The sequence below is a fragment of the Stutzerimonas stutzeri genome (assembly GCF_013522825.1).
In the GTDB taxonomy this organism is placed as follows: domain Bacteria; phylum Pseudomonadota; class Gammaproteobacteria; order Pseudomonadales; family Pseudomonadaceae; genus Stutzerimonas; species Stutzerimonas stutzeri_AK.
Window position 1 is genome coordinate 112,868 of the sequence record NZ_JAAMQZ010000003.1, and the last position, 57,671, is coordinate 170,538.

The following is a 57,671-nucleotide window of genomic DNA, read 5'->3' on the forward strand; positions in this document are numbered from 1 at the left end:
CAAGTGCTATATCGAAACCCTGGAAAACTGGCAGCAGCGCCAGCAGCAGGGCGATCCCAGGATCGAAGGCGAAACCGACCGTATCTACCTCGACCTGCCGCCCGAGCTGCACCTGCTGGACCCGGTCTGGAAGCGCCGCATCACCCTGCAAACCCACGGTTCAAGGTCGGCCATCCTGTGGAACCCCTGGACCACCAAGGCGCAGCGCCTCTCGCAATTCGCCGACGACGCCTGGCAGCGCATGCTCTGCATCGAAACCGCCAACGTCATGGATGACCGAATCCGTCTCGAAGCCGGTGCCAGCCATACCCTCGCGGTTTCCATCGGCAGCGAGTCTATCTAGGGAGTGTTTCAGTCTCTGTAGGGCCGAATTTATTCGGCCACCGGCGCGCGCAGATGTACGCAAGGCCGAACAAGTTCGGCCCTACGGATCTTTTCAAACTCTCTTCCAGTACGAAAAGACGGGCTCCGTAAACGGCGCCCGTTCTAAGCGCCCAGCAGTTTCAGCCGCTCTTCGAGCAATGCCGGAAACCGCTTGAACCAGGTCTGGTTCAGCGGCGACGGGTGCGGCAACGGATAGAGCCGGAAGCTGCGCGCCGCACCGTCCTCGGCCTGCAACTCGACCTCGATGGAGGCGCTGAAGCGGTCCTCGCGCTGCCAGAATTGCTCGAGTCGCTGGCGCACTGCCGCGGGCTGGTCGATGCCGAACCAGAGAAAGGCTTCGCGCCCCAGGGTGACGATCGCCTCGCCGTGCCAGCTTTCGACCAGCAACTGGCGCATCAGCGGATGAAAGCGACGCTTGACCTTCATCGACCAGGCCTTGTTGCCGATGGGCTTGTACGGCACGGTATTGATCCAGAAGAAGCGCGTGCCCAGCTCACGCCCAGCCTCGAAGTCGGGCATCGGCTCGCCGTGCAGGTGGCGATAAAGCGCCTTGCGTACGATCTGCCCGCCGCTGCCGATGAAAGGCTCGCCATGGCGAACTTCTTCCCGCCCCGGATCGCGACCGAAGAAGGCAATCGGCGCACCGGCATCGCCCAACCCGATGATCGGCTCCAGCGGGTCCTTGCCGAAGCGCCGGTACACTTCGAGATCGATACCTTCGGTCTGCGCGGCAAGCGTGCGAAAGGCCTGGCGTTGCTCTTCGTCGATCGGCATGGCGGCTGCTCCGGCAAGTCGGTTACAGGTCGTCTTCCTCGACCAGCTCCACCCGCTCGGCTGACAGCGCATAAGCGGCATCGGCCATATCGTTGCTGACCGGTTCGATGTCCAGGGTGCCGTCGACCCACAGTGGTGCGTAGATATCCTCCAGCGCTATCCCCTGCGGGTAGCGCACCAGCACGATCTGGTTCGGCGGCGGTGGCGGCACGTGAATGCAGGCGCCGGGATAGGGCACCAGGAAGAATTCGATGCTGCGCCCGCGACTGTCGCTTTCCAGCGGCACCGGATAACCGCCCAGGCGAATGCTCCTGCCATCGAGGGCGGGCACGGTCTTGGCCGAATACATCACCGCCGGGAGGCCCTCGCTCTGCTTCAGGCCGCCCTGGTCGCTGAAACCATCGGCCTCGGGCGAGTCGTGCTCGATTTCCGGCATGGCCTCCAGCGCCTGTCGATCCTCTTCCGGCATCAGTTCAAGCCAGTCCAGTTCGGCGGGCGCGGCCTGAATGGTCAGCGGCAGGGCAATCAGTAGAGACAGACAGAAACGACGCATGGAGCATGCACACTCGAAATAGGGGGCTAAGGATAGTCCGTAGGGCCGAATTCATTCGGCCACGGCTCAGCAGACCGAATGAATTCGCCCCCTACAACCTGCATCGGCAGAGGCCATGCAGGTCGCAGGATCGATTGGATGAAAGCGTAATCCGCCAGAGCGGTCGAGTCGACTGGGGTCCACTAGCGCTTGCGGCCAGTCACCATGCCATAGATCACCAGCAGAATGATCGCGCCGATCACCGCGCCGATAAAGCCTGCACCCTCTCCCGCCTCGTACAGCCCCAGCGCCTGCCCGCCGTAGCTGGCCAGCAGCGAGCCGCCGATACCCAGCAGGATGGTCATGATCCAGCCCATGCTGTCGTTGCCGGGTTTCAGGAAACGCGCGATAAGCCCCACGATGAGGCCGATGATAATGGTTCCGATGATGCCCATGGGCAGTCCCCCTCAAGTCCGAAAAAATGGCTGTTACCCTTCTTCGGACCGGGAGCGAGCCGGCCAGTTCGCGCCGGCGGCCCGGGAACAGGCCTGTCAGCCTCGCTCGATCAGTGTTTCCACGGCGGTGATCTGCCGGTCCAGGGTGGCGCGGTCCGGACAGCGCAGGGTGGCGTGGCCAACCTTGCGTCCGGCCTTGAACGCCTTGCCGTAATGATGCAGGTGGCAATCCTCGACGGCGATGACCTTGGCCACTGGCGGCACTTCGCCGATGAAATTCAGCATGGCGCTTTCGCCCAGCTTGGCGGTCGAGCCCAGCGGCAGGCCGGTAATGGCCCGCAGATGGTTCTCGAACTGGCTGCACTCGGCACCTTCGATGGTCCAGTGCCCGGAGTTGTGCACGCGCGGCGCGATTTCGTTGGCCTTGAGCCCGCCGTCGATCTCGAAGAATTCGAAGGCCAGCACGCCGACATAATCCAGCTTGGCCAGCACGCGGCTGGCGTAATCCTCGGCCAGCGCCTGCAGCGGATGGCTGCTACTGGCTACCGAGAGCCGCAGAATGCCATCCTCATGGGTGTTGTGCACCAGCGGGTAGAAGCAGGTCTGGCCATCACGAGCGCGCACGGCAATCAGCGAAACCTCGCCGGTGAAGGGCACGAAGCCCTCGAGAATGCAGGGCACGCTGCCCAGCTCGGCGAAGGCGTCGGTGACGTCATCCAGCTTGCGCAGCACCTTCTGTCCCTTGCCGTCGTAACCCAGGGTGCGGGTCTTGAGCACCGCCGGCAGACCGATACGGGCGGCGGCGGCATCCAGATCACCCTGCGACAGGACATCGGCGAACTCGGGAGTCGGAATGCCCAGCTCTTTGAGCATGGATTTCTCGAACCAGCGATCACGGGCGATGCGCAGTGCCTCGGCGCTGGGGAACACCGGCACGAACTGCGACAGGAAAGCTACCGTTTCAGCCGGTACGCTCTCGAACTCGAAGGTCACCAGATCCACTTCGTCGGCCAGCTGGCGCAGGTGATCCGGATCGCCGTAATCGGCCCGCAGATGCTCGCCCAGCGCGGCGGCACAGGCATCCGGCGCGGGATCGAGGAAAGCGAAGTTCATCCCCAGCGGCGTACCCGCCAGAGCCAGCATGCGACCCAGCTGGCCGCCACCGATTACGCCGATCTTCATTTACGCGTTCCTCGGGTCCGGGTTGTCGAGCACGGTTTGCGTCTGCTCATCGCGGAATTGCTTCAGCGCGGCGTGATATTCGGGGAATTCGTGGCCGATGATGCTGGCCGACAGCAATGCGGCGTTGACCGCGCCGGCCTTGCCGATGGCCAGCGTGGCAACCGGCACGCCTGCCGGCATCTGCACGATGGACAGCAGCGAATCGACGCCCGAAAGCATCGACGATTGCACCGGCACGCCCAGCACCGGCAGATGGGTCTTGGCTGCGCACATGCCCGGCAGATGCGCAGCGCCGCCAGCGCCGGCGATGATCACGCGCAGCCCGCGTTCTTGCGCCTGCTCGGCGTACTGGAACAGCAGGTCGGGCGTGCGGTGCGCGGACACCACGGTGACTTCATGGGGAATACCGAGCTTTTCCAGCATTTCGGCGGTGTGGCTGAGGGTGGACCAGTCGGACTTGGAGCCCATGATCACGCCTACCAGTGCGGTCATCGTCGTGCCTCTTCGTTGTGCGCCGCGCGGCGCTACAAAACCGACGAGCCACGCATCGGCAGCGTGGCTCGCATTCAGGGCAAACCAACGAACGCGCTGGTTTGAAGGCGCGGCATTATACCGGAAAGCCACGAAAGTCGCGCCTACAGCCTGGCAGGTGCATGGCAGACAGCTCCGCCGCAATGGCGCCAGCGCCGAACCACATCCAGGCTTGGTATGCTCACCGCGTACTGTGATCGGAGGTGCCGTGTTCTCATTGAAGCGCCAGGGCGATTTCCGCCTGCAATTGACTCGCACGCTGACCAAGCCAGGTCGGCATCGGGTCGAGCTATATCTGTTCACGCCCCATGAGACCACCTTCTCCACCCGCACCCTGACCGAGGAGCAGTTCTTTCACAGCGCCCTGGTCCATCGCTTCCGCCTGCTGGGCCTGCCGACCCAGGACCGGGCCAGCAAGCTGGACACCTCCTTTTCCCTGCTTTCGCCGCACTACGAAATCTTGCACGGCGCCTGGTTCTTCCAGTACCAGGCGTCCCTGGACCGTCTGCGTCAGCAGTTTCAGGGCAAGGCGAGCGCCGAGCCGCTGGCACGCGCCCTGCGCCTCAGCCAGAACTTCGCCCAGCGCCTGCGCAAGGCAGAGCCAAAGGGGAGCAAGCAATCACGCTATTTCCGCCAGTTGAACATCTACTTTTCCTGGCTGGCCGAGCAGTTCCTGCTGGAAAGCATGACTCTGGAAGGCTACGACGCGCTTGATGACGATCTGAAGCTGGCAGTGCAGGAATTCCTGCAGCAGGAGCGGCGCTACCGCGCCGAACGCGACTACCTCGGTGACTTCAAGGGCGCGCCGACCCGCGTGTGGAACCGCATGAGCCTCTATCTGCGGCTGCTGGAGTACCCGGTGGTGCTGCGCCAGAAGATCATCGAACTGGGCGCCGGCACCCGCAAGCTGGTGAAGGCGGCGTCCACCATGCTGATCATGTCGCTGTTCACCTATTTCCTGTTCAACGTGCGCGACGCCAGCCAGAAACTGTCCCTGGCGCTGCTGGTGGGTATCGCGCTCATCTATGCGGTGCGCGATCTGCTGCGCGATGACCTGATCGACACCGTCACTCGCTGGCTGCGCAAGGGCAAGCCGCGCTGGAAGCTGCGCCTGCTGATGCCCTACACCCAGAAATTGATGGCCCAGCAGTTGGTCTGGCTCGATTACCGCAGGCTCTCCGAACTGAGCAAAGCGGTGCGCGAACATTCCGGCAAATGGGCGACCAACGAGGAGCGGCAGATCATCTGCTACCGCTCACGGCTGCTGCTGGACAAGGCAGCCTTGTCTCAGGACGAAATTCAGGAGCGCCTGATTCTGGATTTCGGACCGCTGTCTGCGTTGATCCAGGCCAGTCATCAGCAGCTGTTCGAATGGAAGGAAGAAGAGAACCAGCCGGCAGTCGTTCAAGCCCACGCCATCGAAAAGCAGCACGACTACAATCTGCTGCTGGTGTGCCGGCAGCCGGGGCAGGAGGCGCCCATGGCGCAGCGCTGGACATTGCGACTGGGCACCGGCGGCATCGTGCGCTGCGAGAGCAAGTCGGTGACCTGGCCCGAGCCGCCGTCCCGACGGCGCTGGTGGCGACGCGGCTGAAGGCGCGGCACAAGCGTTCGCCAGAGGGATTTCCCTTCACTGGCATTGGCCCGAGGAAGGGTTAAAGCCTATGGTAACGGGCATCGCGGTCTTTACCGCCTGCCCTGAGTTGAGAAATCTCCATGTCCTCGGCTGCCTCCTTTCGTCTCGAAAAAGATCTGCTCGGCACCCTCGAAGTACCTGCCGAAGCCTATTACGGCATCCAGACCCTGCGTGCGGTGAACAACTTCCGGCTGTCCGGCGTGCCGCTCGCGCACTACCCCAAGCTGGTGGTGGCGCTGGCAATGGTCAAGCAGGCGGCAGCCGACGCCAACCGCGAGCTGGGCCACCTTGGCGAGAGCAAGCACACCGCCATCAGCCAGGCCTGCGCGCAGCTGATTCGTGGCGACTATCACGAACAGTTCGTGGTGGACATGATCCAGGGCGGCGCCGGCACCTCGACCAACATGAACACCAACGAGGTGATCGCCAACCTGGCGCTGGAATCCATGGGCCACGCCAGGGGCGAATACCGCTACCTGCACCCGAACAACGACGTGAACATGGCGCAGTCCACCAACGATGCCTACCCCACGGCGATCCGCCTGGGCCTGCTGCTCGGTCACGACACCCTGCTGGCCAGCCTCGACAGCCTGATCGGGGCCTTCGCCGCCAAGGGCAATGAGTTTGCTCACGTACTGAAGATGGGCCGCACTCAGCTGCAGGACGCCGTGCCGATGACCCTCGGCCAGGAGTTTCGCGCCTTCGCCACCACGCTCGGCGAGGACCTTGAACACTTGCGCCTGATCGCCTCGCAGTTGCTGGTGGAGGTGAACCTCGGCGGCACCGCCATCGGCACCGGCATCAATGCCGACCCCAACTATCAGGCACTGGCCGTGGCGCGCCTGGCCACCATCAGCGGCCAGCCGCTCAAGCCCGCCGTCGATCTGATCGAAGCCACATCGGACATGGGCGCCTTCGTCACCTTCTCCAGCGTCCTCAAGCGCCTGGCGGTGAAACTGTCGAAGATCTGCAACGACCTGCGCCTGCTCTCCAGCGGCCCGCGCACCGGCATCAACGAGATCAACCTGCCGCCGCGCCAGCCGGGCAGCTCGATCATGCCGGGCAAAGTCAACCCGGTTATACCCGAAGCGGTCAATCAGGTCGCCTTCGAGGTAATCGGTAACGACCTGGCGCTGACCATGGCCGCCGAGGCCGGCCAGCTGCAGCTCAACGTGATGGAGCCACTGATCGCCTACAAGCTGTTCGACTCCATCGGCCTGCTGCAGCGCGCCATGGACATGCTGCGCGAGCACTGCATCCATGGCATCACCGCCAATGAGGACCGCTGCCGCCAACTGATGGAAAACTCCATCGGCCTGATCACTGCCCTGAACCCCTACATCGGCTACGAGAACGCCACCCGCATCGCCGGCCTGGCGCTGCTCAGCGGTCGCGGCGTACTGGAGCTGGTGCGTGAGGAAAAGCTGCTGGACGATGCCACCCTGGACGACATCCTGCGCCCGGAAAACATGATCGCCCCGCGCCTGGTGCCGTTGCGTCAATGAACGACAGCAGGCCGCCCCGCGCCAAGCACAGCGGCCTCATCGCCCTAGAGCCGCCAGGCGCGCCGCAGCGCCTCGAGAGCCTGCTCGATCCGAGCCTCCGGCACGGCAGCGAACCCCAGCACCAGCCCCGCTCGATCATCCTCCGGGGTGGCGCTATCGGGTAGCCAGTAGCGGCTCAAAGCCGACATCTCTACACCAACCCGCTCAGCCGCAGCGATCAGCCCGCGCTCGCGAGCCAGGCCGTCCACCCGCACGCACAGATGCAGCCCAGCGTGCACCGGAGGTATCGGCGCACAGCCATCGATCGCGCTCGGCCAGCACGCCAGCAAGGTATCGCGCCGGGCTCGGGCAGCGCCGCGCATACGCCGGATATGTCGCTGGAAGTGCCCGGCAGCGATGAATTCGGCCATCACCGCCTGGGTGCCGATCTCCGGGTGGCGCATATCCAGCGCGCGGCGGCGGGCGAAGGCCTCAGCCAGAGCCGGCGGCAGGACCAGGTAGCCCAGGCGCAGCGCCGGGAAGGCGATTTTGCAGAAGGTGCCGACATACAGCACGCGGCCTTGTCGATCGAGCGCAGCGAGAGGGGCCAACGGCGTACCGCTATAGCGATACTCGCCATCGTAGTCGTCTTCGATGATCAGGCCGTCACTGCGTTGCGCCCATTCCAGCAGCTCCAGCCGCCGCGCCAGCGACAGTGTCACACCGGTCGGGTACTGATGCGACGGCGTCACGTAAACCAGCCTGCAGCCGTCGATCTGCGCCAGCTCGGCGGTATCCAGGCCTTCGCTGTCCACCGCCACCCCGCACAGCTGCGCCCCCGCGACCGCCAGCGCGTGTCCCGCGGCGCGGTAGCCAGGATTCTCCACCGCCACCCGCGCGCCGGGGCTGACCAGTAACTGCGCGCACAGGCTGATGGCCTGCTGTGCACCACTGGTGACCACGATCTGCTCAGGGGTGCAGTGCAGGCCGCGGCTGTTGCGCAGATAGGCGGCGATCAACTCACGCAGTTGCAGATCACCAGCCGGATCACCGTAACCCAGGCGCGCCGGCGACGGTTTGCGCCAGAAGCGTGCGGACAGGCGTGCCCAGATCTCGAACGGAAACAGGTCGAATGCCGGCACGCCGACTCGAAACGCTCTCGGCGGGCCGCTCAGTGGCGGTTGCAGATAATGCGTTTGCAGCAATTGCAGTGCGGCGCTGTGCCTGTTACCGGGTATCTGCACCTGAGCCGAAGAAGTTGCGGCTGTCTGCGCCGTCGCGCTCAACTCGGCGACATAGGTGCCGGCACCGACCCGCCCCTCGACATAGCCTTCGGCATACAGTTGATCGAAGGCTCGGGTCACGGTGTTGCGTGAAATACCCAGCAGGCGCGCCAGGTCACGACTGGCCGGCAGGCGCGTGCGACCTTGCAGACGTCCATCGAGGATACGTTCGCGCAGCGCCTGGTACAACTGGCGCGCCAGCCCCTGCTGCGGGTCCAGGCGGATGCCGGACAGGTCGACCGGCAATGGCGGAGCAGACGGGGCAGGCATGCAGATTGGCTCCATGAAAGTTACTGAAAATGGATCTTACAACAGGCCAATACTCTGCCTAGCATGGCTCCACAGCACCAGGAGCCTGCCCATGTACACGCCCAGCGCCTTTCGCCAGAACGACCTCGCCGCACTGCATCGGCAGATGCGCGCCTGTCGCCTGCCCACCCTGGTCAGCCACGGTACGAACGGCCTGCTCGCCAGTCATCTGCCGCTGCTGCTGGAGCCTGACGAAGGCCCTTGCGGCACGCTGTATGGCCACTTCGCCAGGGCCAACCCGCAATGGCGTGAGCTGGCCAAAGGCAGCCCCGTGCTGGTGATCTTCCAGGGCGCGGACGCCTATATCAGCCCATCCTGGTACGCCGCCAAGGCCGAGCACGGCAAGGTGGTGCCAACCTGGAACTACATCAGCGTGCAGGCCCAGGGCCGCGCCGAAGTGTTCGACGACGCCGAGCGCCTGCTGCAACTGGTCAGCCGCCTGAGTGAGCGGCACGAAGCCGGGCGCCCGCAGCCCTGGGCCGTGAGCGACGCACCCGGCGACTACATCACCGACATGCTGCGCGCCATCGTTGGCTTCGCCCTGCCCATCGAACGCCTGGACGGCAAATGGAAACTCGGACAGAACCGCAGCCAGGCCGACCAGGCGAGTGTGCGTGCGGGCCTGGCAGCCAGCCCCGAGCCCCGTGACCGCGAACTGGTCGCGTCTATCAATCACGATCACTTAGCCAAGGAAGCACCATGAGCATTGAAATCCGTCCCGTGAGCCCTGTCGATCACGCCGCCTGGCTACCGCTCTGGCAGAGTTATCTGGACTTTTACCAAAGCGAACTGCCCGTCGGAACCAGCGAAATGACCTGGCAGCGCTTTCTCGACCCGACCGAGCCCATGCATGCCGCGCTGGCTTGGCAGAGAAGGCGCGCCGTGGGCCTGGTGCATTTCATCTACCACCGCTCCTGCTGGACAGTGGGCGATTACTGCTACCTGCAGGATCTGTTCGTCGCCGACGGCCTGCGCGGCGGCGGCATCGGTCGCAGGCTGATCGAACACGTCTATGCGCAGGCCCGCGCCGCTGGTGCCTCGCGGGTACATTGGCTGACCCACGAAAGCAACAGCGACGCCATGCAGCTCTACGAGCGCATCGCCGACCGCTCGGGCTTTGTCCAGTACCGCAAACTGTTCTGAGCAGGAGCCGCACCATGCCCCAGCTAGCCCCAACCGACTGGCAGCCCGTGCCAAGCCCGTCCCGCGCCCCACTGATGGGGCAGTACGTGCAACTCGAACCACTGGCCCCTGCGCGACACGGCGAGGACCTCTGGAAGGCGCTGCAAGGGTCCGGCGACCCAGCACTGTGGGACTACCTGCCCTATGGCCCGTTCAACGAGCGCAGCGTATTCGATACCTGGCTGGGCGACTGCGCCACCAGCTCCGACCCGCTGTTCTTCGCCGTGATCGACCGGCGCCATCGGCGAGCGGTCGGGCTGCTGAGCTTTCTGCGCATCACACCGGCACACGGCTGCATCGAGATCGGTCACGTCATCTTCGGCCCTTCACTTCAGCGTAGCCCGGCCTCGACCGAGGCGGTCTTCCTGCTGGCCAGGCTTGCCCTGGGTGAGCTGGGCTACCGTCGCCTGGAATGGAAATGCAATGCCGACAACACCCGCTCCATGCGTGCCGCCACGCGCCTGGGCTTCAGCTACGAAGGGTTGTTTCGCCAGCACATGCTGGTCAAGGGACGCAACCGCGACACAGCCTGGTTCTCCATCCTCGATAGCGAATGGCCGGCCTGCAATCGGGCTTTCGAACGCTGGCTGGCAGCGGATAACTTCGATGCCGAGGGACGGCAGAAGCAGAGTCTGCAAACGCTGAGGGAGCAACCATGACGTAGCGGCGAGCCACTCGATCCCGAGCAGGGTCCGGCGAATCTCGGCAACGGCCTGTATCAGCGTTAAGCTGGCGCACCGAGCCATCAGACAGTGAGCCCCGCATGAGCTGTACGAAACTCCTGGTGCTTTACACCGGCGGCACCATCGGCATGCAGCAGAGCGCCGAGGGGCTGGCACCTGCCTCCGGTTTCGACAGCCGCATCCACGCCCGGCAGCAAGAGCAGTCGCTGGATTTGCCGGCCTGGCAGTTTCACGCACTGCTGCCGCCCATCGACAGCGCCAACATGAATCAGCAGCACTGGCTGGCCATGGCCGACGCCATCCGCCACGGCGTCGAGGCCGATGGCTGCGATGGCGTGCTGGTCCTGCACGGCACCGACACCCTGGCCTACAGCGCCGCGGCCCTGAGCTTTCTGCTGCTGGGGCTGCCGGTGCCGGTCCTGCTGACCGGCTCCATGCTGCCGGCGGGCGCGCCCGGCAGCGATGCCTGGGACAACCTGTTCGGCGCCATGCAGGCGCTGCAGACAGGTCTGACGCCCGGCGTACAGCTGTACTTCCACGGCAAGCTGATGCATGGCGCGCGGGTCAGCAAGCGGGGCACGGCAACCCTCGATGCCTTCGCCGTTGCGCCACGCCTGCGCCAGAGCGCGCGCGCCGAAGAGGTCCCGGCTGCCCTGGGCTATCGCCAGTCACGCCAGCCGGTCAACCTGGCCGTGCTGCCGTTGTATCCCGGCATCCGCGCCGCACAGGTGCAGGCGCTGCTCGACACGGGCGTGCAGGGATTGCTGCTCGAATGCTACGGCAGCGGCACCGGACCTGCCGAGGATGACGCGCTGCTGGCGGCCTTGCACAGCGCCCATCAGCGCGGCGTGGTGCTGGTCGCCATCAGTCAGTGCCCGCAGGGGCATGTAGAGTTCGGCCTCTATGCCGCCGGCAGCCAGCTGGCGAGTACCGGGCTGATTTCGGGCGGCGGCATGACCCGCGAAGCCGCGCTGGCCAAGCTGTTCGCCCTGCTCGGCGCGGGCCTGTCACAAGCCGAAGTGGAACACTGGTTTGCGCTGGATCTGTGCGGCGAGAACGCTGACTGAGCACTCGGCCTGTTGCCGTTTCATCGCGCCTGACCGTCCGCCCGTCGGGTCTGTGAAGCGTGACCCGACCTATGAACCCCAGGCATTTGTAGGTCGGATTAGCCGAAGGCGTAATCCGACGGCTTGAAGACATAAACCGACGATGACGGCGTGGCGCCTCAGCATTTATCCCCGGACAGCACCGGCAACACGATCCAGAAGCGGCTGCCAACGCCCGGCTCGCTCCAGACGCCGATATCGCCGTGCATCAGCCGGGCATATTCCAGGCACAGCGACAGCCCGATGCCAGCCCCCAGAATGCTGGAGTTTTCCCGGCCCAGACGCTGGAAGGGCTCGAACATCCGCGCCTGCTGGGCTTCGTCGATGCCCAGACCGCTGTCTTCGACGACCAGATGCACTTGGTCATTCTGCCGCTCGACAGCCAGCAGAACCCGTCCGTCCGGGGTGTTGTACTTGATGGCATTGGACAGCAGGTTGAGCAGTACCTGACGCAGCCGTCGCGGCTCGGCCAGCACCTGCACCGGCGCAGCCGGCAGATCGAACTCCAGATGCAAGCCCTGACGCCGCACATCGAGGGCGACCAGTTCGGCACATTCACGCACCAGCGCGATGACCTCGACCCGCTCCAGCTGCAATCGCGGAGGCTCGGCCTGCAGGCTCGACCAGTCGAGAATATCGCCCAGCAGTTGGTTGAGATGCCGGCTGGCCAGCAGGATTTCGTCGAGATAATCGGCAGCCTCCGGGTCGGCTTCCTCCGAGCAGTCCATGCGCATCAGTTGGGCAAAGCCGAGAATCGCATTGAGCGGCGTGCGCAGTTCATGACTGATGCCGGAGATCAGGTGAGTCTTGGCCTCGTTGGCGGTCTGGGCCTGTACAGTCGCCTGACGCAGGTCTTCCTCGACCCGCTTGAGCGCATCGATATCCACGTAGGTGCCGGCCACCAGCACGGCCTGCCCGGTCTGCGGGTCCCGCTCAAGCACACGACCACGGCTCAACAGCCAGTGGTAATCGCCCAGGGCGTCGGCAAAGCGAAATTCACTTTCGTAACGCAACGCGCCCCCGCGATGCATGCGCTCCAGCTCGGCGCGCATGCGCGGCAGGTCGGCGGGGTGAACACGCTGCAGAAACTGCGCCTCGCTGAGCCGCGACGAAGGCAACCCGAAGCGCGCCGGCAGGCGTCCGCGAAACTGCAGCGTGGCACTGCGCAGGTCGCTTTCCCAGAGGCTTTCGGTAGCGCTTTCCAGCACCAGCTCCAGATGTCGCTGCGCCTGCGAACGCTGTGCTTCGCTGAATTCCAGCTGGCTGCCGATGGCCTGGGTGTGGCGTGCCAGATCGTTCAGCTCGCGGATATCCGAGGCCGCCGGTTGCGGGCGCCAGTGGCCCAGGCCGATCTGCCCCATCATTTGCGAAATGCTGGCGATAGGTGCCAGCAGCGACTCGCTGAGGCGGCGCGCGCGCAGCCACATATAGGCGAAAAACGCTAGGTAGAACAGCACCAGCCCGGCGATCAGCAGATAGCCGATCTGCTGGTAGCGGCTGGCCAGGGCGTTGGTCTGGCTGAAGACCTGGGCTTCATCGACCACGGCCAGCAGATACCAGCCGGTGTGCTCAACTCGGGTCCAGGCGACGAGCTGCTGCTGGCCGCCGAGACTCAAGCGCTGCACACCTTCATCATCGGCGGCAACGGCCTGCGCCAGCTCGCGGGTTTGGGGCCGGCTGCCAAGGCGAAAATCCTCGGGCTTGAATACCTCGCGACGAATCGCTTCCTCGTAGGAGTGGTCGGTCAGTTCGTCGAGTCCGAAGTCCCGTTCACCGGCTTCGGGCAACACCATGATCTTGAGGTCGTGGCTGACCAGCATGGCATAGCCGTTCCACGGCAGGCGCAGGCTGGCTATCTGCTGCAACAGGCCGCTGACAGTGATGTCGATGCCATTGACACCTTCGAGGAAATCGCCGTTGTAGACCGGCGCGATGGCCGACATCATCCAGCCGTGCCCGGCTGGATCCAGGTAGACATCGGTCCAGACGACCTTGCGCATCGGGTTGTGCCAGGCGTTGGCCAGGTAATAGAAGTTGTAGCTGGGAATGTCCATGTCCGGCGGATACTGACCGGCAGTATCGAACCAGGGGTAGATGTGGTTGTAGCTGTCCCAGGTATTGAAATAGAGGCTGGCGATCAGCGGATTGCCGGCGTGCAGTTCCTTCATCAATGAATCGAGGCGTTGCAGCTGCCCGACCTTCTCCAGATCCTGCTGCACAGACGCGGTGGCCGCCGAATAGAAACTCGCCGCGCCGCCTTCGTCGCGCGGGCTGTAACGCACGCCACGACTGTCCAGATTCAGCAGCGCAGGCAAACCACCACCGGCCAGCAGCGCCTGCTGGGTGAGGTTGCGGTACAACTCGGTAGTGGTCGCGACCTGTTGCAACTGCTGGTCGATGATCCGCGCTTCCATATCCACCGATGCCTGCAGATCGGCCAGCGCCGTCTCGCGCAGATGCTCGATCTGCGCATCGCGGATGGCGTTGTTGGTCAGCAGATAGACGGCGATCAGCACCACCTCGACCAGCACCAGCGGGATCAGCGCACTGTGTACGAAGGCGCGCCAGATCCATTGGCGCATGCCAGCCGGTTTTTTTGCAGTCACCACAGCGCTCCCGCGATCACCTCATCCATGGCCTGCACGCAGCCCCCCAACGAACATGCCTCAGCGATTCGCCAGATCGATCAGCTCGCTGCGCCAGTCAACGCCGCGCGGCAGCGCCAGAAAGGACGGGTTGAGGTAGCTCTCACGCGCTTCGTAGGTCAGCGGTGCACCGCTGACGGCCAGCACTTCCCCACCGGCACCTTCAAGCACGCCCTGGGCGGCGGCGGTATCCCACTGAGAGGTCGGTGCCAGTCGCGGATAGCAGTCAGCGGCGCCTTCGGCCAATAGGCACAGCTTCAGCGAGCTGCCGACATTGGCCAGCTCCAGCTCGCCGAAACGCTGGCGCAGCCCGTCGAGCAGGCGCTCCTGCGCTGGGCTGGAATGGCGACGGCTGGCGACTACGGTAAAACCCTGCGCCGGACTGTGGCGCACCTGCAAGGGCTGCACGCCGCCCTCGGTATCGGCCATCCAGGCGCCGAACCCGGTGCCGCCATAGTAGCAGCGACCATTGGCCGGAATGCCCACCACGCCGAACAGCACCCGGCCCCGCTCGATCAGTGCGACATTGACGGTGAACTCTTCGCTGCCGGCGATGAACTCCTTGGTGCCGTCCAGCGGATCCACCAGCCACCAGCGCGTCCAGCCGGCGCGCTCGGCCAGGCTCAGCGCACAGTCTTCCTCGGACAGCACCGGAATGCTCGCATCCAGCGCTCGCAGGCCATCGGCCAGCAGGTGATGCGCCGCCAGGTCAGCCGCCGTGACCGGCGAGGCATCGGCCTTTTCATGCACCTGCACGCCGCTGCGCCAATACGGCAGGATGACGCGCCCCGCCGCTCGGACCAGATCGATCACCGGCGCCAGATAAGGATGGCTCACTGAACGAACTCCCCGCGCTGGGTCAGCAGATCACGCGCCAGATAGAGCGCGGCCAGTGCGCGGCCTTCGCTGAACTGCGGGTTCTGGATCAGGTTCGACAGCTCGCGCAGATCGACCCGGTCGACACGCATCGGCTCCGGCTCGTCGCCGGGCAGCCGCTCGGGATAGAGATCGCGGGCCAGCACCACCTGAATCCTCTGGCTCATGTAACCGGGCGACAGCGACAGTTCGGCGAGCAGCTCCAGCTGGTGCGCGCCGAAGCCGGCTTCTTCCTTGAGCTCGCGGTTGGCAGCGTCCAGTACGCTCTCGCCCGGTTCGATCAGGCCCTTGGGCAAGGAAAGCTCGTAGGTGTCGGTGCCGCCGCAATACTCCTCGATCAGCAGCGCCTGGCCGTCGGCATCGAGCGCGACGATCATCACCGCGCCATAGCCGGCGCCCTTGCCGACCAGCCGTTCGTAGGTGCGCTCGACACCATTGGAAAAACGCAGCTGCAGCTCCTCGACACGGAACAGGCGGCTGGTTGCGACGATCTCACGGGCAAGCACGGTAGGTTTCTGGCGCATGACAGGTTCCTTGAAACGCGATCCGCAATCATAACCCGGCTTGTCATAGGGCCTGTTGACGTTTCATCACATCCGCGCCGGAGCCTGTTTTAGCGCGAAGCAAGGCACGAGGAGCGAAGTTTGGTCGTTCCAAATAAGCGACGAGAAACGCTGCATCGCGCAAAAACAGGCCCGGCCCTCCGGGTTGCGCGGCAAATGTCGCCATGCGGCGTTGCGGGACTTGGCAAGGGAACCACCATTACCTGCGTCCCGCGCCTTGCCTGGCGGCATTTGGCGCAGCAACGCGGATTGTGCTGAAACATCAACAGGCCCTCACTGCGAACGCTTTGCATAGAACCGACCGCTGCCGCACCATTGCACCCTTGCCGAACCACAAGAGCCTGCCATGACCACTTCCCTGCCCTGGTCCGAAATCGATACCGTCCTGCTGGACATGGACGGCACCCTGCTGGACCTGCATTTCGATAATCACTTCTGGCTCGAATTCCTGCCCCGCCGCTATGCCGAGCTGCACGGCATCAGCCTCGCCATGGCCGAGCTGGAACTGGCCCCGCTGTTCAACGCGCATCAGGGCCAGTTGAGCTGGTATTGCCTGGACTTCTGGACGCGCGAACTGAACCTGCCGATCCGCGAGATGAAGCGCGAGATGGCCGACCTCATCGCCCTGCGCCCGGCAGCCGACCAGTTCCTCGCCGCGCTGCGCGAGGCCGGCAAGCGCGTGGTGCTGATCACCAATGCCCATCGCGATTCGCTGTCGCTGAAGCTCGAACGCATCGAGCTGGCGCCCTGGTTCGACCGCCTGATCAGCTCCCATGACTACGGCTTCCCCAAGGAACAGGCGCAGTTCTGGTATGCGCTGAAAACCGACCTGGAATTCGATCCGGCGCGCGCGCTGTTCATCGACGACAGCCTGCCGATACTGCGCAGCGCCCGCGACTTCGGCGTCACGCACCTGCGGGCGGTCAGCCAGCCGGACAGCCGGCGCGGGCAGAAAAATACCGAGGAATTCGCAGCCGTTGGCGATTACCTGGAGCTGATTCGCAGCCTGCAGGGCTATCCTGACTGAACAGTCGCACCCGCTTTACCAATCAATTGCCGAGTCTGCCCATGAATATTCCACGCCCTCCAGCCTTGTCCCCGAAACGCAATACCACGACACCCGTGGGCGCCAGCGGGCAATATCGTTTCCAGGCCATTGGCCAGACGCTGCCGGAAACCGTCGAGCTGGCCGAGGAATGCGCGCTGGCCATCGCCTACAACGGCATCAGCCAGGCGGTGATGATGGTGTCACCCGCCGACCTGGAGGATTTCGTGGTGGGCTTCAGCCTCGGCAGCGGCATCGTCGAGCGGGCCGGCGATATCTACGACATCCGCATCAGCGGCGCGGGCGAGGGCCGCCAGGCCGAGGTCGAGATTGCCAGCCGCGCCTTCTGGGCTCTCAAGCAGCAGCGCCGCCAGCTGCCCGGCAACGCCAGTTGCGGCCTGTGCGGGGTCGAGGCACTGGAACAGGCGCTGCCGCAGTTGCAGGCTTTGCCCGGCGCGCCGCTGCCACCGGCGCACTGGCTGGATGACCTGCGCCAGCGCATCAGCGAATTCCAGATACTCGGGCAGAGCTGCGGCGCGGTGCATGCCGCACTGTTCATGGACGCCCAGGGCGAGATTCGCCTGAGCCGGGAAGACATTGGCCGGCACAACGCATTGGACAAGCTGATCGGTGCCATCAACCGCATCGGCCTGGACATCGTCGGCGGCGTGGCGGTGGTCACCAGCCGCTGCAGTCTGGAACTGATCCACAAGGTCCAGCGCGCCGGCATTCAGACGCTGGTCAGCCTCTCGGCACCCACGGGCCTGGCGACGCGCTGGGCGCAGCGGCACAACCTCAACCTGATCCATATTCCCCATCGCAGTCCGCCACGGGTGTACAGCCCGCTGTCCGCTGTCGGCCTGCGATCAAGGCCCTGACTGCCGGGGCCAGACACCTTCCACGACCGCTTCGCCTTTCAAAAGTTCCTCATATAAATCAACAAGTTAATTAAAGCGAAGGGCATCACACCTTTCGTCCGCCAACGCTTGCACAAGCACCCGTCGACAGCCGAGGATCGCGCCGTCATTCCTTCTGAGGTTTCACCATGAAGTACTCCTCGATCCTGCTGTTGTCCGCCAGCCTGCTCGGCAGCAGCGCCTTTGCCGGAAGCAACACCGAAGCCGCCGTAGGTGGCGCGCTGGGAGGCGCGCTGGGTTCGGTGGTGGGCGAACATCTGGGCGGCTCCACGGGTGCAGCCATCGGTGCAGGCGTGGGCGGTGCAGCCGGCGGCATGGTCGGCGCCGACAAGCGCAGCCGTACGGAGGCGGCCATTGGCGGCGGACTGGGCGCCGCCGGTGGCAACGTGGTGGGCCAGCGCGTCGGCGGCAGCACCGGCGGGCTGATCGGCGCAGCAGTGGGCGGCGGTGCGGGCGGCGCGATAGGCAATGCCTACGGCGACGAGGATGACCACCGCTTCGACCGCCGCCGCGATGACCGCCGCTACTATGGTCCTCCCGGCAAGGCCAAGGGTCATTACAAGCACAAACATAGACACAAGCACGGCCACCGGCACTGAAGCGGGCATGGCGGCAACTGATCACACAGCCCCACCTTGTCCACCGCGCTATCTCGCTGGATCAGCGCGAACCGCAAAAAGCAGAAAGCCCGCCGAAGCGGGCTTTCTCTGACCATTCCAAATCCGTCTGAATTGCCTTCCTGGCGTGGCCGATCATCCATGATCCTGAGCGCGTCCTGCGCTGCAGAGATGGGCATAGATTAAGCCTCGTCCCGCAGCGGCTGAAGCAGCGATAAGCGCGACGGCGTGTAAGCCTTTCGCCATACCGACAGCGCCATCTTCCCGCACGGCCCATGGCCTTCCCAACTCATTGCTCACCGGACGCTCACGTTCGCGTCCCGAAGCGTGCCGGAACCATCCGCTATCATCAGCGCAATTGTTCGCGCAGCAAGTCCATCGACCGCTGCCATCAGTTTCGCATCGATGCATTCTCCTGTCACGAAGCGGGCCATTCCATTCTTTGATCTACGCTGTAGCTGAATCGCTCCGATGCGAACAGGAACACCCTGCCGTTTCTCCACCACCCAGGGAAACAGACGATGCTCGACGTACAGCTGTATCGCTACAACCAGGAACGGGACGCCAAGCCCTACATGCAGTCGATGCAGGCGCCCGAGGAATTTCGCCAGCGCATGGTACTGGATGTTCTGGAATACCTGCGCGAAACGGACCCTTCGCTGGCCTACCGCCGCTCCTGCCGCGAAGGGGTGTGCGGCTCGGACGGCATGAATATCGGCGGCAAGAACCGCCTGGCCTGCATCACACCCGTAGCCGACGCCCTGGATGGCGCGGGCCGCCTGGTCATCCGACCGCTGCCCGGCATGCCGGTGGTGCGCGATCTGGTGGTGGACCAGAGCCTGTTCTTCAAACAGTACGAACGCATCAGACCCTGGCTGATCAATGACCAGCCGGCACCTGGCATCGAACGTCTGCAATCGCCCGAAGAGCGTGCCCGGCTCGATGGCCTGTACGAATGCATCCTTTGCGGCTGCTGTTCGTCGCAGTGCCCGTCCTGGTGGTGGAATCCGGAAAAATATATAGGCCCGGCCGGGTTGCTGCAGGCCTGGCGCTTCATCGTCGACAGCCGGGATACGGCAGCGACCGAGCGGCTGGCGGATCTGGACGATCCCTTCAGCGTGTTTCGCTGCCGCAGCATCGGCAATTGCAGCTGGGTCTGTCCCAAGGGGCTCAACCCCATGGGCGCCATTGGTCATATTCGGCGCGAGCTTTTGCAGCGGGGCACCTGAAGGATATCGCCTCGTCGCAGGGTCTAATCCTTGCCTCGCTCCTCCTGCCGGGCGAGAAACTCCTCCTGCAACAGGGCATCGGTGACCTGCTGTGGCTCCTCTTCGAGCAAGGGATCATCGAGATAGCCGCTGGCGATCACTTTCGCATCGAGCTTGCCCATCAGATGACCGATGGCGCTGTGCATCTTTTCGGCGGCCCCGTCGACCGCCAGCTGCAGCGACTCGGCCTTGTGCGTCACCGAAAGCGGCTGATGACCCTTGGGCCGCGCTTCGATCTGGCAACGCTTGTCAGCGGCGCCGGCCTTCTGCGCGTTCTCGTCGCCGACATGAACTTCCACCCGCATCAGGAAATCGTCGAAACGTTCCAGCCGCTCCTGCACTGCGGCACCAACCCATTGATGGAGCTCGGCACTGCCTTCGATATGGTTGCTTCTCACCTGGATCTGCATTCGCTCACCTCTTTCGTGATACATCTCAAGGTTCGAGGATGCGACCTGCGCCGAGGTTCAGAATGATCGGACGGATCACCTCAGCAATACCAACGAGCCTATTGGCAGGCCGCTCTTATCGCTGCCCGGACGTCCTCGCCTGCCGATCGGCCCTGCCGCCCAGATACCAGCCCAGCACGGCCCAGACCGCTGCACAGCCGGCGCCCACCAGACCAATCAACATGGCACCCTGGCCGAGCATGTCCAGCAATGTCTTGGCCCAACCGCTGAGGGCGTCGCCGCCGCGATAGACCACCGTATCGATTAAATTCTTCGCCTTGTACTTGCTCTCGGCATCCAGTGGCGCAAAGAGCATTTCACGGCCCGGGCGAACGAAGGCGTACTCGCCGATACGTCGCACGATCATCACCGCTGCCAGCACGGCAAACGTAGGCGCCAGCGCCAGGCCGAGAAAGCCCAGGCAGACCAGTCCCGGCACCACCGCCAGCAGCACCCGCACACCGAGCCGCTGGGCGATGTGCCCGGTGATGAACAATTGCGACAGCAACGCACCAGCCTGTACCACGAAGTCGATGGCACCGAATACCCGCACCTGCTCGGCACGGTCGGGAAACAGCTCGGCCACCAGCCGCGCCTGCTCGAAATACAGAAAGGTGCTGGCAGCGGTCAGTAACAGTACGAATGCCGCGATCCCCAACAGGTAGCGCGAACCCAGCACCCGCGTCAGCCCGCTGAAGGGATTGCCTGCCACCGGACGGCGCGGATTTTCCGCTCGTTCGGCATCGGGCCGCCCGGCACCAGCCACTTCCCGCCAGGCCATCAGGTAATGCTTGAGCGCCACGGCCACGGCCAGCAGCAGTGCCGCCAGCAGCATCAGACCGAACGCCCCCATCACACCCACCAGCAGAGCGCTCGTCGCCGGACCGGCGAGACCGCCGACGCTGGCGCCCGCGGCGATGAAGGCGAACAGACGGCGCGCCTGGGGCGCATCGAACACATCGGCCATCAGGCTCCAGGCCACCGAAACCACGAACAGGTTGTAGACCGAGATCCATACATAGAACACCCGCGCCAGCCAGACGCTGTCGCGCAGGACGAAGAACAGCCCGGCGAACAGCAGCAGGTTGACGCAGAAGAAGCCGTAGACCCAATCGATGTAATGGATGCGCGCCACGCGCGAATTGAGCCAGGCGAACAGCGGTACCGCCACCAGCATGGCGAGGAAGGTCGCGGTAAACAGCCACTGCAGGTTTTCCACCCCGCCCTGGATACCCATCGACTCGCGGATCGGCCGTAGCATGAAATAGCCGGAGAACAGGCAGAAGAACAGGCCGAAACCGGCCAGCGCGGCCCTCGATTCGCCGGGTCGGGCGTTGATCAGCCTGGCCAGGCGCAACCGGGTCGAAGCCACAAGCATCGGCCGGGCTCAACCGAAGGCATCGGCGATCAGCTGGCGTTGCCGTGCATCCGGCAGACGGCCCTGCCCGGCCAGCAGATTGTCGGCCATATAGCGCGGGGTCGAAGTCGCCGGAATCACCGCGGTCACCGCCGGCTCGGCGAGAATGAACTTGAGCGCCAGCTGTGCCCAGGAGCTCGCGTCGAGTTCGACCGCCCAATCGGGCAACGGCTTGTTCCTGACCCGCCCCAGCAGGTTGCCCCGGGCGAACGGTCGGTTGATCAGCGTAGCGATGCCGTTGTCGGCGCAGTACGGCAGCAGGCGCTTCTCGGCATTGCGTTCGCCGACCGAGTAGTTGAACTGAACGAAATCCACCTTTTCGCTCTTGAGCACATCGAGCAGCCGCTCATGGGCCGACTCCACATAGTGAGTCACGCCGATATAGCGGATGCGCCCTTGCTCTTTCAGTTCGCGTAGAAGGCCGAGCTGGGTGGCGGTGTCCTGCAGGTTGTGCACCTGGATCAGGTCGATGGTGTCGCTCTGCAACGCCTCGAAGCTGGCCTCGATCTGCGCCAGCCCGCGCTCGCGACCGCTGGAGGAAACCTTGCTGGCGAGAAATACTCGCTCACGCACAGCGCGCCGTGCGACCAGCTCGCCGCTGACCGCTTCGGCATTGCCATAACTTGGCGCGGTATCGATCAGCTTCGCGCCGCCCTCGACGAATATCCGCAGCACCTCCAGCAGCGCATCCATCTGCGAATCATCGAGGCTGACGTCATGGGTGCGCGAAGTACCGAGACCGATCACCGGCAGCATCTCGCCTGTGGCGGGAATCCGTCGCTGGCGCAAGGGCTCCGCCCACGCCAGGGCTGGCAGAAGCGGCCCCAGGGCAGCGAGCGCGGCGACAAGTGTGGAACGCTGAAGTAGTTGACGACGCGTCTGCATGGGCGTGTTCTCCAAAGGGCTGCACGAACCTGGCGATTGAGTATGGTCGACATCGCGAAGGCCATCAGCTGATCGGAGACCAGAGGGTTTTCCTTTTGTTTCAGGCTGCTGCCGCACGCCAGCAAGCAGCCATCTGGCGGGCCGGGCAAGCAGTGCTGGCAATATGCCTCCAGTTCGGTTCTACTGCGACGCGCCATTGGCACCAACGCTACGCAGTATCGAGACAGGCATGCCCAGCCATACCCACAGACCAAGCAGTCAAACCCCGGCAAACCCATCAGCGACCACGCCGTCAGAAGCGCACCGGCAACGGCGAAACAGACTGATCAGCCTCGGCTATGCGCTGGGTTTGTTGCTGATCTTCCTCCTCAGCCTGCTTCTGCTGCCTGCCGATACCGGCTTGGGCAAGCTGCTGTGGGGCTCGCTATAGGCAGGCCCGCACACCGCGGTTGACGACAGCCGGACTCTCCTTTCTGCAACTCAAACGCGAAAGCGTCCAACCAGCCCTGCCAGGCGCTGGGACAAGCCGGAAAGCTCCTCACTGGCGCGCATGCTCTGTGCCGAATTTGACGCAGCCTCGTCGGAAAGGTCGCGGATATCGCTGATGTTGCGCGCAATTTCCTCGGTCACGCTGCTCTGCTCTTCGCAGGCCGTGGCGATTTGCGCAGCCATGTCGTTGATACGGCGCACTGCCTCGGTGGTATCAGCCAGCGTCTGATCCACACCCGCCGCCCGCTCGACGCTGTCACGGGCCTTGCCGCTGCCGGCATGCATCGCCTGAACCGCCCGGCTGACGCCACCCTGCAGGCGCTCGATGCGAACCTGAATATCCTTGGTCGACTCTTGGGTACGCGCCGCCAGCGCCCTGACTTCATCGGCTACCACGGCAAAGCCACGCCCCTGTTCGCCCGCCCGTGCCGCTTCGATAGCCGCGTTGAGCGCCAACAGGTTGGTCTGCTCGGCAATGCCGCGAATGACTTCCATCACATCGCCGATGCTGGATGCTTCCTCGGCCAGCGCTTCGATGGTCTGCGAAGTTCCTTCCACTTCCTGGGCGAGTTGGCGGATCGATTCGATGGTGCCACTCACCACCTGCGCACCCGCGCTGGCCTGATCCTCCGCCTGACGAGCGGCATCCGAAGCGTTCTGCGCGTTGCGCGCCACTTCATGCACGGCGGCGCTCATCTCGGTGGCGGCGGTACTGACCTGATCGACGGCGGCATGCTCGCCGCTGATCAGTTGATCGTTGGCGCTGGCCATGCTGGACATCCCGCGCGCCGCCGCTTCGACCTCGGCAGTCACCTGCCCCACCTCGGCAATCAGCGGCTGCAATTTATCAATAAAACGATTGAAGGCACTACCCAACTGCCCCAGCTCATCGGCCGAACTTACTTCCACCCGCGTGCGCAGATCACCGTCGCCTTCGGCTATCTGCTCGACACGCTGGAGCAGCCGACGCATCGGTCTCAGCACCACCAGCGGCATCCCCAGGATCAGCACAAGACAGCCAAGCATGCCTATCAGCAGGATCGTGCCCTGCTGCGCGGCGACAGCCAGCCCCTCGGCAATCGCCGATTCGCCCTCGCGATTCGCAGCCTGATCCTCCAGCTCGCCAAGCTGGTCGATGGCGTCGCGCATGGCCTCGAAGCGCGCCTCGCTGTCGCCGAAGCTCAGGGCACTGGCTGCCTGCGGATCGCTATTGACCAGCTCGATCACCCGCTGCGAAACCTTCTGCCACTGCTCGAAACCGCGATTGAACTGGTCGACCAGCGCCAGCGCCTCGGCACCCGGCTGCATCTGGACGTATCGTTGCACCCGCTCATGGGCCTGTTGCAGGTTTTCCGCATGACTCAGACGTAACGCCTGGGCGTGCGCTCCGGCACCGGCGCCCAGCAGGCTGCGCTCGGCGATAAACGCCTGGTACAGATCACGGTCGGCATTGAGCAGCAGGCTGATGGCCGGCAGATAACGCGTGGCCAGCGTGTTGCTGGAACCCGCGACCTGATCGATACCACGCATGCCCAGCCAGCCCATCAGCACCAGCAGCACCGCCAGAAAGCTGATCGGCAAGGTGATTTTCCAGCGAAACCCGAGATCGGCGAACAAACGAAACATGGCATCACTCCTTGAAGGTTTTCCTGGTTATCGGCAAGAGGGCTCACGGCAAAAGACCACTCCAGCTGTTGTAACTTCGATGAAACCGCACCGCAATCCGAAGATTTGCACAGCGACAGAGCGCCCCCCTTGAGCGGTATCAAACGGACACCAGGATTTCCTCTCCTACTTAAGTACGAGCACCATGGTTGCATAGCCAGTTCGACCAGCCGCTCGGTAGCCTGAATCGCACCAGGCAGGCGCCGAACGGTATTCCAGAGATGTTGGTCGATGCCGACTGATATCTGTTGACGGGAGGCGCAGCCTCCCGCTTCGCCCTATCGAACTGCGCGAGTACCGCCCATGTTTCCGTTTTCCCACTTCAAGCCGGGCAACAAGCAATCCGATGGCGTACTGAGCCTGCTCGGCAGTTCGCAGCAGTTGGCACAGCAGCTCGCCACGCTGCGCTTCAACCCCACCTACATCGCCGGCTTCGTCTCTCCGCATGTGGATATCGACGCGGTGGCGCGGCGGATCGCCCAGCGCTTCCCGCAGGCAGTGGTCAGCCTGTGTACCACTTCGGGCGAGCTGTCCAGCGACAACCAGCACCTGTATTGCGCGACCGGGGCACACTGGGACCGGGTGGTACTGCAGCTGTTCGACGCCAGCGTGATCGCCGCCGCGGAGATCGTGCAGGTGCCGCTGGAATGCGAGGACATTCGCGCAGCGGGCCAGCGCGTGAGCATGGCACAGCGCATCGCCAGACTGACCGCCTCGATCAAGCGCCTGCAGGTGTCGATGAAGATCGACTACCGCGACACCCTGGCCAATATCTTCTTCGACGGCCTGTCGGCCTCGGAATCCTTCTTCATGGAGGCGCTGTACGAGTCCGGGCGCTTCCCCTGCCTGTTCGTCGGCGGCTCGGCCGGCGGCACGCTGGACTTCCAGAAAACCCAGCTGCATGACGGCCAGCGCGCCTACCAGAACCATGCGCTGATCGTCTTCCTCAAGTGCGCCCGGAACGTGCGTTTCGGCGTGTTCAAGAGCCAGAACTTCGAGCCCACCCCGCTCAGCCTGAGCGTGCTCAGCGCATCCCTGGAAGACCGTTACATCAGCCAGGTGGTGGATGCCAGGGGCAATATACGCAGCATGGTCGCCGCGCTCTGCGAGGCCCTGAAGTGCATGCCGCAGGAGCTGGAGCGGCGCCTGGCAGACTACTCCTTCGCCATCAGGGTGGGCGAGGAAGTCTTCGTCCGCTCGATCTCGCGAATCGATTTCGCCAACGAGCGCGTACACCTGTTCTGCGACGTGGCGCCCGGCGAGGAGCTGATCATGGTCAAGCGTACCCCGCTGGCCGAAGCCACCCGCCGCGACTATGAACGCTTCCTGCGCAACAAACCGGGCAAGCCGCTGGTGGGCGTTCTCAACGACTGCATCCTGCGCCGACTGAACAACGAGCAGGCGCTGAGCAGCATGGACCCGGTGTTCGGCGACGTGCCGGTGGCGGGCTATTCCACCTTCGGCGAGATTCTCGGGCTCAACCTCAACCAGACGCTGACGGCGGTGTTCTTCTTCCGCACCAGCGACAAGGACGACTTCCACGACGAGTACACCGACAACTTCATCGCCTACCACGGCGAATTCAAGGCTTTCTTCCTGCGCCGCCAGATCAAGAAGCTCACCGGCCTGAGCCAGGTGGTGGTCAAGCAGATCGAACAGTTCAAGCGCCAGGACTATGGCAGCGCGGTGGATATCAACGGCCTCGACGAGCATATTCGCCCGGTATTCTCGGGCCTTGCCGACCTGGGCCAGGTACTGTCGCAGGCCGACCACGAGCGCCAGAACATCGCCGGGCAGTTGAATCAGTGCGCCACCGAGCTGCATGGCTCGATGGACGACCTGAGCCTGAACATCAGCCGCCAGGGCCAGGTCATCGAGCAGGCTGCAGGCTCGGTCAAGCAGATGGTCCACCAGGCCGACGAAGTGGTCAGCAGCGCCCGTGATCTGGCGCAATCGAGCCAGCGCATCCAGTCGGTGGTGCAGACCATTCAGCAGATCGCCGGGCAGACCAACCTGCTGGCGCTCAACGCCGCCATCGAGGCGGCGCGTGCCGGGGAAATGGGCCGGGGCTTCGCCGTGGTGGCCGACGAGGTGCGCAAGCTGGCGGAAATCACCGGCAGGAACGCAGAGGAAATCGGCACCGACATCGAACGCCTGGCCAGCGAAATTCGCGCGGTGGCGCAGCATATCGAGGCGCAATCGACCGACGTCGGCTCGCTCACGGGCCTGCTCGATGCACTGGAGCAATCCAGCAACCTCACGGCTGGTACTTCCCGTCAGACCAAGGGTGTGGCCGATATGCTGCTCGGCCTGACGGCACACTGATGCCTCACTCAGGCAGGGGCCGCTGCGAACGCACCACGCGTTCACGCACCTCGGCGTAGGGATAGGCTTCCAGCGATGCGAACCCGGGAACTCCGCGCGCCTTGAGCCGTGTGAACAGCGGCACGCTGATGCCGCAGAGAAAACGTGTCAGGCATTCAGGGCTCGGCGGACTGTTCTTCGACTGCCGATAGCGCTGGCTGAAATCGGCGCAGCGGTCAGCGACATCCACCTCATCCAGCGGCGCCAGCAGCGGCGGCTCGGGCAACTGCGCGACATGTCCCTGACAGACCGAGCAATGCCCGCAGCGCTGCGGCGCCTGGCGATCGCCGAAGTAATCGGCCAGACGGTAGCTCAAGCACTCACTGGACTCGAACAACGCCAGCATCCTGTTGATACGGGTGATCTCGCTGGTTTCGTGCTGCTTGAAATAGCCGTACAGCTCGGCACTCAGCGCGTCGGCATCGAAGCTCGGATCGAGCAGCGCATAGACCTCGGTCATCTGCTTGCTTTCCAGCTCGATCCAGCCCTTTTCCTGAAAGTAGTCCAGCGCCTTGATCACCCGAGGCCGCTCGGCGCCGTGCTGCTGGTAAAGGGCATCGAAATCCAGCGTGCACCAGGTTCGCGCCCGCACCGACGTGTGCACGATGGCTTCGACGAACTGCCGCCGCTCACCCTCGAAGCGTGCGATCAGCACATCGGGCTCGAGCAGGTACTTGAAACGGTATTCGGCGAAATAGGCGAAGCGCGGCGCGATGATGCCGCGCAGTTCCAACTGCACCAGCAGGGTTTTCAGCGGCAGCTGGCGAATATTGCTCTGGTCGGACAGCTGGTTGAGCATCACTTCCCACTGACCGCCCTGGCCAACCTGCAACAGCTCGTCGAGTACGCCGCGAATGCCTTCTTGCTCGGGCGTATCGCCGTAGACGAAGTTCTGCAGCACGTTGAGGCTGTCGCGGTTGGCCAGTACCAGGCAATCGGACGGCTGACCGTCACGACCGGCCCGACCGATTTCCTGGCTGTAGTTCTCCACGGATTTGGGCAGGTCGTAGTGCACCACATTGCGGATATCGGCCTTGTCGATGCCCATGCCGAAGGCGATGGTGGCGACGATGCAGTTCAGTTCGCCGGCCATGAAACGCCGCTGAATGGCTTCACGCAGCTCATGGGCCATCCCGGCGTGATAGGCGCTGGCCGGAAAGCCGTGCTGCGCCAGATGTTCGGCAACCTGCTCGGCGGTCTTCTGCTGGGTGACGTAGACGATGGTCGGCTGACCGGCCTTGTTTTCTAGCCACTGCACCAACCGGCGCTGCTTGTCGAAACCACTTACCGGCTCGACCAGCAGGTTGAGGTTGGATCGGTAGAAGCCGGTGGTGACCACATCTTCGGCGGCAATGCCGAACCTGCCCTGCATGTCGGCGATCACCGGCGGCGGCGCCGTGGCGGTCAGCAGCAACACCTGTGGAATATTGAACTGGCGCTGGTAGTCGGGAAGCTTGAGGTAGTCCGGGCGGAAGTTATGCCCCCACTCGGAAATGCAGTGCGCCTCATCCACCACCAGCAGCGAGATCGGCACCTGACTGATGAAGTGGCGAAAGCGCTCGTTCTTCAGGCGCTCCACCGAGATCATCAGGATCTTCAGCTCGCCGGACCTGGCACGGGCCATGGTTGCGCTGAACTGCTCGCGATCCTGCGCCGAATCGATGCTGGCGGCGGCAATGCCGTGCCGATGCAGAAAGGCCAGTTGATCCTGCATCAACGCCAGCAGCGGTGAGACCACCAGCGTCAGGTGCGGCAGATGCAACGCCGGCAGTTGGTAGCACAGCGACTTGCCGGAACCGGTGGGGAAGATCGCCGCCGCCGAGCGCCCGGCTACCACGGCGCGGATCGCCTGTTGCTGGCCAGGGCGGAAACCGTCGTAGCCAAATACCCGGGCGAGAGTCTGTTCGATCATGCTGAGTCACTCCTTTGACTGGAAGCCCGAGGGTAGCAAAAGGAGAGTCGGCGCAGGGCGGGGCAGCCCACCGACCCACCAAGGGAGCATGGTCTGAGCGCCCGATCAGAACCGGTCGCGAATGACCACCTCATCGAACGGCAGCTTGCCGACACGCGGTTTTGGGTCGGCGGCGCGCTTGCCAACTGCCACCATCATGGCGATGACATGGTTCTCCGGCAGGTTGATCAGCTCGGCCACTGCCTTGAAGTCGAAGCCATCCATGGGGCAGGAGTCCAGGCCCTTGCCGCGTGCGGCCAGCATCAACGTCTGCGCCATCAGGCCACAGCTGCGCATGGTTTCGTCGCGCTGCACCTGCGGCTTGTCACGGTAGTAGTTGTCGATGGCACCGGCCATGTAATCCTGCACCTCAGGAGCCACGCCTTCCCATACGCGGCGAACGTTCTTTTCCCAGCTGTCTACCTGGGCGCAGATCACCACCAGCATCGAGGCATCGGTCATCTGCGCCTGGTTCCAGCCCACCTCACGAATCTGCGCACGCAGCGCCGGGTCGGCCACTTCCACCAGCCGTACATGCTGCAGGTTGAACGCCGAAGGCGCCAGCAGCGCAGTCTTCAGCAGTTCATCCTTTTCTTCGCGGCTGAGCTGGAAGCTGCTGTCATAGAGTTTGACGGCACGACGGCTCTGGATGGCTTCTTCGATATGCATGGGAGAACTCCACTGAGTTGAACGAGGCCGCCATGCTATGCCCCGGCATCGTTCGAATCCATGGGGCTTTGCTGATGGAAACTATCGAGGTTTTCGATCAACAGCTTGCCAACAACCACAAAAAAGCCGCCCGAAGGCGGCTTTCGCTGTGCGGCGCTACAGCTTCAGAGTTGCGGACCCGCAGCCTGAATGGCTTCGGATACGTCGAACTTCTTGAAGTTCTCGATGAACTTGCTCGCCAGTTCTTTGGCCGCTTCGTCATAGGCGTTCGGGTCGGCCCAGGTATTGCGCGGGTTGAGCAGCTGGGTATCGACGCCGGGCACCGCGGTCGGCACATCGAGGTTGATGATCGGCAGGTGCTCGGTTTGCGCACCGATCAGCGCACCGCTCTGGATCGCCGCGATCACCGCGCGGGTGGTCGGGATGTTGAAGCGCTTGCCGACGCCGTAGCCGCCGCCGGTCCAGCCGGTGTTGACCAGGTAGACCTTGGAGCCGAAGGCCTGGATGCGTTTGATCAGCAGTTCGGCGTAGACACCCGCCGGGCGCGGGAAGAACGGCGCGCCGAAGCAGGTGGAGAAGGTCGACTTGATGCCGCTGCCCGAACCCATTTCGGTGGAACCGACCAGTGCGGTGTAACCGGAGAGGAAGTGATAGGCCGCCTGCTCGTTGTTGAGGATCGACACCGGTGGCAATACGCCGGTCAGGTCGCAGGTGAGGAAGATCACCGCGTTCGGCTCGCCACCGAGATTCTTCTCGGAACGCTTCTCGACGTGCTCCAGCGGGTAGGCTGCGCGACTGTTCTGAGTCAGGCTGGCGTCGGCGTAGTCCGGCTCGTGGCTATCGTCGAGCACGACGTTTTCCAGCACGCTGCCGAACTTGATGGCCTTCCAGATGACCGGCTCGTTCTTCTCCGACAGGTCGATGCACTTGGCGTAGCAGCCGCCTTCGATGTTGAACACCACGCCGGTGCCCCAGCCGTGTTCGTCGTCGCCGATCAGGTAGCGCGATTCGTCAGCGGACAGGGTGGTCTTGCCGGTGCCGGACAGACCGAAGAACAGCGTGACGTCGCCCTCTTCGCCGATGTTGGCGGCGCAGTGCATCGGCAGCACATCGGCTTCGGGCAGCAGGTAGTTTTGCACCGAGAACATGGCCTTCTTCATTTCACCGGCGTAGCGCATGCCGGCGATCAGGACCTTTTTCTGGGCGAAGTTGATGATCACGCAGCCGTCGGAGTTGGTGCCGTCACGCTCAGGGGAGCATTCGAAATTGGCGACATTGAGCACCTGCCACTCATCCTTGCCGGCGGAGTTGTACTGCGCCGGATTGATGAACAGCTGGCGACCGAAAAGGTTCTGCCAGGCCGTGGCGGTGGTCATCTTGACAGGCAGGTAGTGGGCTTCGGACGAGCCTACATGGACGTGGGAAACGAAGTGTTCCTGGGCCTTGTTGAAGGCTTCAACGCGATCCCAGAGGGCGTCGAACTTCTCCGCAGGGAACGGACGGTTGATCGGCCCCCAGGCGATGTTGCCCTGGCTACCCGGCTCTTCGACGATGAAACGATCGACGGGAGAACGGCCGGTACGATGCCCAGTCTTGACGACGAGCGCGCCATTGGCGGCCAGTTGGCCCTCGCCACGCTGGATGGCTTGTTCAACCAGTTGGGCGGCGCTGATATCGATGTACACGGCATTGGTGGCTTGCGTCATGAGTTTCCCGTCGGCTCTGGGCCGATTCCTCCATGCTTTTGTAGCCCACCGAGCAGTGGACTACACCGAAAAAAAGTGGGCGCGATTATGACAGAAAAGGCGCGGTGCTGGGTATGAGCACGTGATGGCAAAAAGGTTCAGAGCCTAGTGCCGCGTACCGGAAGGTCCTTCGACACCCGCCCCGGCGAACAACTGGGCGATATCCGCTGCATCGAAGCGATAGCTATGGTTGCAGAACTGGCAGTCGATGGTGATCGCATCACCCTGCTCACGCAACAGCTGTTCGGCATCCGCCTGGCCCAGGCTGATCACGGCCTTGGCCGAGCGCTCGCGCGAGCAGCTGCAGCGGAAGGTGATCGGGCGCGGCTCGAACAGGCGCACCGGCTCATCGTGATAGAGCCGGTGCAGCACAGTCTGGGTATCCAGGCCCAGCAGCTCTTCAGCCGAAAGCGTATCGGCCAGGGTGCGCAGGTGCTGCCAGCTGGCTTCACGCTCCTCGCCATCACGGATGCGGTCGGCGGGCAATTGCTGCAGCAGCAGGCCGCAGGCGCGGCGGCCATCGGCGTTGAGCCAGAAGCGCGTCGGCAACTGCTCGGATGAAGCGAAGTAACTGGACAGGCTGTCCGCCAGGCTGACGCCATCCAGCGCCACGATGCCCTGATAGCGCTGACCGTTGGTCGGATCGACGGTCATCGCCAGCATCCCCTCGGGCATCAACTCGCCAAAGGTGGCGTCCGGCGTCAACTGGTCGGCGTGATAGCGCGCGATGCCGCGCACCTCGCGCTCACTGGAACATTCCACCATTAGCAGCGGTACCGGCCCGTTCGAGCGCGCCTGCAACACCATCAGCCCATCGAATTTCAAGGTGCCGACCAGCAATGCCGCAGCGGCCAGCAGCTCGCCCAGCAACTGGGCAACCGGCTCCGGGTAGTCGTGCTTGGCCAGCACTTCGGCATAACTGCGCTCAAGCCCGACCCATTCGCCACGCACGTCGGTGTCATCGAAAAGGAAACGCTGGGTGTAATCGGAATCGAGCATGTGCAGGACCAGACAGATTGAAGAATGGGAGCCGCGAAGGTTTGGCGGTGAGTCGCCAAACCTTGCCAGCCGATGAAAGAAGGGACCGCATTCTAGGTCGAAAGTGGCCACCGTCCAACCGCAAGGTTACTCGCTGCCCGCCCGAAAGCGCTGCAGATCGCGCCGTTGCTTCTTGCTGGGCCTGCCATCGGTTTCCACACCCAGCGCCCCAGCCTTGCGCATGGCCGCCGCCTGCTCGCGGCGGGCCAGGCTGTCGGCGGTTTCCTCGTAAAGCAGCTGCGCTTCGGGCGCGCCCTTGCGCACCGAGGACAGCGCCCGGATCACCACGGTGCGTTCGTCGAAGCCGGCGCGGATCACCAGTTCCTCACCGATCTTCGGTTCCTTGCCGGCCTTGCAACGCTCGCCCCGGCAGTGCACCTTGCCACCCTCGATGGCGGCCTTGGCCAGGGCGCGCGTCCTGTAGAAGCGCGCGGCCCATAACCATTTATCCAGGCGGACTTTACCGTCGTCTTTTTCGCTCATCGTTCAACTCGGTCAACCGTCGTGTTGTCATAGGGTCGTACAGGTAAGTACGGATGTCATGTACCACGTCTAACAGGCCGTTGAAAAACTCTCTGCGTTGACATACTGCGTCAAAAACAACCTCGGAAAGCCGCTTGCGGCTAACGTGTTTCAGCGCGGCCCGAAGGGCATTTTTTTCCTTGTCTTGCCTGCCTCGCCAACGCTTTTCAATGGCCTGCTAGAATGCGCACAAATCCAGTGGATATGCTTTCTTGAACAATCCCGACCCCCACACCGTCATCGGTTTGCGCGAATGGATCGCCCTGCCCGAACTTGGCGTGGTCGGCCTGCGTGCGAAGATCGACACCGGTGCCAGCACTTCGGCGCTGCATGCCACCGAGATCAGCGAATTCGAGCGCGATGGCAAGCGCTGGGTGCGCTTCACCGCCCACCTGGGCACGCAGGTGCAGCGCCGCCATCGGTGTGAAGCACCGTTGGTGACGCGCAAGCTGATCAAGAGCTCCAATGGCCATACCCAGACCCGCTATGTGGTACGCACACTGCTGGCGCTGGGCGATCACCTGTGGCCGGTGGAATTCACCCTGACCTGCCGCAAGACCATGCGCTATCGCCTGCTGCTGGGCTCCAGAGCCCTGATGGACGGCAAATGGCTGATCGACCCGGCACTGACCTACGTGCAGCAAAAACCCCAGACCCTTACCTCTTCCGGTGCCCCATGAAAATCGCCGTGCTGTCGCGCAATCCTCGTCTGTATTCGACCCGCCGCCTGGTGGAAGCCGGCCAGCAGCGTGGCCATGAGATGGTGGTGATCGACACCCTGCGCGCGTACATGAACATCGCCAGCCACAAACCGCAGATCCACTATCGTGGCCGCCCGCTGGAAGGCTTCGACGCGGTGATCCCGCGCATCGGCGCCTCGGTCACCTTCTATGGCTGCGCGGTATTGCGCCAGTTCGAGATGATGGGCGTGTTCCCGCTCAACGAATCGGTGGCCATCGCCCGCTCCCGGGACAAGCTGCGCTCGCTGCAACTGCTGTCGCGGCGAGGCATCGGCCTGCCGGTCACCGGTTTCGCTCACTCCCCGGACGACATCGCCGACCTGATTCAGATGGTCGGCGGCGCGCCACTGGTGATCAAGGTATTGGAAGGCACCCAGGGCATCGGCGTGGTGCTGTGCGAGACCGAGAAGGCCGCCGAATCGGTGATCGAGGCTTTCATGAGCCTCAAGCAGGACATCATGGTGCAGGAATACATCAAGGAAGCCGGCGGCGCCGACATCCGCTGTTTCGTCGTCGGCGACAAGGTCATCGCGGCGATGAAACGCCAGGCCAAGCCCGGCGAGTTCCGTTCCAACCTGCATCGCGGCGGCACCGCCAGCCTGATCAAGATCACTCCGGAAGAACGCATGACCGCGATCCGCGCCGCCAAGGTCATGGGGCTTTCCGTAGCCGGCGTGGACATCCTGCGCTCCAACCACGGCCCGCTGGTGATGGAGGTCAACTCCTCGCCGGGCCTGGCCGGCATCGAGGAAACCACCGGCAAGGACGTGGCCGGGCTGATCATCCAGTACCTGGAAAAGAACGCCGGCCCGCACCTGACCAGAACCAAGGGCAAGGGCTGAAAGGCCGTGGAGAGGCTGGAGGCTTGCCGCTGTTTCCGGTCCGCCCGTCGGGTCGGTGAAGCGTAACCCGGCTTTATATCTACGGCGGGCACCAGCAATACGGCCGTGTTTCGCGGCAGATGACGGAAGCGCCTTTGGCGATTCCATCCTACAAAACCGGACAGACCGTAGCCTGGATTAGCCGAAGGCGTAATCCGGGTTTCCGAAGGCATAATCCGACAATCAGAAGACGTGGCCCGACCTACGCCACCTCTGCGGCACCGCGCGGCAACAGCAACCCCAGCGGCAGGCTGACCCGAGCCTCAAGCCCCCCGCCGGCGCGATTGCGCAGTTCGATAGTGCCGCCGTGCTGGGCGGCGATGCGCTTGACGATGGCCAGACCCAGCCCCGTACCCTGTCCGCCGCGGGCACGGTCGCCACGGATGAAGGGATTGAAAATCTCGCTCAGCTCATCGGGGTTGATCCCGACACCACGGTCGAGCACGCTCAACACCACATAGGGCGCCTGCCGTTCGCCCGAAACGAAAGCCGCCACCTCGACCCCATGTCCGCCATAACGCAGGGCATTCTCGATCAGGTTGACCAGCAGGCGCTTGATCGACACCCGGCGCAATGCCAGTTGCGGCATGGGCTCCACGCACAGGCGCACGGTTTCCCCATACTGGTTATAGGGCGCCACCACCTCGCACACCAGTTCGCCCAGGTCGATGCTTTCCACCGGCTCGTCGCTGCCATCGCGCACGAAAGCGAGAAACTGGTCAAGAATGGCATCCATGTCCTCGATATCGCGGATCATGTCTTCGGTCAGTTCGGCATCGCTGGACATCAGCTCCAGCGACAGACGCAGGCGCGTCAGCGGCGTACGCAGGTCATGGGAAACCCCGGCGAGCATCAGTTCACGTTCACGCCCGGCCTGCTCGACGTCCTCGGCCATCTGGTTGAAGGCGCGATAGACCTCGGTCATCTCGCTCGGCGTGTCGCTGACCGGCAGGCGCACGCTGCGCCCCTTGCCGATCTGTCGAGCGGCGTAGACCAGACGCTTGAGCGGCAGGTTGAGCTGGCTGACGAAAATCCAGGCCGCGGCGGTGGAGAGCAGCCCGATACCGAGGAACCAGCCCAACACGCTCCAGATCCGCTGACCGCGCAAGGGATAGGCATACAGCGGTACCTGCAGCCAGTCCGGCCCCAGTTGCGGGGCGCGCACCCAGATGGCCGTCTGCGGCTGGATACGCACCCGCACATCGGTTTCGACCCCGAGTTCGGCCTGCATCTGCCGCTGGAAAATCTCCGTATAGGGCCAGTGGTATTCGCTCGGCGGCACCTCCTCGGGCAGTACCCGCAGCAGGCCCGCAGCCATGGCGATACGCTCGCGGTTTTCCTCATCGGCGGCCCAGTAGGCGCGCAGGGTCAGCGCCGCACCATGGCTGTACTGGCGATCGACCATCACATCTTCATTCATCATCAGGTACACCAGCATCAGTACCTTGGAGAACAGGACGACGATCAGCACCATCCACAGCGTGCGGGCGAAGAAGCTTTGCGGGAACCAGAGCGGAGTCTTCATAAATCAAAAACCGACAAGAGCGCTAAAGGCTTGAGGCTGGACGGAAAAGCGCCATCGTTCAGCCTCAAGCCTCCAGCGCTTTTATCGGCTTTTCAGCCCTTGTTTCCGTCTGGCACGAACACGTAGCCCACGCCCCAGACCGTCTGGATATAACGCGGCTTGGACGGATCGGGCTCGATCAGGCGGCGCAGACGCGAGATCTGCACATCGATGGAGCGCTCCAGTGCATCCCATTCACGGCCCCGGGCGAGGTTCATCAGCTTGTCGCGGGTCAGCGGCTCGCGGGCATGCTGGACCAGCGCCTTGAGCACGGCGAACTCGCCGGTGGTGAGCATGTGCACCTGGTCGCCCTTCTTCAGCTCGCGGGTGCCGAGGAACAGCTCGTAGTCGCCGAAGGTCACCGTCTGGTCTTCGCTGCCCGGCGCGCCCGGCACCTGTGGCGCCTGGCGGCGCAGCACGGCACGAATCCGCGCCAGCAATTCACGCGGGTTGAAGGGCTTGGCCAGGTAATCGTCGGCGCCCTGTTCCAGGCCCTGAATGCGGCTGGCCTCGTCGCCCTTGGCGGTGAGCATGATGATCGGAATCTGATTGCCGCTTTCACGCAGGCGATGGCAGGCCGACAGCCCATCCTCGCCGGGCATCATCAGGTCCAGCACCACCAGATGGAACAGCTCGCGACTGAGCAGACGATCCATCTGCTCGGCGCTTTCCACGGTGCGGACACGGTAGCCCTGTTCATCGAGAAAGCGCTCAAGCAGACGCCGCAAACGGGCATCGTCATCGACAATAAGGATCTTTTCGCCTTCGCTGGCGGGCGCAGTGTTGCTCATGGAAACTCCCGAATGTTCGACAGCGCATTATGCGCCTGCGGATATCAAAGCAACTGACAGCCATTGTTAGCAGATTTTTCCTCTGCTGGCGCCGACCATGCACCGTCAAATCACCCGCACAGCACCAGCAACCACACCACCGCGATGCTCACCAACGCCATGAATTGCGCGGCGCTGCCCATGTCCTTTGCACGTTTTGAAAGGGGGTGCAACTCCAGCGAAATCCGGTCAACCACTGCCTCGATTGCCGAATTGATCAGCTCTATCGCAAGCGACAGGAGAATGGGGAGGACAAGGATGGCCCGCTCCAGCGGCACGTCGGTAATGAAAAATGCCACAACCGTGAGAACGGCCCCGAACAGCGCCAGCTGGCGAAAAGCGGCCTCGTGGCGCCAGGCCGCCGCGAAACCGGCAGCGGAGTAGCTTAGCGCCTTCCCTAAGCGCCGCAGTCCCGACTTGGTTTTCAGAGCAGTTGCATCAGCTACTTCATTCAGGGGTTCGCTATTCATCAGCTTCCTCGGCGCAACGGCTCAACGAACGGGCAGAGCAAAATATTGGCAGCTTTGCGTGTCGATGATATTATTTTGACATACCCAGCACGGAAATCCGACAAACTGCCGTGTCACCCGGTCAAGCCAGCCAGTTCCTGACCGATAACAGAGCTGCCCAGCATCACTTTCATACCGCAGGTACCCTCTTGACCGACCGTGTTTTAGAACCACTCTCGGCATCGCTAGGCGCTGGAGACCTGTTGCTGGGCACGATGACCTTCGCCGCAGGCGCCATTCATTGGGTGCAAATCGGGCAATCCTATGACGCCATGCGCCTCTTGCGCCAGACCCTGACCAGCATGAGCCAGGCACGTGCGGTTTTACTCAGTACCAGCCCCTGCCAACAAGAGTTCCTGAACGATCTACCGGCCGACCAGGGGCCTCGCGAACTGGCCTTCCTGACCGTGACACCTTCCCGCATGAGGGCAATGCTGCGGGTGCTGCCCTCGGAGCTGGATCGTGCCACCCGAGTGGAGCATCGCATCATCCTCCTCGCCCTGCCCAGCGAGGCTTTCAGCGATATCCCCCTGAATCGCTGGGTAGAAACCGTCGGAAAATGGTTGACCCGGCGCAGCGCCACGCTAGTGATCCTCTGCGAAGGTGAACCAACTGGTTTTTCCGCCCAGCTGTACGAGCGAACGCCTGGCCTTTCGGGCTTCGCCCAACTCTATCGTGACCGGGCGGCGCCCCGGCTTCTCGTGCACTACTGGCACAGTCAGACAGCGCCTGGGGGATCCAGGGAAGTCCTGCTCACCGAGCAAGCCGATGGTTTTCGAACCCTTCAGCTGCTGGCCAACTCCATACAGGACCACGAAGCAGCGCAGGATCGCCACCAGGTCCATGCCGAACGAACCGCTCTTGCCGGCATCAGGCATGAGCCTTTCGGTTGGCAGGTGTATCCCGACCGTTCTGAGCTGTTGCATCACGCTGCCACAGCCTGTTACGCCACTATTATCCTGGGCGTCAGCCGCAGCGACGAAGTCGATGAGCTTGCAGTGCTCCTCGATCGGCTGCGCCGTAGCTGTGGCAACAAGCTGAAGCTAGTTGTCCGAGAGGTCGCTCCCTGCCTGCGCTACCGCGACGATCAACTGCTGATAGCCGCTGGTGCCTCGCTGATCATGCCTTTCGGCACTCCCCTCGCCCGGTCACTCACGCTCATCGACAGCATCCAAGGCCACACCTGGCAACGTCAAAGTCCGACCGATATCGCTGACAGTCTCAACCGCTCGAAACCTCTTCCGCTGCGCGGACAACTGACGCCCCGCGCCTTCGCCGAATCGGTGCGGCACATGTGGGCCGCCAAACAACACGGCGAGCTGGACCACACGCTATTGCGCATTCGGGTGTTGCCCGGCCTCAGTGTCGAAAGCCTGCTTGGCGAATCCCGCTTCCGCCGTCAGGGCGACATCCTCTGCCTGACTTCGGACGGACTGTACCTGTTCCTGTTCGCCTGTCGCGGCGAAACCGTGGAAGCCGCTCTGGACAACATCTTTCCGGTGAGCTGGCAGGAGCTGTTCATCAGTTTCGAGCGACTCGACGACCTGGATGCACTTGCCAGCCCGCTATTTCTCGAAGAGCGCCAGCCAGCCCTATCCCTGGCGGAGACACCCGGGCCCGACCCTCTGACCAGGACGCTCGCACCTCGGTCCGTGCGGCTCGAACTGGCCGAGGAGCCACTTTCATGACCAGTTCCTGGCTATTCCAACTGGCACTGCTCTTTATCGGCCTGGGCACGCTGCTCGGCTTGCTGCTCGCAACCTACTGGCGACCAGTGCTCAGAATGCTTGATCGGCTGCTACCACCCCGTCATCTCCGGCGCGCGGGTGTTCGTTACCGGTCGCAAGAGCCGGAGCGGGAGGACCGGTAATGAATGTCGCGCTGGCACCCTCGCTGCATACAGGCCGCATGAGCAACTGGCCGGGCCTGGGCCACTGGAATCTGTACTTCATCGCCAAGTTCGTGCTGCTGGCGCTCGGGCTCGTGCAGATCCAGCCCTTGCCGAACCTGGTGCTGGTGGCCCTGCTCTGCATACCGCTACCCGGAAAATGGCTACGCGTTTCCAGGCAGATGATCGCCGTGCCGGCAGCCATCGCATTGCTGTATCGCGAAACCTGGCTGCCTCCGTTCCAGCGCCTGTTGGCGCAACCGGGCATCCTCGATTTCACCCCGGCATACCTCCTGGAATTGGCCGGACGCTTCGTCGACTGGCAGGCGATCGCCATCCTCGTCCTGCTGCTGATCGGCTACAGCTACCTGTCGCAGTGGCTGCGGTTGACCAGCTTCAGCCTGCTCGGCCTGGTCTGGCTTTGGCTGCCCAGCGTCACCCCGGCCCTCGGCACGGCAGCCAAACCCGTAGAGGTCGCCATCGCCGCCAGCGTACCGGTCGAGCGAACCAGCACCGAGGTGAACACCGCGACGCTCGATACCTGGCTACAGCGTTTCTTCGAGAGCGAAGCCGGTCGCCAGACCTTGTTTCCCCCTCGAAACGAAGACGCGGCCGCATTCGATGTGCTGGTGGTAAACGTCTGCTCCCTGGCCTGGGAGGATCTGGATGCCGTAGGCCTCAAAGACAACGCGCTGTTCGGTCGGATGGACGTGATCTTCGACCGGTTCAATTCGGCCACCTCCTACAGCGGGCCGGCAGCGATTCGCCTGCTGCGGGCGAGCTGTGGACAGCCGCGTCACCAGGCGCTCTATCAGCCGGCTCCAGAGCAGTGCCTGCTATTCCAGAATCTGGCCAATCTCGGCTTTCACGCCGAGACCCTGCTCAATCACAACGGACGCTTCGACGGCTTCACGGACGACGTGACAGCCCAGGGCCTGCCGCAGCCCGCGTTGCCGAGCCAAGGCTTCCCGCGCGCCATGGCCGGCTTCGACGGCTCGCCCATCGCCCGCGATCTGGACGTGCTGCGAGGTTGGTGGAAACACCGACAGTCGCTCACCGAATCTCATGTAGGGCTGTTCTACAACAGCATCAGCCTGCACGACGGCAATCGCATTCTTGGGCCTGACGGCAAGGCACAGTCGGCGGACTACAAGCTCCGCGCACAGCGCCTGCTGGACGATCTGGACAGCTTCATCGATGAACTGGAGGGCAGCGGTCGTCGTGTTGCACTGCTCATCGTACCGGAGCACGGTGCCGCCCTGCATGGCGACAGGATGCAGATATCCGGAATGCGAGAGATTCCCCGTGCCTCGATCACTCAGGTGCCGGTGGGCCTGAAGCTGATCGGCATGGGCCCGACGCACGACAACATGCCGCTGCATGTCTCGCAGCCGTCGAGTTTCCTGGCCCTGTCGGAGCTGGTGTCACGCCTCTATGCCGCTCAAGGCACGCAAAGCGCGCCGGATGTGGCAACGCTGGTCGCCGGACTGCCGATAACCGAACAGGTATCAGAGACCGCAGGGGCACAGGTCATCGAGTACGACGGCAAGCCCTACGTTCGCGTCAACGGGCAGGCCGTGTGGCTGCCCTATCCGAATCGTTTCGAGTGAGCCTTCATGTCCCGCTATCCCCTGCCACCACTCGATGATGCCTCAGCCCTTCGGCAGCATCTGCATATGCCGCACCTGAGGTATCTGGATGTCTCGGCCACGAACGCACTGGGCCAGGCGCTGCAACGCTGGCCGCTGCTGGCAGAGACGGAAAGCACCCACGCACTGGATGCCGCGTTGCGCACGCCATCCCTCGACCGTGAGGATACGGTCGCCCAGGCTCAGCGGGCATGAACCGTATTGCATTGCGAGGGCTGTGCGGAGGCGTCGGCACGACTGCAGTGCTGTGCGGTCTTGCCCTGGCCTTGCACGAACAGGGGGAACGGGTACTGCTGATCGACTGCAGCCCTGATGACCTCGCTCGTTTGCATTTCGGCGACGATCTGGCCAACGAATCAGGATGGGGTCGTGCTCAGCTCGACGGCACGTTCTGGAACGACGCACTGCAAGTGCAGCCAGGTCTCCACGTGTTGCCTTACGGTCGTCTCGCACCAGCGGAAACGCGCCAGATCACACAGCTGCTGGAACAGCAGCCGGCCTATTGGCATGCGCGTTTTGAACAGCTCCAGCCGTTCCATGACTGGGTGCTGTTCGATTTGCCGCCCCGAAGTACCAATCCGCCTCTTGCAGAGGTCGAAGACGGTCGTGCCGATCTGCTGATCGACCTGATCACGCCTGCACCAGGCTGCCACGCACTGTTGCACAGGCACTTCGATAGGCAGGCGAACCTGCTGCTGATCAACCGCTTCAATCCGGCCAGTCAGTTGCAGCGTGATCTGGTGCTCCTGTGGCGCACGGCATACAGCCCAAACCAGGCGCCGCAGATCATCCACGAGGACGAGGCCGTCGCCGAAGCCATGGCACACAAACTGCCCGTGGGGCTTTACGCCCCGAAAAGTCAGGCGGCCAGCGACCTTCGCAACCTGGCGTTATGGTGCCTTGCACGCAAGGCAGGGCGTGGACATGCGTAGTCTGTTCGCCTACTACCACCATCTTCGTTTCACGCGCGGCGCGGGTCGCCTTGCGTCTATTCAATGGACGCTGGGTTACCTGCTGGCGGCCCTGCTGCTGCGCCTGGAAAGCCCGGCCTGGCAGGCCGTGCTCAGCGAAAGGCAGCGCTTGTATCCGCACCTTGCCGGGAAGGCGCCTTCCGCTGGCGACCCGTTGCGTCTGCTGCTGCAGACGTTCTGGCTGCTGCTGGTACGCCCGGCCCGCCCGCGCGAAGCGGTGAGCAGGCGCCTGACGTTCCGAAAGCTGCGCTGGCCCAGCCTGCTTCGAGAGGCGCTACGCCACGGCAGACGGCTGGCAAGGCCCCTGACGCCAAGACCGGCCCTCTGGTCGAAGCCAGGCGAGCTGACGAATCGCATGCTCGACACGCTTTCACCGCTATGCAGACGTGCACTTCAGGTCACCGTGGCGGCTATCGCCATGCTGCTCGCACTGCTGTGCGTGACCGAACCGTTCAGCTACGGTGCCCAGGTGGTGTTCGTGCTCCTGCTCTGGGGGCTGGCCCTGATCGTGCGGCGCGTGCCCGGACGTTTTGCCGTCCTCATGCTGATCGTGCTGTCGACGATCATTTCCTGCCGTTACCTCTGGTGGCGCTACAGCGCCACACTGAAATGGGACTCGCCTTTCGATCTCACCTGCGGGGTCATCCTGCTGGTCGCAGAAACCTATTCCTGGCTCGTTCTGATACTCGGCTACGTACAGACCTGCTGGCCGCTGAACCGCCAGCCGGCTCCCCTGCCCGAATCGCCACAGCAATGGCCCAGCGTCGATTTGCTCATCCCGACCTACAACGAGGATCTTTCGGTCGTCCGCACCACCGTACTCGCCGCACTGGGGCTGGACTGGCCATCGGATCGGCTGCGCATTCACCTGTGCGATGACGGTCGCCGCGAAGAATTCAGGCAGTTCGCCGATGAGGTGGGTGTCGGCTACATCACCCGTCCGGACAACCTCCATGCCAAGGCCGGCAACCTCAATCACGCCCTTACGGTGACTTCGGGTGAACTGATTGCCATCTTCGATTGCGATCACATCCCGGTACGGTCGTTTCTCCAGGTCACAGCGGGCTGGTTCGTGCGCGATGAGAAGATGGCCCTCGTACAGACGCCTCATCATTTCTTTTCGCCAGACCCATTCGAGCGAAACCTTGGCTCGTTCCGCCACAAGCCCAACGAAGGAGAGCTGTTCTACGGCCTGGTGCAGAACGGCAACGACATGTGGAATGCGGCGTTCTTCTGCGGCTCATGCGCGATTCTGCGCCGATCGGCCATCGAGAGTATCGGTGGCTTTGCGGTAGAGACGGTCACAGAGGATGCGCATACCGCACTGCGTCTGCATCGCGCCGGCTGGAACTCTGCCTATCTCGGCACTCCGCAAGCCGCCGGCCTGGCAACCGAAAGCCTGTCCGCGCACATCGGCCAGCGCATCCGCTGGGCGCGCGGCATGGCGCAGATCTTCCGTACCGACAACCCACTGCTGGGCAGGGGACTGACAATCTTTCAGCGCCTGTGCTACGCCAACGCGATGCTGCACTTCCTCGTCGGCCTGCCGCGGCTGATCTACCTAACCGCCCCGCTGGCCTTTCTTCTGCTGCACGCATACATCATCTATGCACCGGCGCTGCTGATCGTCCTGTACGTGCTGCCGCACATGATCCATGCCAGCCTGACCAACGCCCGGCTGCAGGGCAAGCACCGGCACTCGTTCTGGGGCGAGGTCTACGAGACGGTTCTGGCGTGGTATATCGCCCGCCCGACCACGGTGGCCCTGTTCAACCCCGGCAAAGGCAAATTCAACGTAACCGCCAAGGGCGGCCTGATGGACGAAAACCAGTTCGACTGGCACATCGCCCGGCCCTATCTGCTGCTGGCGATTCTCAATATCCTCGGGCTGGGCTTCGCCGCCTGGCGGATTATCTACGGCCCTGCTGCAGAGATCGCCACGGTGCTCGTCAGCACGGTCTGGGTCCTCTACAACCTGCTGATCATCGGTACCGCGGTAGCCGTGGCGGCGGAAGTACGGCAGGTACGCCGTTCGCACCGGGTACTGGCGAAGCTCCCCGCCTCGATCCGCCTTCCCGGCGGTCACGTTCACCCCTGCATATTGAGCGACTTTTCCGACTGTGGCGCAGGGCTCGAACTGTCGATGCCGCTACGGGTTTCACCGAACGATCAGCTGCAGTTGCTGCTACGCAGGGGAAAACGCGAATTCGCCTTTCCCGCACAGGTAACGCGACTGTCCGGCATGCACCTCGGCCTTCGCCTCGACGGTCTGGACCTGACCCAGCAAGTCGACTTCGTGCAATGCACCTTCGCCCGTGCGGATGTCTGGCTGAATCGTCACGACCAGTTCGAGGCCGACCGTCCGCTGCACAGTTTCATCGAGGTGCTGCGCCTGGGTGGCCGCGGTTATTACCGGCTGTTCGAATACCTTCCCGCCGGCCTCGACAAACCACTCCGCCCCCTTTTCCGGCTAGCTGCGTGGCTGATCAGCTTCTGCCCGCGCACCCCGGCCCCTCGTCCCCTGGAGAACAGAACATGAAGCTTCGATTGGCACCCTTGCTGATGCTGTGCTCGATGCTCCTCGCGCCAGGCCAGACCATGTCCGCACCAGAAGAGGTAGCAGACCTGACAGTCGCCGTGCCGCCACCGTCCTGGGAAACCAGCCGGAGCTTTTCCGACCTGGGGCGCCCCCAGGACCAGCTGTTGCTCGGTATCCGCAACGCCGAGCAGGTGGAATTCCAGTTGCGCCGCGACCGGATAGCCACCGATGCGCGCCTCCTGCTCGATTACACCCCTTCGCCGGCATTGCTGCCGGTACTGTCACATCTGCGTATCTATCTGAACGATGAGCTGATGCGCACCCTGTCCATCACCGAGGATCAGCTCGGCCAGCGGGTACGTCAGACTGTCAGCCTGGACCCTCTTCTGCTCGGCGATTTCAACCGCGTCAGGGTCGAATTCGTCGGTCACTACACCGATATCTGCGAGGACCCGGCGCATAGCGGGCTCTGGCTCAATCTCGGTCGCCAGAGCCGTATCGTGCTGCAGGAGCAGGCGCTGGACATCGCCAGCGACCTTGCCTGGTTTCCACTGCCCTTCTTCGACCAGCGCGATAGCAGCCCGCTGCGCCTGCCGATCCTCTTCGCCGATGCTCCACCACCCGACACGCTGCGTGCAGCAGGCATCCTGGCCTCGTACTTCGGCGCACGCGCCGCTTGGCGGGGCGCCAGCTTCCCCGTGCACTACGGCGAGTTGCCCGAGGCCATCGAACGCCCGCAGCCTGCCGTCGTGTTCGCCACCAATGACCATCGTCCTCCACTGCTGCGCGAGCACCCGGCAGTGAACGGCCCGGTCGTCGAGCTGATCGACCATCCTGCCGACCGCTATACCAAGCTGCTGCTGGTCATGGGCCGGAACGAGGCCGATCTCGTCCAGGCGGCATCGGCACTGGCCCTCGACCAGGGGCAGCTGCGTGGCAGGCGGGTGACGATCGAGCAGGTCGAGGCCGCGCCGCGCCAGCCCTACGACGCACCGAACTGGATTCGCACCGATCGACCGGTGCTGTTCTCCGAGCTGATCGAGTACCCACAGCAGCTTCAGGCGAGCGGCCTGCAGCCCTATCCGATCTCCCTGGATATCAACCTGCCGCCGGACCTGTTCGTCTGGCGCAACCAGGGCATTCCGCTGGCGACGCGCTATCGCTATACACCCCCTGCAGCGCCCGATGAGTCGCGCTTGAACGTGACGGTCAACGACCAGTACATCAGCAGCATCGCGTTGAAGGCCAGCGACAGCCGCAGCAACGTGGAGAAGCTGCGGCTGTCGGTGCTCTCCTCGGATACTTCGACCGAGAGCGAAGAACTGCTGGTGCCGGCGCTGAAGATGGGGATGCGCAACAAGGTCCGCTTCGAGTTCAACTTCGCCAGCAAGCTCGGCAATGCCCAGCGCGATCATTGCCAGACCTATCTGCCGACCAACGTCCAGGCGGCGATCGACGAAAGCTCATCCATCGATCTGTCCGGCTACCACCACTACATGGCCATGCCGGATCTGAAAGCCTTCGTGCGCAGCGGTTTCCCGTTCAGCCGCATGGCCGACCTTTCCGAGACCCTTGTACTGGTACCGGAGCGAGCGAGTGCATCCGAAGCCGGCACCTTGCTCGATACGCTCGGCCTGATCGGTGCCCAGGTTGGCTACCCGGCACTGGGCGTGCGGATAACCGACGACTGGAGCGATGCCCGCGCCGCAGACGCCGACCTGCTGCTGATCGGCCCGCTGCCCGACTCGCTACGCACCGCCAAGAATCTGCCCATCCTGCTCGAAGCCCCACGCAGCTGGCTCACGCAAGAAGCACCACGTCGCGGCGACAGCAGCGGCACGACGTCCCTTGCAATGCGCGCCAACGCTCCGCTGGCCGCCGTGCTCGGTCTGCAGTCTCCGTTCCATGAACAGCGCAGCCTTGTCGCGCTGTTGGCCAATACTCACGACGATTACCACCTGCTGCGTGAGGCACTGGGTGACGTCGGCAAGCAACAGGCTTTCGCAGGCTCCGTGGCGCTCATCCGTGACAGCGGGGTCAGCAGTCACGCCGTCGGCGAGCCCTACTATGTCGGCGCCCTGCCCTGGTGGCTCCTGCTCTGGTTCCACCTGTCCGAGCATCCGGTGCTGCTGGCCTTTCTCGCCACGCTAAGCATCGTGCTGCTGGCCCTCGTCCTGTGGCGCACGCTGCGCTGGGCTGCCGCCCGACGCCTCTCGGACGGACAGTGAAGCCCTCACGATGAACAGACTGCCCATGCTGTTGCTGCTGCTCTCGTCGGTCTGCTGGGGACAGACCGACGGCCCTCGCGATGGCGCGCAACAAGTGGCCTGGCTGCTCGCACAGACCCGAGCCGGCGAAGCACTCAACCGCGATGATCTGATCGACGATGCCCTGACCCGTCTGCGCCTGGTCGCCCCCGAACACCCGCGCACACTGCTGGCCGAGATGCGTCTTGCGCTACGCCAGCAGGACTTCGTTCGTGTCCGGAGCCTGCATGACAGGTTCCGGTCGGCCAAGCATGACAGCGCATTGGACGTCGAAAAGCAGGCCCGCCTGCTGCTGGTGCTGGCGAACGAACAGACCCAGCAGAGCCTGCAGCAGGCTCGACTGGCCGCCATGGCGGGCCGCCCCGAAGAAGCCTATGCCGGGATGACAGCCATCTTTGGCGACGCACCCCCGACGCTGGAGCTGGCCGTGGAGTACTGGCGTCTGCGCAGTGCCCGTCCGGGGCAGCAAGCGCAGGCCATCACCGCGCTGCGCGAACTGGACGCGCATTACCCCGGAAATCCCCCGGTACGCCAGCTGCTCGCCAACCTGCTGTTCGATGCCGGACAGGATGAAGCCGCACTGGCGCTATTGGCCGTGCTCGGACGCAACCCTACGGCAACGGACGCGGCCGCTCAGCGTGAGTTCGAGTATCTCGCCGCGCAACCGATCAGCGACAGGACGCTCGCAGGCTGGCAGAGCTTTCTTGATCGCTATGCCGGCGGTCGTTTCGCAGACGAAGCCCGACAACACCTCGAACGTGGCCGCACACTCATCGCCGACCCTTTCTGGCGGGCCGGCCAGCGCGGCCTGGAACTCGTTTCGCGCGGTGATGACGAGGCGGCGGAGGTTCAACTGAGGCAGGCCCTCAGGCGCCATCCCCAGGAGCCGGAATTTCTCGGCGGCCTGGGCCGAGCCCTGATGCGACCCGGCCACCGACCGCAAGCCATCCGGTATTTCGAGCGAGCCAAGGCCAACGAGGACGACATCGACAATCTGACCAAGTGGAACGACCTGATCGAGGCGACACGCTACTGGCTGACACTGGAGCAGGCCGACCTGGCCCTTGGGCAGAACAATCACGCCAAGGCCAAGACGCTCTATACCGCTGCCTTGCGTAGACGCCCGGACAGCCTGTTCGCGCGCGCCGGCCTGGCCCGCGTCGCCGAAGACGAGGGCCGGCTCGAACAGGCCGAGCAGGATTACCTGAGTATCCTGGCACTCGAACGCGACAACGGCAGCGCCATACGCGGGCTGGTCAGGATCTACCAGGCCCAGTCGACGGACCGGGCCCTGGCGTTCATCGAGTCACTCGCGCCAGCGCAGCGCCGGGCATTCGCCTCCCTGCGCAACGACCTGCTGCTTGAGCGCTACAAGAGCATCGCCGATCGCGCTCTGCAGGCTCAGGATGCAGCCATCGCCAGCGAAGCCCTGAAACAGGCCAGAACACTGGCGCCGGACGATCCCTGGCTCGCCTATCGACTGGCCAACGTGCTGCACGAACAGGGTCGGACAGGTCAGGCCGACGCGGTCTTCGCCGACCTCCTTCGGCGCCAGGCCGATGACCCGACGTCCCGCTATGCCCACGGTCTGTATCTGGCCGCCGCAGAAAGGGACGTCGCCGCGCTGGCGACGCTGCGTGCCGTTCCAGAGTCGCAATGGAGCGAGGACATGCAGGCGCTCGCCACCCGCGTACAGCGGCGCCAGCTGCTGGCGCGTGCCGAAAAGCTGCGCGAAACAGGTCGCGAGCATGCTGCCATCGAGATTATCGAAACGGCGCTACGCGACAATGGCGGCCCGCCGGAAGATTTCGTCATGCTGGCCAACTGGGCCGAGGCGCGGGGGGAGATCGGCAAGGCGCTCGACTACCTGCAGCAGGCATTGGCAATCGATGGGACACATGCCGGGGCGCGCCTGTCCAGAATCGAAGCGCTCGTGACTGCAGGGCGTATCCCGGAAGCCCGCGAGGCTCTTGAGCGGATGCCGCCCGATCTGGTCCCGGAAGACTTCAACGGCCAGCGCCGACTGGCAAACAGCTGGGCCGCTGTCGGCGAAACCGAAAAGGCCCGCACGCTGCTAACGGAACTCGAACGGCAACAGCGCGCTCCCGATCCTCTGCTGCGTCGCGACACCGCCCGCCTTCTGCGCGCCATGAATCCACGGCAGGCCATCGGGCTCTACCGGCAGGCCATGGTCGATGCCGAGCTGCTGGATGCGGACGCCCACAGTTCGGCAATGACGCAGGCCTCACGTGCTGATGCAGAAGACGACTGGCTTGTGCGTAGTCTGCGCAGCGACCTGGCCGATCTCTATCAGGCGCAGAACACCACCCTGACGCTGCAGCACCACTTCGGCTGGCGCAACGATGATGGCACCCCTGGCATCTCGGAACTGCAAACCAACACGACCCTCCTGCATCTGGAATGGCCTGCCGCTGGTCAGCGCCGATTCCTGCGTGCCGAACGTATCGACCTCGATGCCGGTACGCTCGATGCCGATCCCAACTTCGGCAGCTGCCGGGAAACAGCCCTCTGTGGCGGCAAAACCCAGCAGGCGGACGCCATGATGCTGGCAGGCGGCGTCCAGACAGAGCGGATGGCAGTCGACGCCGGCTTCAGTCAGGGCTTCGAGATCGACAATGTCTTTGCAGGCGTGACCGGCAGCGGCGGTCTGGGTCAGCTGGGCTGGTCGCTCACCGCATCCCGACGCCCAATGAGCAATTCGCTCCTGTCCTACGGCGGCAGCCTCGATCCCGGCACGGGGGTCCGCTGGGGCGCGGTCACCGCCAACGGCGCCAGCCTCGGCCTGAGCTGGGACGAGGGCGGCGCGCATGGTGTCTGGGCCAATCTGGGCCATCACTGGCTGCGGGGCGAGAAGGTTGCGGACAATCGCCGGCTGACCGCCATGACCGGCTATTACTACAAATGGCTCGACCGTATCGATCAGCGACTGAGGTCCGGCCTGAGCTTCATCCACTTCGCCTATGAGCGCGAGCTCAGCGGCCATACGCTGGGACAGGGCGGCTACTGGAGTCCGCAGCAGTACAACTCGATCGGCCTGCCGGTGAGCTACGCCTGGCGCAATCCCGACTGGTCCGTTCTGCTTGAAGGCGGCGTCAGTTGGTCGGTATCGAGTACCGATGACAGTCGGCGCTATCCGCTCGATAGCCTGAACGGCAGATTCGCCGAGGTGATCGGCCCTCAGGCCGCGGCTGAAGAAATAGCCGGATCGACCAGCCGTGGGGTCAGCTACCGGCTCCAGGGCATGTTCGAGCGCCGCCTGACCGACCATTTCGTGCTTGGCGGTGCCCTGAACTGGGTGTACAGCGACGATTACGCGCCGAGCAACGCATTGCTCTTCGTTCGCTACAACTTCGCCCCATGGCGAGGCGACCTGTCCTGGCCCGTCGAGCCTCTGCAGCCCTACGCCGCATTCCGCTGAGCCTTTGCTAGCCGATTCGAAACCGCCGTGCGGCGACCGCAGGTATACTGCCGCCCTTTTCTGGCCGGCCGGCCGTCATTCCGCCCGCAGGACATCACATGGACAGCATCAATTCCCGCATCGCCAACGAACTGGGCGTGCGCCCGCAACAGGTAGCCGCCGCCGTGGCGCTGCTCGACGAAGGCTCCACCGTGCCCTTTATCGCCCGTTACCGCAAGGAAGTGACCGGCAGCCTCGACGACACCCAGTTGCGCAATCTGGAAGAGCGCCTGCGCTACCTGCGCGAGCTGGACGAGCGTCGCGCCTCGATCCTCGCCAGCATCGATGAGCAGGGCAAGCTGACCCCCGAACTGGCCCGCGAGATCAACCTGGCCGACACCAAGACCCGTCTCGAAGACCTTTACCTGCCGTACAAGCAGAAGCGCCGCACCAAGGGCCAGATCGCCCTGGAAGCGGGCCTCGGCGAGCTGGCCGATGCGCTGTTCAGCAATCCGGAACTGAGCCCCGAAAGCGAAGCCGAACGCTTTATCGATACCGAGAAAGGCTTCGCCGACACCAAGGCCGTGCTCGAAGGCGCCAAGTACATTCTCATGGAGCGCTTCGCCGAGGATGCCGACCTGCTGGCCAAGCTGCGCGACTTCCTCAAGCACAACGCCACCCTCAGCGCCCGCGTGGTGCCGGGCAAGGAAGCTGAAGGCGCCAAGTTCAGCGACTATTTCGAGCATGACGAAGTGCTGAAGAACACCCCCTCGCACCGCGCCCTGGCGATATTCCGCGGGCGCAACGAAGGCGTGCTCAGCGTCAGCCTCAAGGTCGGCGACGAAACGCCGGGCGTCGCTACGCCAGGCGCCATGCATCCGGGCGAAGCGATGATCGGCGAGCGCTTCGGCATCGACAATCGCGGTCGCGCCGCCGACAAGTGGCTGGCCGAAGTGGTGCGCTGGACCTGGAAGGTCAAGCTCTACACCCATCTGGAAACCGACCTGCTCGGCGAGCTGCGCGACAAGGCCGAAGACGATGCCATCGGCGTGTTCGCCCGCAACATGCACGACCTGTTGCTGGCTGCACCCGCCGGCCCGCGCGCGACCCTGGGCCTCGATCCCGGCCTGCGCACCGGCTGCAAGGTGGCAGTGGTCGATGCCACCGGCAAGCTGCTGGATACCGCCACCGTCTATCCGCACGCGCCGCGCAATGACTGGGACGGCACTCTCGCTGCACTGGCCAAACTCTGCGCCAAGCATGGCGTGGACCTGATCGCCATCGGCAACGGCACCGCCAGCCGCGAGACCGACAAGCTGGCCGGCGAGCTGATCAAGAAAGTACCGGGCCTGAAGCTGACCAAGGTGATGGTCTCCGAAGCCGGCGCCTCGGTGTATTCGGCGTCGGAGCTGGCGGCAAAGGAATTTCCCGATCTGGACGTTTCGATCCGTGGCGCGGTGTCCATCGCCCGCCGTCTGCAGGACCCGCTGGCCGAGCTGGTGAAGATCGAGCCCAAGGCCATCGGCGTCGGCCAGTACCAGCATGACGTGTCGCAGCTGAAGCTGGCGCGCTCGCTGGATGCGGTGGTCGAGGATTGCGTGAACGCCGTCGGCGTCGACGTCAACACCGCCTCCGCCGCCCTGCTGGCGCGTATCTCCGGCCTCAACGGCACCCTGGCGCAGAACATCGTCGCCTACCGCGACGCCAACGGCGCGTTCAAGTCCCGCAGCGAACTGAAGAAGGTGCCGCGCCTGGGTGAGAAGACCTTCGAGCAGGCCGCCGGCTTCCTCCGCGTGATGAATGGCGACAACCCGCTGGATGCCTCCGCCGTGCACCCGGAGACCTATCCACTGGTCAAGCGCATCGCCGCCGACACCGGTCGCGACATCCGTTCGCTGATCGGCGACTCGGCCTTTCTCAAGCGCCTCGACCCCAAGCAGTTCACCGACGAGAACTTCGGCGTGGTGACCATCGGCGACATCCTCCAGGAGCTGGAAAAGCCGGGCCGCGACCCGCGCCCCGAGTTCAAGACCGCCGAGTTCCAGGAGGGCGTCGAGAAGCTCAGCGACCTCACGCCCGGCATGGTGCTCGAAGGCGTGGTGACCAACGTGACCAACTTCGGTGCCTTCGTCGACATCGGCGTGCATCAGGATGGTCTGGTACACATCAGTGCGCTGTCGGAAAAGTTCGTCAAGGACCCCTACGAGGTGGTCAAGGCCGGTGATATCGTCAAGGTCAAGGTCATGGAGGTGGACATCCCGCGCCAGCGCGTCGGCCTGTCCATGCGCATGAGCGACACCCCCGGCGAGAAGACCGAAGGCCCCCGTGGCGGCAAGCCGCGCGGCAACGCACCGCGCAGCGAGCGCCACGCGCCGCAGGAAAAGCCAGCCCCGGCGAACAATGCCATGGCGGCGCTGTTCGCCAATGCCAAGAACCTGAGGAAGTAGCATGAGCATTCAAGCCGAGGCGGTGGGTAACTCCAGCGCCTTCGGGCGCCTGCTCGGCCTGAAGATCCACAAGGTCGGGAACGGCGAGGCGCTACTGGGCCTGAGCATGCACGACGGCCTGCGCAACCTGCACGGCAAGCTGCACGGCGGCGCGCTGTTCTCGCTGATCGACACCGCCATGGGCCAGGCCAGCCACAGCCTCAACGGCGGCCTGCCGAACAGCGTGACCCTGGAATGCAAGGTCAACTACATCCGCCCGGTGACCGAAGGCGAACTGCAGTGCCGGGCCTGGGTGGTGCACGCCGGGCGGCGTACCCAGGTCCTCGAAGCCGAGGTTCATCAAGACGAGAAGCTGGTGGCCAAGGCACAATCGACCTTCGCCTGCCTCTGAAGGAGCAGCTACAAGCCACAGGCTAGAAGAGAAAGCCGGCGTGCTTATTCTTGACGCTGCGGCTTGAAGCTTGCCGCTCGCCACCCCATATTGGCCTCACTTTCGCGTGAAGGAATCCACAAGTTGAGCGACCTCCTCTCCCATCGCCTGGCATTGCTGGCCGAGCCCCCGAACCTTTCGCTGCTCTCGCAATGCCTGCATGGGATCGAGCGCGAATGCCTGCGCATCGACGGCCACGGCAAGCTGGCCCTGACGCCACACCCGCAGGCACTGGGCTCGGCACTGACCCACCCGAAGATCACCACCGATTATTCCGAAGCGCTGCTGGAGTTCATCACCGGCACCGAAACCGACCCGCAACAGACGCTGACCGAACTGGATACGATCCATCGCTACACCTACAGCAAGCTGGGCGATGAGTATCTCTGGAGCCCCTCAATGCCGGGCCAGCTACCCGAAGAGGCACAGATTCCCATCGCCGAATACGGCAGCTCCAATATCGGTCGGCTCAAGTACGTCTACCGTCAGGGGCTGGCGCTGCGCTACGGCAAGACCATGCAGTGCATCGCCGGCATCCACTACAACTTCTCGCTGCCCGAGGCGCTGTGGCTCCTGCTGCAGGCTGAAGATGGCGACGAGCGCAGCCGCCAGGACTACCAGTCCTCGCGCTATATCGCGCTGATCCGCAACTTCCGCCGCTACAGCTGGCTGCTGATGTACCTGTTCGGCGCTTCCCCGGCGCTGGATGCGAGCTTCATGCGCGGGCGCGGGCACCAGCTCGAACAGCTGGATGAAGACACCCTCTACCTGCCCTGGGCCACCAGCCTGCGCATGAGCGACCTGGGCTACCAGAGCAACGCCCAGGCCGGCCTGACGCCCTGCTACGACAACCTGTCCAGCTACACCGACAGCCTGCACAAGGCGGTTTCGACGCCCTACCCGGCCTACGCCGCGATGGGCACCAAGGACGCCGAGGGCAACTGGCTGCAGCTCAACACCAATGTGCTGCAGATCGAGAACGAGTACTACTCCAACATCCGCCCCAAACGCGTCACCGAAAGCGGCGAGCGGCCACTGCAGGCGTTGCGCGCGCGTGGCATCCAGTACATCGAAGTACGCTGCCTGGACATCAACCCCTTCCTGCCGCTGGGCATCGACCTCGACGAGTCGCGCTTCCTCGATGCCTTCCTGCTGTTCTGCGCGCTGGAAGACAGCCCCTGCCTGGCCGCCGGCGAATGCGGCGCCAGCAGCGACAACTTCCTCAAGGTGGTCAACGAAGGACGCAAGCCGGGCCTCGAACTGCGCCGCTGCGGCGAGCAGGTCGGCCTGCAGGCCTGGGCGCAGGAGCTGCTGGACGAAATCGGCCAGGTCGCCGCACTGCTGGACCAGAGCCAGGGCGGCGAACAGCATGCGCGGGCGCTTGCCGCACAGCAGGCGAAGGTCGCCGACAGCAGCCTTACCCCATCGGCGCAGGTACTCGACGCGCTGAAACGCAGCGGCGAAAGCTTCAGCCAGTTCGCCCTGCGCCAGACTCAGGCCCATGCCGAGTACTTCCGCAGCCAGCCTCTGAGCGCTACCGAGCAGGCCGCATTCGAAACCGCCGCGCAACGTTCCCACGACGAACAGGCCGCGCTGGAAGCCCAACAGGAATCGGATTTCGACCAGTTCGTCGCGGCCTATCAGGCAAGCCTGTTGGCCATCGGCATCTGAGCGCGGTAGTGCGTAGGGCCGAACTTGTTCGGCCATGGCCCACATCGGCCGAATAAATTCGGCCCTACGGCCTCCACCGCTTGGGATCGCAGCTACGCCGCTGTCACGCTTCTCGCTTTTACTTCCAGCTTCCAGCTTCAGGCTTCCAGCTGCTTTTTACAGCTTCTTCTCGAACACCTTCGACTGGCGCTGGAAGTTGTACAGCGAGGCCCGTGCCGCCGGCAGGCGTTCGACGCCGCTGGGCTCGAAACCGCGTTCGCGGAACCAGTGGGCGGTGCGGGTGGTGAGCACGAAGAGGGTTTTCAGGCCCAGCTTGCGCGCGCGCGCCTCGATGCGTTCGAGCAGCTCGTCGCCGCGACCGCCATGGCGATATTCCGGGTTGACCGCCAGGCAGGCCAGTTCGCCCCAGTCCGAATCGGGAATGGGATAGAGCGCGGCGCAGGCGATGATCAGGCCGTCGCGCTCGACGATGCTGAACTGCTCCACCTCGCGCTCCAGCACGTCCCGTGAACGCCGTACCAGGATGCCCTGTTCCTCCAGTGGGGTGATCAGGTCGATCAGCCCACCCACATCCTCAATCGTTGCCTCGCGCAGCTGCTCGAACTGCTCCTGCGCCACCAGTGTGCCCGCGCCATCACGGGTGAACAGCTCGTTGAGCAGCGCGCCGTCATCGGCATAACTGACCAGGTGGCTGCGCCGCACGCCGCCACGACAGGCCTGCGCGGCAGCGTCCAGCAGTTCGGCCTGGTAATCGCTGCCCAACCGCGCCACGTGGGCGGGAATCTGCGGCGGACGCAGTTCGCGTACCAGACGACCGGCTTCGTCCAGCAAACCACGCTCGGCGCCGTAGAGCACCAGTTTGTCGGCCTGCAGATCGATGGCCGCGCGGGTAGCGACGTCTTCGCAGGCCAGGTTGAAAATTTCCCCGGTGGGCGAGTAGCCCAGTGGCGAGAGCAGCACGATGGTGCGTTCGTCCAGCAGACGGCCAATGCCCTTACGGTCGATACGCCGCACCTCGCCGGTGTGCTGGTAATCGACCCCCTCGACCACACCGATAGGCCGTGCGGTGACGAAATTGCCGCTGGCCACGCGCAGCCGCGCGCCCTGCATCGGCGAGGCGGCCATGTCCATCGACAGGCGTGCTTCGAGGGCGATACGCATATACCCGACCGCATCGATTACGCATTCCAGCGCGGCGGAATCAGTGATGCGCAGGCCCTGATGGACGCGCGGCTCGATGCCACGCGCAGCCAGTCGCGCCTCGATCTGCGGACGCGAGCCGAACGCCAGCACCAGGCGCACGCCGAGGCTGTGCAGCAGCACCAGGTCGTGAACGATATTGGCGAAGTTGGGGTGCTCCAGGCCATCGCCCGGCAGCATGACCACGAAGGTCCGCTCACGGTGCGAGTTGATGTAGGGCGAGGAGTCGCGAAGCCAGGTGACGTAGTCGTGCATGTTGCAGAAGCCTTCAGGTGACAGCTTGAGGTCCGGTAGCCGGGTCGGGAGAGCAGGCATGGAGCAGATTCGATTGGCGAAATCTGCTCCTATCCTCGGCTGGCCGGCTGCAGGCAGTAGTGATCGATCATGGCGCGCAGCAGCCTCACGGTAGGTTCGATCCTGTCGAGATCCAGGTATTCGTCCGGCTGGTGGGCGCAGGCGATGTCACCGGGACCGAGCACCAGCGTCTCGCAGCCGAGTTGCTGAAGATAAGGCGCTTCGGTGGCGAACGCCACTGCTTCGGCCTGATGGCCGGTCAGGCGTTCGGCAAGGGTGACCAGCTCACCGCCCGCCGCCTGCTCGAAGGGCGGCACGCTGGGAAACAGCGGCGCCAGCTCGATCGTCACCTGATGCTGCTCGGCCAGCGGTTGCAGACGCTGGCGCATGGCTGCGCGCAGTTGCTCGGGGTCCATGCCGGGCAGCGGGCGCAGGTCGAACTCCAGCGCGCACTGGCCGCAGATGCGGTTGGGGTTGTCGCCGCCATGGATGCAGCCGAGGTTGAGCGTCGGCTGCGGCACGTCGAACAGCGGATTGTCGTACTCCTGCTGCCATTGCCGACGCAGTGTCAGCAGCTCGCCCATCACCGCGTGCATGGCCTCAAGCGCGCTATGGCCGTAGGCCGGGTTGGAGGAATGGCCGCTCTGCCCCTGAATACTGATGCCTTCCATCATGATGCCCTTGTGCAGCCGCACGGGGCGCAAGCCGGTGGGCTCGCCGATCACCGCGGCACGGCCCAGCGGCCTGCCTGCCTCGGCCAGCGCGCGGGCACCGGACATGGAGCTTTCCTCGTCGCAGGTGGCGAGAATCAGCAGCGGCTGTTTGAAAGGCTGATCGAGCAGCGGCAAGACCGCTTCGATGACCAGCGCGAAGAAGCCCTTCATGTCGCAACTGCCGAGGCCATACCAACGGTCGTCGTCTTCGCGCAAGCGCAGCGGGTCGGACGTCCACAACCCGGCATCGAAGGGCACGGTGTCACTGTGCCCGGCCAGCACCAACCCACCGGGGCCACTGCCACGGCTGGCCAGCAGGTTGAACTTGCCGGGCGCCACTTCCTGGGTTTCGCAGGCAAACCCGAGCTCGCCCAGCCAGGCGGCGAGCCGTTCGATCACCGGACGGTTGCTCTGGTCCCAATGCGCCTGGGTACAGCTGACCGAGGGCGCGGCAATGAGTTCGGCGAAACGCTGCTTGAGCGGGGGAAGGGCCACCAGCTACCTCCGTGATTCATCGGGCAATGCCGGCAGTGAAACACGAATCGGCCCGCAATGGAGCCTCACAAGCAAAACGCCCCGTCGACTGGACGGGGCGCTGTGGTACGGGCCTGGCCGCTATCAGACGAAGATGGCCTGGAAAATCAGGAAGAAGACGATCGACAGGCCCGCGCCGACCGGCAGCGTGACCAGCCAGGAGGTGAAGATCTTGCCGATCACCCCCAGGTTCAGTGCGCCGATGCCACGCGCGATACCGATGCCCAGTACCGCACCGACCAGGGTATGGGTGGTGGAGATCGGCAGCCCCATGGCCGATGCGGTCACGACCGTGGTGGCCGTGGCCAGCTCGGCGGCGAAGCCGCGGCTCGGGGTCAGCTCGGTGATTTCACGACCGATGGTGGCGATCACCTTGTAGCCATAAGTGGCCAGGCCGATCACGATACCGACCGCCCCCAGCAACAGTACCCAGCCCGGTACGGCGGACTTGGCGCCAATG

At 64.0% G+C, this 57,671-nt stretch carries 50 protein-coding genes (2 of these 50 running past the window's edge); 26 read left to right on the plus strand and 24 right to left on the minus strand.

The annotated features are described in order from the left end of the window. A protein-coding gene (locus G7020_RS03415; RefSeq protein ID WP_181082533.1) for a D-hexose-6-phosphate mutarotase crosses the window boundary here: on the plus strand, window positions 1-343 show its end. 551 nt of this gene lie to the left of the window's left edge; 343 of the gene's 894 nt are visible here — the last part of the coding sequence; the start codon falls outside the window, past its left edge; the stop codon is at window positions 341-343. Between the two features lie 143 nt (window positions 344-486). Here G7020_RS03415 and G7020_RS03420 read toward each other — a convergent pair whose 3' ends face one another. The 5 genes from G7020_RS03420 to purE form a co-directional block, all read right to left on the minus strand. Further along, the gene (locus G7020_RS03420) at window positions 487-1,158 is read right to left on the minus strand and encodes a uracil-DNA glycosylase family protein (RefSeq protein WP_181082534.1); all 672 of its coding nucleotides are present in this window, start codon (window positions 1,156-1,158) and stop codon (window positions 487-489) included. 22 nt (window positions 1,159-1,180) lie between these two features. Next, window positions 1,181-1,711 (minus strand): DUF3299 domain-containing protein, encoded by a 531-nt coding sequence (locus tag G7020_RS03425; protein WP_181082535.1) that lies wholly within the window; start codon window positions 1,709-1,711, stop codon window positions 1,181-1,183. Window positions 1,712-1,893: 182 nt separating this feature from the next. Next, complete coding sequence (locus G7020_RS03430) at window positions 1,894-2,145, minus strand: GlsB/YeaQ/YmgE family stress response membrane protein (protein ID WP_181082536.1); 252 nt, start codon at window positions 2,143-2,145, stop codon at window positions 1,894-1,896. A 96-nt stretch (window positions 2,146-2,241) separates the two neighbouring features. After that, window positions 2,242-3,327, minus strand: a complete 1,086-nt coding sequence (locus G7020_RS03435; protein WP_181082537.1) for a 5-(carboxyamino)imidazole ribonucleotide synthase — start codon at window positions 3,325-3,327, stop codon at window positions 2,242-2,244. Further along, window positions 3,328-3,819: a 5-(carboxyamino)imidazole ribonucleotide mutase gene (gene purE / locus G7020_RS03440; RefSeq protein WP_181082538.1), complete on the minus strand. Its 492-nt coding sequence runs from the start codon at window positions 3,817-3,819 to the stop codon at window positions 3,328-3,330. A gap of 247 nt (window positions 3,820-4,066) precedes the next feature. Between purE and G7020_RS03445 the strand changes: the two genes are divergently transcribed. Next, on the plus strand, window positions 4,067-5,452 hold the full coding sequence (locus G7020_RS03445; RefSeq protein WP_181082539.1) for a hypothetical protein: 1,386 nt from the start codon (window positions 4,067-4,069) through the stop codon (window positions 5,450-5,452). A 122-nt stretch (window positions 5,453-5,574) separates the two neighbouring features. Next, window positions 5,575-6,999 carry an aspartate ammonia-lyase gene (locus tag G7020_RS03450; protein ID WP_181082540.1) on the plus strand — a complete coding sequence of 475 codons (1,425 nt, stop codon included), beginning with the start codon at window positions 5,575-5,577 and terminating at the stop codon, window positions 6,997-6,999. Window positions 7,000-7,043: 44 nt separating this feature from the next. Here G7020_RS03450 and G7020_RS03455 read toward each other — a convergent pair whose 3' ends face one another. Further along, window positions 7,044-8,531, minus strand: a complete 1,488-nt coding sequence (locus tag G7020_RS03455) for a PLP-dependent aminotransferase family protein (protein ID WP_181082541.1) — start codon at window positions 8,529-8,531, stop codon at window positions 7,044-7,046. 91 nt (window positions 8,532-8,622) lie between these two features. On the opposite strand from G7020_RS03455, the gene G7020_RS03460 reads away from it, so the two are divergent. From G7020_RS03460 to G7020_RS03475, 4 genes are all read left to right on the plus strand, one after another. Next, window positions 8,623-9,273: an FMN-binding negative transcriptional regulator gene (locus G7020_RS03460; protein ID WP_181082542.1), complete on the plus strand. Its 651-nt coding sequence runs from the start codon at window positions 8,623-8,625 to the stop codon at window positions 9,271-9,273. Further along, on the plus strand, window positions 9,270-9,713 hold the full coding sequence (locus G7020_RS03465) for a GNAT family N-acetyltransferase (RefSeq protein ID WP_181082543.1): 444 nt from the start codon (window positions 9,270-9,272) through the stop codon (window positions 9,711-9,713). The genes G7020_RS03460 and G7020_RS03465 overlap by 4 nt, the downstream gene beginning before the upstream one ends. Window positions 9,714-9,727: 14 nt before the next feature. Then, a complete protein-coding gene (locus tag G7020_RS03470) occupies window positions 9,728-10,411 on the plus strand; it encodes a GNAT family N-acetyltransferase (protein ID WP_181082544.1) in 684 nt (227 codons plus the stop codon). A gap of 104 nt (window positions 10,412-10,515) precedes the next feature. Further along, window positions 10,516-11,502 carry an asparaginase gene (locus G7020_RS03475; protein ID WP_181082545.1) on the plus strand — a complete coding sequence of 329 codons (987 nt, stop codon included), beginning with the start codon at window positions 10,516-10,518 and terminating at the stop codon, window positions 11,500-11,502. Window positions 11,503-11,660: 158 nt separating this feature from the next. On the opposite strand, the gene G7020_RS03480 is transcribed toward G7020_RS03475, so the two are convergent. The 3 genes from G7020_RS03480 to nudE are packed head-to-tail and all read right to left on the minus strand — an operon-like array spanning window position 11,661 to window position 15,586. Beyond that, complete coding sequence (locus G7020_RS03480; RefSeq protein ID WP_423835549.1) at window positions 11,661-14,147, minus strand: ATP-binding protein; 2,487 nt, start codon at window positions 14,145-14,147, stop codon at window positions 11,661-11,663. A gap of 60 nt (window positions 14,148-14,207) precedes the next feature. Further along, window positions 14,208-15,023, minus strand: coding sequence for a 3'(2'),5'-bisphosphate nucleotidase CysQ (cysQ, locus tag G7020_RS03485; protein ID WP_181082546.1), 816 nt, complete (start codon window positions 15,021-15,023; stop codon window positions 14,208-14,210). After that, window positions 15,020-15,586, minus strand: coding sequence for an ADP compounds hydrolase NudE (gene nudE, locus G7020_RS03490; protein WP_181082547.1), 567 nt, complete (start codon window positions 15,584-15,586; stop codon window positions 15,020-15,022). Before nudE ends, cysQ begins: the two co-directional genes overlap by 4 nt. Window positions 15,587-15,971: 385 nt before the next feature. Here nudE and yrfG point away from each other — a divergent pair, with 385 nt between their 5' ends. From yrfG to G7020_RS03510, 4 genes are all read left to right on the plus strand, one after another. Further along, on the plus strand, window positions 15,972-16,652 hold the full coding sequence (gene yrfG, locus G7020_RS03495) for a GMP/IMP nucleotidase (protein ID WP_181082548.1): 681 nt from the start codon (window positions 15,972-15,974) through the stop codon (window positions 16,650-16,652). 41 nt (window positions 16,653-16,693) lie between these two features. Then, window positions 16,694-17,548 (plus strand): formate dehydrogenase accessory sulfurtransferase FdhD, encoded by an 855-nt coding sequence (gene fdhD / locus G7020_RS03500; protein ID WP_181082549.1) that lies wholly within the window; start codon window positions 16,694-16,696, stop codon window positions 17,546-17,548. A gap of 167 nt (window positions 17,549-17,715) precedes the next feature. Further along, window positions 17,716-18,186 carry a glycine zipper domain-containing protein gene (locus G7020_RS03505; protein WP_181082550.1) on the plus strand — a complete coding sequence of 157 codons (471 nt, stop codon included), beginning with the start codon at window positions 17,716-17,718 and terminating at the stop codon, window positions 18,184-18,186. 539 nt (window positions 18,187-18,725) lie between these two features. Then, on the plus strand, window positions 18,726-19,433 hold the full coding sequence (locus G7020_RS03510) for a succinate dehydrogenase iron-sulfur subunit (RefSeq protein WP_181082551.1): 708 nt from the start codon (window positions 18,726-18,728) through the stop codon (window positions 19,431-19,433). Between the two features lie 23 nt (window positions 19,434-19,456). On the opposite strand, the gene G7020_RS03515 is transcribed toward G7020_RS03510, so the two are convergent. From G7020_RS03515 to G7020_RS03525, 3 genes are all read right to left on the minus strand, one after another. Then, the gene (locus G7020_RS03515; RefSeq protein ID WP_181082552.1) at window positions 19,457-19,882 is read right to left on the minus strand and encodes an HPF/RaiA family ribosome-associated protein; all 426 of its coding nucleotides are present in this window, start codon (window positions 19,880-19,882) and stop codon (window positions 19,457-19,459) included. A 115-nt stretch (window positions 19,883-19,997) separates the two neighbouring features. Then, window positions 19,998-21,299: an NTP/NDP exchange transporter gene (locus tag G7020_RS03520; RefSeq protein ID WP_181082553.1), complete on the minus strand. Its 1,302-nt coding sequence runs from the start codon at window positions 21,297-21,299 to the stop codon at window positions 19,998-20,000. A 9-nt stretch (window positions 21,300-21,308) separates the two neighbouring features. After that, on the minus strand, window positions 21,309-22,223 hold the full coding sequence (locus G7020_RS03525) for an aldo/keto reductase (protein ID WP_181082554.1): 915 nt from the start codon (window positions 22,221-22,223) through the stop codon (window positions 21,309-21,311). Between the two features lie 229 nt (window positions 22,224-22,452). Between G7020_RS03525 and G7020_RS03530 the strand changes: the two genes are divergently transcribed. After that, a complete protein-coding gene (locus G7020_RS03530) occupies window positions 22,453-22,653 on the plus strand; it encodes a hypothetical protein (RefSeq protein ID WP_181082555.1) in 201 nt (66 codons plus the stop codon). 50 nt (window positions 22,654-22,703) lie between these two features. Here G7020_RS03530 and G7020_RS03535 read toward each other — a convergent pair whose 3' ends face one another. Continuing rightward, window positions 22,704-24,338 carry a methyl-accepting chemotaxis protein gene (locus G7020_RS03535; RefSeq protein ID WP_181082556.1) on the minus strand — a complete coding sequence of 545 codons (1,635 nt, stop codon included), beginning with the start codon at window positions 24,336-24,338 and terminating at the stop codon, window positions 22,704-22,706. Between the two features lie 342 nt (window positions 24,339-24,680). Between G7020_RS03535 and G7020_RS03540 the strand changes: the two genes are divergently transcribed. Then, window positions 24,681-26,702, plus strand: a complete 2,022-nt coding sequence (locus G7020_RS03540) for an FIST N-terminal domain-containing protein (protein ID WP_181082557.1) — start codon at window positions 24,681-24,683, stop codon at window positions 26,700-26,702. Between the two features lie 4 nt (window positions 26,703-26,706). Here the strand turns inward: G7020_RS03540 and G7020_RS03545 are convergent, their stop codons facing one another. The 5 genes from G7020_RS03545 to G7020_RS03565 all read right to left on the minus strand — a co-directional run bounded on the left by G7020_RS03545 (window position 26,707) and on the right by G7020_RS03565 (window position 32,627). Further along, complete coding sequence (locus G7020_RS03545) at window positions 26,707-28,653, minus strand: RecQ family ATP-dependent DNA helicase (RefSeq protein ID WP_181082558.1); 1,947 nt, start codon at window positions 28,651-28,653, stop codon at window positions 26,707-26,709. Window positions 28,654-28,758: 105 nt separating this feature from the next. After that, a complete protein-coding gene (locus G7020_RS03550) occupies window positions 28,759-29,361 on the minus strand; it encodes a nitroreductase family protein (protein WP_181082559.1) in 603 nt (200 codons plus the stop codon). 164 nt (window positions 29,362-29,525) lie between these two features. Next, window positions 29,526-31,067, minus strand: coding sequence for a phosphoenolpyruvate carboxykinase (locus G7020_RS03555; protein WP_181082560.1), 1,542 nt, complete (start codon window positions 31,065-31,067; stop codon window positions 29,526-29,528). 144 nt (window positions 31,068-31,211) lie between these two features. Further along, window positions 31,212-32,105: an Hsp33 family molecular chaperone HslO gene (gene hslO / locus G7020_RS03560; protein WP_181082561.1), complete on the minus strand. Its 894-nt coding sequence runs from the start codon at window positions 32,103-32,105 to the stop codon at window positions 31,212-31,214. 126 nt (window positions 32,106-32,231) lie between these two features. Next, the gene (locus G7020_RS03565) at window positions 32,232-32,627 is read right to left on the minus strand and encodes an RNA-binding S4 domain-containing protein (protein WP_181082562.1); all 396 of its coding nucleotides are present in this window, start codon (window positions 32,625-32,627) and stop codon (window positions 32,232-32,234) included. A 251-nt stretch (window positions 32,628-32,878) separates the two neighbouring features. Between G7020_RS03565 and G7020_RS03570 the strand changes: the two genes are divergently transcribed. Together G7020_RS03570 and rimK are read left to right on the plus strand one after the other, a co-directional pair. Next, a complete protein-coding gene (locus tag G7020_RS03570; RefSeq protein ID WP_181082563.1) occupies window positions 32,879-33,346 on the plus strand; it encodes an ATP-dependent zinc protease in 468 nt (155 codons plus the stop codon). Continuing rightward, a complete protein-coding gene (rimK, locus tag G7020_RS03575) occupies window positions 33,343-34,248 on the plus strand; it encodes a 30S ribosomal protein S6--L-glutamate ligase (protein WP_181082564.1) in 906 nt (301 codons plus the stop codon). The genes G7020_RS03570 and rimK overlap by 4 nt, the downstream gene beginning before the upstream one ends. A gap of 241 nt (window positions 34,249-34,489) precedes the next feature. On the opposite strand, the gene G7020_RS03580 is transcribed toward rimK, so the two are convergent. The 3 genes from G7020_RS03580 to G7020_RS03590 form a co-directional block, all read right to left on the minus strand. Beyond that, complete coding sequence (locus G7020_RS03580) at window positions 34,490-35,812, minus strand: ATP-binding protein (RefSeq protein ID WP_181082565.1); 1,323 nt, start codon at window positions 35,810-35,812, stop codon at window positions 34,490-34,492. 92 nt (window positions 35,813-35,904) lie between these two features. Beyond that, window positions 35,905-36,642, minus strand: a complete 738-nt coding sequence (gene ompR, locus G7020_RS03585) for a two-component system response regulator OmpR (protein ID WP_181082566.1) — start codon at window positions 36,640-36,642, stop codon at window positions 35,905-35,907. A 110-nt stretch (window positions 36,643-36,752) separates the two neighbouring features. Continuing rightward, window positions 36,753-37,151: a diacylglycerol kinase gene (locus G7020_RS03590; RefSeq protein WP_181082567.1), complete on the minus strand. Its 399-nt coding sequence runs from the start codon at window positions 37,149-37,151 to the stop codon at window positions 36,753-36,755. 188 nt (window positions 37,152-37,339) lie between these two features. Here G7020_RS03590 and G7020_RS03595 point away from each other — a divergent pair, with 188 nt between their 5' ends. From G7020_RS03595 to gshA, 11 genes are all read left to right on the plus strand, one after another. Next, on the plus strand, window positions 37,340-38,878 hold the full coding sequence (locus G7020_RS03595; RefSeq protein WP_181082568.1) for a BcsE family c-di-GMP-binding protein: 1,539 nt from the start codon (window positions 37,340-37,342) through the stop codon (window positions 38,876-38,878). Further along, complete coding sequence (locus G7020_RS03600) at window positions 38,875-39,060, plus strand: cellulose biosynthesis protein BcsF (RefSeq protein ID WP_181082569.1); 186 nt, start codon at window positions 38,875-38,877, stop codon at window positions 39,058-39,060. Before G7020_RS03595 ends, G7020_RS03600 begins: the two co-directional genes overlap by 4 nt. After that, entirely contained in the window at window positions 39,060-40,688 is a 1,629-nt protein-coding gene (gene bcsG, locus G7020_RS03605) for a cellulose biosynthesis protein BcsG (protein WP_258189236.1), read from the plus strand. The genes G7020_RS03600 and bcsG overlap by 1 nt, the downstream gene beginning before the upstream one ends. A gap of 6 nt (window positions 40,689-40,694) precedes the next feature. Further along, complete coding sequence (bcsR, locus tag G7020_RS03610) at window positions 40,695-40,922, plus strand: cellulose biosynthesis protein BcsR (RefSeq protein WP_181082570.1); 228 nt, start codon at window positions 40,695-40,697, stop codon at window positions 40,920-40,922. Beyond that, a complete protein-coding gene (bcsQ, locus tag G7020_RS03615) occupies window positions 40,919-41,659 on the plus strand; it encodes a cellulose biosynthesis protein BcsQ (protein WP_181082571.1) in 741 nt (246 codons plus the stop codon). The genes bcsR and bcsQ overlap by 4 nt, the downstream gene beginning before the upstream one ends. Continuing rightward, window positions 41,652-44,237: a UDP-forming cellulose synthase catalytic subunit gene (bcsA, locus tag G7020_RS03620; protein WP_181082572.1), complete on the plus strand. Its 2,586-nt coding sequence runs from the start codon at window positions 41,652-41,654 to the stop codon at window positions 44,235-44,237. Before bcsQ ends, bcsA begins: the two co-directional genes overlap by 8 nt. A 59-nt stretch (window positions 44,238-44,296) precedes the next feature. Continuing rightward, window positions 44,297-46,465, plus strand: a complete 2,169-nt coding sequence (gene bcsB, locus G7020_RS03625; protein WP_258189240.1) for a cellulose biosynthesis cyclic di-GMP-binding regulatory protein BcsB — start codon at window positions 44,297-44,299, stop codon at window positions 46,463-46,465. Window positions 46,466-46,475: 10 nt separating this feature from the next. Next, the gene (gene bcsC, locus G7020_RS03630) at window positions 46,476-49,943 is read left to right on the plus strand and encodes a cellulose synthase complex outer membrane protein BcsC (protein WP_181082574.1); all 3,468 of its coding nucleotides are present in this window, start codon (window positions 46,476-46,478) and stop codon (window positions 49,941-49,943) included. A gap of 98 nt (window positions 49,944-50,041) precedes the next feature. Further along, entirely contained in the window at window positions 50,042-52,369 is a 2,328-nt protein-coding gene (locus G7020_RS03635) for a Tex family protein (protein WP_181082575.1), read from the plus strand. A gap of 1 nt (window position 52,370) precedes the next feature. Then, window positions 52,371-52,760, plus strand: coding sequence for a PaaI family thioesterase (locus tag G7020_RS03640; protein ID WP_181082576.1), 390 nt, complete (start codon window positions 52,371-52,373; stop codon window positions 52,758-52,760). Between the two features lie 123 nt (window positions 52,761-52,883). Beyond that, window positions 52,884-54,470 carry a glutamate--cysteine ligase gene (gene gshA, locus G7020_RS03645; RefSeq protein WP_181082577.1) on the plus strand — a complete coding sequence of 529 codons (1,587 nt, stop codon included), beginning with the start codon at window positions 52,884-52,886 and terminating at the stop codon, window positions 54,468-54,470. Window positions 54,471-54,626: 156 nt separating this feature from the next. On the opposite strand, the gene argA is transcribed toward gshA, so the two are convergent. From argA to G7020_RS03660, 3 genes are all read right to left on the minus strand, one after another. Beyond that, the gene (gene argA, locus G7020_RS03650) at window positions 54,627-55,925 is read right to left on the minus strand and encodes an amino-acid N-acetyltransferase (protein WP_181082601.1); all 1,299 of its coding nucleotides are present in this window, start codon (window positions 55,923-55,925) and stop codon (window positions 54,627-54,629) included. An 89-nt stretch (window positions 55,926-56,014) separates the two neighbouring features. Beyond that, window positions 56,015-57,172: an acetylornithine deacetylase gene (argE, locus tag G7020_RS03655; protein ID WP_181082578.1), complete on the minus strand. Its 1,158-nt coding sequence runs from the start codon at window positions 57,170-57,172 to the stop codon at window positions 56,015-56,017. A 123-nt stretch (window positions 57,173-57,295) separates the two neighbouring features. Further along, window positions 57,296-57,671 carry the 3' portion of an inorganic phosphate transporter gene (locus G7020_RS03660; RefSeq protein ID WP_181082579.1) on the minus strand. 890 nt of this gene lie beyond the right edge of the window, so 376 of the gene's 1,266 nt are visible here — the last part of the coding sequence; its start codon lies beyond the right edge, outside the window — the gene reads right to left on this strand; its stop codon occupies window positions 57,296-57,298.

Bases quoted from the DNA above. Each gene is read 5' to 3' on its own strand.
- G7020_RS03580 (WP_181082565.1), bottom strand. From the start codon at position 35,812: ATGAAGACTCCGCTCTGGTTCCCGCAAAGCTTCTTCGCCCGCACGCTG.
- hslO (WP_181082561.1), bottom strand. From the start codon at position 32,105: ATGCTCGATTCCGATTACACCCAGCGTTTCCTTTTCGATGACACCGAC.
- bcsB (WP_258189240.1), top strand. From the start codon at position 44,297: ATGTCCGCACCAGAAGAGGTAGCAGACCTGACAGTCGCCGTGCCGCCA.
- ompR (WP_181082566.1), bottom strand. From the start codon at position 36,642: ATGAGCAACACTGCGCCCGCCAGCGAAGGCGAAAAGATCCTTATTGTC.
- G7020_RS03545 (WP_181082558.1), bottom strand. From the start codon at position 28,653: ATGATCGAACAGACTCTCGCCCGGGTATTTGGCTACGACGGTTTCCGC.
- bcsG (WP_258189236.1), top strand. From the start codon at position 39,060: ATGAATGTCGCGCTGGCACCCTCGCTGCATACAGGCCGCATGAGCAAC.
- G7020_RS03455 (WP_181082541.1), bottom strand. From the start codon at position 8,531: ATGCCTGCCCCGTCTGCTCCGCCATTGCCGGTCGACCTGTCCGGCATC.
- G7020_RS03535 (WP_181082556.1), bottom strand. From the start codon at position 24,338: ATGTTTCGTTTGTTCGCCGATCTCGGGTTTCGCTGGAAAATCACCTTG.
- G7020_RS03430 (WP_181082536.1), bottom strand. From the start codon at position 2,145: ATGGGCATCATCGGAACCATTATCATCGGCCTCATCGTGGGGCTTATC.
- G7020_RS03475 (WP_181082545.1), top strand. From the start codon at position 10,516: ATGAGCTGTACGAAACTCCTGGTGCTTTACACCGGCGGCACCATCGGC.
- G7020_RS03635 (WP_181082575.1), top strand. From the start codon at position 50,042: ATGGACAGCATCAATTCCCGCATCGCCAACGAACTGGGCGTGCGCCCG.
- bcsA (WP_181082572.1), top strand. From the start codon at position 41,652: ATGCGTAGTCTGTTCGCCTACTACCACCATCTTCGTTTCACGCGCGGC.
- G7020_RS03510 (WP_181082551.1), top strand. From the start codon at position 18,726: ATGCTCGACGTACAGCTGTATCGCTACAACCAGGAACGGGACGCCAAG.
- argA (WP_181082601.1), bottom strand. From the start codon at position 55,925: ATGCACGACTACGTCACCTGGCTTCGCGACTCCTCGCCCTACATCAAC.
- G7020_RS03555 (WP_181082560.1), bottom strand. From the start codon at position 31,067: ATGACGCAAGCCACCAATGCCGTGTACATCGATATCAGCGCCGCCCAA.
- G7020_RS03470 (WP_181082544.1), top strand. From the start codon at position 9,728: ATGCCCCAGCTAGCCCCAACCGACTGGCAGCCCGTGCCAAGCCCGTCC.
- bcsC (WP_181082574.1), top strand. From the start codon at position 46,476: ATGAACAGACTGCCCATGCTGTTGCTGCTGCTCTCGTCGGTCTGCTGG.
- G7020_RS03530 (WP_181082555.1), top strand. From the start codon at position 22,453: ATGCCCAGCCATACCCACAGACCAAGCAGTCAAACCCCGGCAAACCCA.
- G7020_RS03450 (WP_181082540.1), top strand. From the start codon at position 5,575: ATGTCCTCGGCTGCCTCCTTTCGTCTCGAAAAAGATCTGCTCGGCACC.
- G7020_RS03565 (WP_181082562.1), bottom strand. From the start codon at position 32,627: ATGAGCGAAAAAGACGACGGTAAAGTCCGCCTGGATAAATGGTTATGG.
- G7020_RS03590 (WP_181082567.1), bottom strand. From the start codon at position 37,151: ATGAATAGCGAACCCCTGAATGAAGTAGCTGATGCAACTGCTCTGAAA.
- G7020_RS03640 (WP_181082576.1), top strand. From the start codon at position 52,371: ATGAGCATTCAAGCCGAGGCGGTGGGTAACTCCAGCGCCTTCGGGCGC.
- G7020_RS03520 (WP_181082553.1), bottom strand. From the start codon at position 21,299: ATGCTTGTGGCTTCGACCCGGTTGCGCCTGGCCAGGCTGATCAACGCC.
- purE (WP_181082538.1), bottom strand. From the start codon at position 3,819: ATGACCGCACTGGTAGGCGTGATCATGGGCTCCAAGTCCGACTGGTCC.
- rimK (WP_181082564.1), top strand. From the start codon at position 33,343: ATGAAAATCGCCGTGCTGTCGCGCAATCCTCGTCTGTATTCGACCCGC.
- G7020_RS03540 (WP_181082557.1), top strand. From the start codon at position 24,681: ATGTTTCCGTTTTCCCACTTCAAGCCGGGCAACAAGCAATCCGATGGC.
- G7020_RS03505 (WP_181082550.1), top strand. From the start codon at position 17,716: ATGAAGTACTCCTCGATCCTGCTGTTGTCCGCCAGCCTGCTCGGCAGC.
- fdhD (WP_181082549.1), top strand. From the start codon at position 16,694: ATGAATATTCCACGCCCTCCAGCCTTGTCCCCGAAACGCAATACCACG.
- nudE (WP_181082547.1), bottom strand. From the start codon at position 15,586: ATGCGCCAGAAACCTACCGTGCTTGCCCGTGAGATCGTCGCAACCAGC.
- bcsR (WP_181082570.1), top strand. From the start codon at position 40,695: ATGTCCCGCTATCCCCTGCCACCACTCGATGATGCCTCAGCCCTTCGG.
- G7020_RS03425 (WP_181082535.1), bottom strand. From the start codon at position 1,711: ATGCGTCGTTTCTGTCTGTCTCTACTGATTGCCCTGCCGCTGACCATT.
- G7020_RS03460 (WP_181082542.1), top strand. From the start codon at position 8,623: ATGTACACGCCCAGCGCCTTTCGCCAGAACGACCTCGCCGCACTGCAT.
- G7020_RS03600 (WP_181082569.1), top strand. From the start codon at position 38,875: ATGACCAGTTCCTGGCTATTCCAACTGGCACTGCTCTTTATCGGCCTG.
- G7020_RS03465 (WP_181082543.1), top strand. From the start codon at position 9,270: ATGAGCATTGAAATCCGTCCCGTGAGCCCTGTCGATCACGCCGCCTGG.
- G7020_RS03550 (WP_181082559.1), bottom strand. From the start codon at position 29,361: ATGCATATCGAAGAAGCCATCCAGAGCCGTCGTGCCGTCAAACTCTAT.
- yrfG (WP_181082548.1), top strand. From the start codon at position 15,972: ATGACCACTTCCCTGCCCTGGTCCGAAATCGATACCGTCCTGCTGGAC.
- G7020_RS03420 (WP_181082534.1), bottom strand. From the start codon at position 1,158: ATGCCGATCGACGAAGAGCAACGCCAGGCCTTTCGCACGCTTGCCGCG.
- G7020_RS03435 (WP_181082537.1), bottom strand. From the start codon at position 3,327: ATGAAGATCGGCGTAATCGGTGGCGGCCAGCTGGGTCGCATGCTGGCT.
- G7020_RS03515 (WP_181082552.1), bottom strand. From the start codon at position 19,882: ATGCAGATCCAGGTGAGAAGCAACCATATCGAAGGCAGTGCCGAGCTC.
- bcsQ (WP_181082571.1), top strand. From the start codon at position 40,919: ATGAACCGTATTGCATTGCGAGGGCTGTGCGGAGGCGTCGGCACGACT.
- G7020_RS03525 (WP_181082554.1), bottom strand. From the start codon at position 22,223: ATGCAGACGCGTCGTCAACTACTTCAGCGTTCCACACTTGTCGCCGCG.